This is a genomic window from Sphingosinicella ginsenosidimutans (genome assembly GCF_007995055.1).
Lineage (GTDB): Bacteria > Pseudomonadota > Alphaproteobacteria > Sphingomonadales > Sphingomonadaceae > Allosphingosinicella > Allosphingosinicella ginsenosidimutans.
Genome location: NZ_VOQQ01000001.1, coordinates 1 through 55,346, shown reverse-complemented (window position 1 = coordinate 55,346; position 55,346 = coordinate 1). Strand labels below are relative to the sequence as shown.

Here is a 55,346-nt window from a genome sequence, read left to right as displayed (position 1 = left end):
ACCGCGGCCTTTGCCGGCTTTTCGATCGAGAATATCCCGGCCAATGGCGACGGCCGGGTCGATCTCGACGCGCTGAAGGCGCGGCTTGGGCCGGACGTCGCCGGGGTGATGATCACCAACCCCAATACCTGCGGCCTGTTCGAACGCGACATGAAGGCCATTTCCGACGCGGTCCATGCGGCGGGCGGCTATGTCTATTGCGACGGCGCGAACTTCAACGCGATCGTCGGCCGGGTGCGGCCGGGCGATCTCGGCATCGATGCGATGCACATCAACCTGCACAAGACCTTCTCCACCCCGCACGGCGGCGGCGGGCCGGGCGCGGGGCCGGTGGTGCTTTCCGAGGCGCTGGCGCCTTACGGCCCGCTGCCGTTCACCGCTCGACGGAAGGACGGCCATATCGACCTCATCGAAGAGGAGAATGCGGGCGACGAGCATCCCGACAGCTTCGGGCGGATGGCGGCGTTCAACGGCCAGATGGGCATGTTCACCCGCGCCCTCGCCTATATCCTGAGCCATGGCGCGGACGGGCTGAGGCAGGTCGCCGAGGATGCGGTGCTCAACGCCAATTATGTGCTGAGGCGGCTGGAGGGCGTGCTCGACGCGCCGTTCGGCCATAGCGGCCCGTGCATGCACGAGGCCCTGTTCAGCGATCGCGGCTTCGCGGACGGACTGTCCACCCTCGATCTCGCCAAGGGCCTGATCGACGAGGGCTTCCACCCGATGACGATGTATTTCCCGCTCGTCGTCCACGGCGCGATGCTGATCGAGCCGACCGAGACCGAGAGCAAGGCGGCGCTGGACCAGTTCATCGGCGCGGTGAGAAGCGTCGCCGAGCGGGCCAAAGCGGGCGATGCCAGCCTCAAGGCCGCCCCCGTCTTCGCCCCCCGCCGCCGGCTCGACGAGACGCTGGCGGCGAGGAAGCCCGTGCTGGTCTACAAGGAGCCGACGCAGGCGCAGCCGGCGGAATGACGGACGACCGCCGTTCCGCACCGCATGTCGCGCGCAATGCCGAGCCGATTGCCGCGGTGCTGCGGGACGTGCTTCCGGGGCGTGGGCTGGTGCTGGAGGTGGCGAGCGGGACGGGGGAGCATGGGGTTCATTTCGCGCGCGCCTTTCCGAAATTGCTGTGGCAGCCGAGCGATCCGGAGCCTGCCGCCCTGCGATCGATCGAGGCCTGGCGGACGGAGGCCGGGCTGTTCAACCTGCTCCCCGTCCTGTCGCTCGATGCGCGGGCGGCGGAATGGCCGGTGAGCAACGCCGACGCCATCGTCGCGATCAACATGGTCCATATCAGCCCGTGGAGCGCCACGACCGGGTTGATGCGCGGGGCCGGGCGGCTGCTTGCGCCCGGCGCGCCGCTCTTTCTCTACGGCCCCTATCGCCGCGCCGGGATCGAGACCGCGCCGAGCAACGAAGCGTTCGACGAGAGCCTCAAGGCGCGCGATCCCGAATGGGGGCTGCGCGACCTGGAGGCGGTGGCCGAGGCGGCGGCGGCCCATGGCTTCGCGCTCGAACGGGTCGTCGAGATGCCGGCGAACAACCTGTCGGTGATCTTCAGGAAAGGCTGAGCCGCCGCCGCGCGAGCGCGAGGCCGGCGAGGGTGCAGAAGGCGCCGAAGGCCCAGCCGCCGACGACATCGCTCGGCCAGTGGACGCCGAGGACCAGCCGGCTGATCCCGATCGCGCAGGCGAGGAGCAGCGCGAGGCCGATCGCGAGCGGCCGCGTCTCGCGCGGAACGAGCAGGGCGAGGCAGAGCAGGGTCGCCATCGAATTGGCGGCGTGCGCGCTCGGGAAGGAGGAGAGGCCGACATCGACGAGATGGAGCCGCGGTTCCGGCCGGGTCCGCCCGATGACCAGCTTTTCGGCGGCGACCGTCACCCTGACGAAGAGAGTGATCGCGACCAGCAGCAGCGCCGCGTGCGGCCGCCGGCGCGCCGCCAGCCAGAGCGCCGCCAGCGCCGCGAGCGGAAGCAGGATGAAGCCGCTGCCCCACTGCGTCAGCCAGCGCGCGGCGGTGGCGATGGCGGGATGCTGACCCGCCTGGAACGAGGCGAGCAGCGCCCGGTCCGTCGCGCCGCCGCCGAGCGCGAGCATCGCCGCCCACAGCAGCGCCAGCGCGGCGAGCGCCGATCGCATCAGCCGGCGCGCACCGCTTGCCAGTGCTCGCCCGAGGTGGAGACCAGCCGATCGCCCTCGAGCCGGCCCTCGAACACCCGGCTGTGGCCGTCCACGTCCGCGACGAAGCGCACGCGCGACCCGCTGACCCAGCCTTCGCCGACCCGCGAGTCCGCGCCGAGCGTGCCGCCGATCTCCTGGTAATGCTGGGTGAGCGTCAGCGGCCAATCGTGGCCGTCGAGCGTCAGCGTCCAGCGCCCGGCCAGGCGGGCGGGGACGATCCACATGTAGAGCATCGTATCGCCCACGCGCCGATGTTCATCAGCCCGCCAATCCCCCATGTCGAACTGTTCGGAGACGACCTTCGCACCCGGCTGCATCTCCGCGAGGATCCGCGGGCGGACCCTCAGGTTGACCTCGGGGGTGAGATAGAGCGTCACGACCTCGGCATTGGCGAGCGGGGTTTCGAACAGGTCCTGGCGGCGGAAGCTCACCTTGTCGGCGACGCCGGCGCGGCGGGCATTGGCGGTCGCCTCGCGCACCTTCGCGGGATCGATGTCGACGCCGATGCCGCGCGCGCCATAGACCCGCGCCGCCGCGATCAGCACCCGCCCGTCGCCGGATCCGAGATCCAGCACGTCGTCGTCGGGCCGGACGCCGGCGAGCGCGAGCATCGCATCGACCACGTCATAGTCGCTGGCGAGCTGCGGCGCATCGAGCGGTGCCGCGGGCGCGACGAAACGCGCGGGATCGAAGCCGGCGGGCGCGTCGGTCTCATTATCCGAATGCGGCGAGCAGGCGCACAGAAGGATCGCGGCGGCGGGGAAGATGCGGAGCCAGCGCGGCGCAAGGGAAACGGTCATCATCGGCCGCTTTTCACCCTTGCGCGCGCCTTGTCATCGTCCTTGCGCCGAACCGTGTCGCACATGTCATCGAATCGTCTCGCGGCGGGGCGGCGAGCGGCCTAACATGCCGGCGCGATGGCATGCGGGGCGACGAGGCGAGGGGAGGCGGGCTTCACGCTGGTGGAGCTGATGGTCGTGCTCGTCATCCTCGGCCTCGCCGCGGCGGCGGTCGTGCTCGCCATGCCGGCGCCGGGCGGCAGCCTCGAGACCGAGGCCGAGCGGCTGGCGGCGCGGGCCAAGGCCGCGCGCGACGAGGCGATCGTCGAGGCCCGCCCCGCGGCGCTCGCGGTCGGGCAAGGCGGCTACACGCTGTCGCGGCGGACCGGTGGCGCGTGGCAGGTCGTCGCGCACCAAGACTGGGTCGAAGGCACACGGGCCGAGGCGGCGGGGACGTTCGAAGGGCAAACGCGGTTCGATGCGACCGGCGCGGCCGATCCGCTGAACGTGACGCTTCGCCGCGGGAATCGCGCGGTTGCGGTGATCATCGGCAATGACGGAACGGTCCGTGTCGAACGGTAGCGTCGATCGCCAATCCTTCGCCCCGTCCGGCGTCGAGCGCGGGGGATCGGAAGGAGAAAGCGGCTTCACGCTGATCGAGATGCTCGTCGCGCTTGCGGTGTTCAGCCTCGCGGCGCTCGCGCTGCTGCGGCTTTCGGGGGCGAGCGCGACGAACGGCGCGCGGCTCGGCGATCAGGCGATGGCGGCGATCGTCGCGCGCAACATCGCCGCCGAGACGCTGAGCGATCCCGGCCCGCCGCCCTTCGGCACGCAGACTGGCGTCGCGGTGAACGGCAATCGCCGCTGGAGCTGGACCCGCGACGTCGCGCGATCGCCCGAGCCGCGCATCCAGCAGATCACCATCGCGGTGGCCCCCGAAGCGGGCGGGCCCGGACGCGCAAGCCTGGTCATCTTCAGGGCGCTGCAATGAAGGAGCGCGGCTTTACCCTTGTGGAGATGCTGATCGCGCTGGCGATCTTCGGAATGCTGACGGCGGCGGGCGTGGCCTTGCTCTCGGTCACGGCGCGGACGCAGGAGACGGCGGACCGGCAGCTCGCCGCGGTCGGCGATATCCGGCGCACCGGCGCGCTGCTCACCGCCGATCTTGCGCAGGACGTGGCGCGGCCGCATCGCAACGGCGACGGGCGCCAGCAGATCGCCTTCGCCGGCGCAGACGGCACGCAGCCGATGCTGATGATGTTCGTCCGGACGGGCAATGATGTCGATGCCGGGCTGCCGGCGCTGAAGCGGGTCGGCTATCGGCTGCAGGGCGGGCGGCTGGAGCGGCTTGCGTTCGGCGCGGTGGATGGTGGCGACGCGGCGGTGGCGGTGCCCCTGCTGGACGGCGTGCGGCAGGCCCGGCTGCGCTATCGCGACCGAACCGGGGCCTGGCAATCGCGCTGGTTCCCCTCCGACGGCACCCAGCTTCCGGTCGCGGTCGAGCTGGTGGTCGAGACGGCGCGCGAGGGCGTGGTGCGGCAGGTCTTCATCGTCGGGACGGGCCGGTGAGCGGGCCGGCCGTTCCGCCGCGCGAACGCGGCGCGGCGCTGCTTGCGGTGCTGCTGCTGGTCGCGGTGGTCGGCGCGATCGCCGCGGCGACGCTGGAAAAGCTGACGCTGTCGCGCACCGCCGCGGCCAACGCCGCCGCGCTGGACCGCGCCCGCGCCTTCGCCGACGGGGTGGAGCGGCTCGGGCTGCTCACCATCGACGATCTCATCGTGCGCGACACGCGCAGGACGACGCTCGAGGGCGGATGGAACGGGCGGGCGCGCGACATTCCGATGCCGGGCGGCGGCCTCGCCCGGGTGCAGGTGCGCGACGGGGGCAATTGCTTCAACATCAATTCGGTCGTCTCCGGCGATCCGCGCACGCGGCTCAGCCGCCGCGAATCCGGCGTTGCCGAGTTCATCGCGCTGATGATGGCGCTCGACGTGCCCCAGGGCGACGCGCGGCGGATCGCCGAGGCCGCCGCCGACTGGGCCGACAGCGACACGATCCCAGGGCCCGGCGGCGCCGAGGACGAGGCCTATATGGCAAGCCCGACGCCCTATCGCACCGGCAACACCCTGTTCGCCGATGTCGGCGAGCTGGCGCTGGTCTCGGGGATGACGCCCCGGATCATGGCGCGGCTCCGCCCCTGGCTGTGCGCCCTGCCGACCAGCGATCTCGCGCCGATCAACGTCAACACGCTGCTTCCCGATCAGGCGCCCTTGGTGGCGATGCTCGCGCCGGGCCAGATCGATCTCGGCCGCGCCCGGGCCGCGATCGCCGCGCGCCCGGCGGCGGGCTGGAACAGCCAGGTCGATTTCTGGCAGGCCGGCCCGCTGCGCGGGCTCGCCGTCCCGCTCGATCTCCAGCTCCAGCCGCAATTGAGGACGACATGGTTCGCCCTCGACGTGCGGGTGGAGGTCGGCGACGCCGAGTTCCACGAGACCACTTTGGTCGACGCGCGCCGGCGGCCGTCAAGGCTCGCGGCGAGGAGATGGGAGGAGTGAGCCAAATTCCCCTCTCTGGAAGGGAGGGGAGGCAGAGGCGGCGCTTCGAAGGAGTTCGGACGCTAGGCGCCGGCGTCCAGCCGCCGCCCCAGCCCTACGAACAGGTAGATGAGCGGCGGGACCACGATCGCGGAGAGCACCACTTTCGCGATCATCTGGCCGATCAGCAGCTCCGCGATCGGGAAAACGCCCCAGAAGGCGATCGACACGAACAGGAAGGTGTCGACGATCTGCGAGAGGATGCTCGCGGTCCCGGCCCGCAGCCACAGCAGCTTCGCGCCCTCGCGGCCCTTGAGCCAGGAGAAGATGGTGACGTTGAGCGTCTGCGACACGCCATAGGCGACGATGCCGGCGATCCAGATGCGCGGCGTCCCGCCCATCATCAGCGCGAAGGCGTCGCGGCGGGCCGGGTCCATGCCCGGCGAGGGCGGAATCGCGAGGACGAGCTCGGCAAGCAGGATCGAGGCGATCAGCGGCACGAAGCCGAATCGCACGAGGCGGTTGGCGGTCGCGCCGCCGCTCAGCTCGGCGACCGCGCTGGAGGTGATGACGAGGAGGAGGAAGGCGAAGATGCCGGCCTCGACCGCGAGGCCGCCGGGCAGCGCCACCTGCTTGTTGCCGAGCACGCCGGCGATGCAGACCATGCCGCCGTAGAAGATCGCGTAGAGGAAGAGCGAGCGCGGGATCGCGGGGCTTTGATCGTTGGTCATCGTCGATGGCGTAACGGCTTTTGCTCCATGCAAAAAGGGCTTTCCGATTCGCCCCGATCCCGCCATGAGCCGGTGGTGATCGAGACCCGACTGGATGTGCTGGCGATCGGCGACGCCGTGGTGGACGTGCTCGCCAGCGCCGAGGAATCGCTTCTCCTCGAGGAGGGGCTCGTCAAGGGATCGATGCAGGTGCTCGATGCCGAGGGCGCGACACGGCTCTATGCCAAGATGAGCCAGGCGCGCGAGGTGAGTGGCGGATCGGCGGCGAACACGATGGCCGGCGTCGCGGCGCTCGGCGGGCGCGCCGGCTTCGTCGGCCAGGTCGCGAAAGACCAGCTCGGCGAGATTTTCACCCACGATATCCGCGCGCACGGCGTCGAGTTCGAAACGCCGCCGATCGACAGCGGTACGCCGACGGGGCGATGCCTGATCCTCGTCACCGCCGATGCCCAGCGCACGATGAACACCTATCGCGGCGCGGCGCATGAGCTTGCGGCGAGCGCGCTCGATCCGGACCAGATCAGGGGCGCGGCGATCCTCTATCTCGAAGCCTATCTGTGGCGCTCCGAAGGGCCGCGCGCGGCGATGGCGGAGGCGATGCGGATCGCGCATGAAGCGGGCCGGAAGGTCGCCTTCACCCTTTCCGACATCGCCTGCATCAAGCCGCACCGCGCCGAGATCGTCGCGATGCTGGAACGGGGCGATATCGACCTCCTCTTCGCCAACGAGGCGGAAATCCGCGCGCTTGCCGGGATCGAGGATCGCGACGCCGCGATCGCGGCGATCGAGGCGAAGGTGCCGCTGCTCGTCGTCACCTGCGGCGCGGACGGCGCGATGGCCTCGCAGGGCGGGCGGCGCGTCTCGGTTCCGATCGCGCGGATCGGCAAGGGCGTGGTCGACACGACCGGCGCCGGCGATCTCTTCGCCGCCGGCTTCCTGGTCGGCCAGGCGCGGGGCGAGAGCCTTGAGGAGAGCCTTCGCATCGGATCGATCGCGGCGGCGGAGGTGATCTCCCATTTCGGCGCGCGGCCGGAGGCGGACCTCAGGGCACTGGTGGCGGCGACGTGACAAGCGCGGCTTGCTTTTCCCTTCGTCACCCCCGCGAAAGCGGGGGTCCAGCTTGCCGAGCGCAGGCGCCCAGGGAGAAAAGCTGGATTCCCGCCTTCGCGGGAATGACGAGGAAGGGCTTGGCGGCATGAAGCGGCTGGCGGTCTATTGCGGCTCCTCGATGGGGAGCGAGGCGTGGTTCGGCGAGGTTGCGCGCGCGCTTGGCGAGGAAATGGCGCGGCGCGGGATCGCGCTCGTCTATGGCGGCGGGCATCGCGGGCTGATGGGGGTCGTCGCCGATTCTGTGCTCGGCGCCGGCGGCGAGGCCTATGGCGTGATCCCCCAGGCCCTGGTCGACCTCGAAGTCGCGCATACCGGCCTCACCGAGCTCCACGTCGTCGAGACGATGCACGAGCGCAAGGCGAAGATGACCGAGCTCACCGACGCCTTCGTCGCGATCCCCGGCGGCGTCGGCACGCTCGACGAGCTGTTCGAGGCGTGGAGCTGGAACGCGCTCGGCTATCATTCCAAGCCCTTCGCCCTGCTCAACCAGGGCGGCTTCTGGGACCAGATGATCGGCTTCCTCGACCATGTGACGCAAAGCGGCTTCATGTCGCCGGCGCGGCGGGCCCAGCTCATCGTCGCGGACAGCGTGCCGGCGGTGCTCGACACGCTCGCGGGCGCGATCGGCAAGGCCGAACCGAAAATGGTTTGGTGATTTCGCGCCGGCGCGCGATGCTGCGCCGGTAGAACAGGCGAAGGGCGGGGATCTTCATGAACTATCTGATCGGCGTCGGCGGCATCGTCGTGATCCTGGCGATCGCGGTGCTCTTCTCATCGAACCGGCGCTGGATCCGGCTGCGCGTCGTCGGCGCGGCCTTCGCGCTCCAGGCGGCGCTCGCGGTGCTGGTGCTCGGCACGCCCTGGGGCCGCAACGTGATCGGCGCGATGTCGGCCGGGGTATCGGACCTGCTGGGCTATGCACAGGCCGGGATCGACTTCGTGTTCGGGCCGCTCGCATCGCCGGAAATCGGCGGGCACAGCTTCGCGCTCGCCGCGCTGCCGGTGATCATCTTCTTCGCCAGCCTGATCTCGATCCTCTACCATCTCGGCATCATGCAGCTGATCATCAAATGGCTCGGCGGCGCGATCCAGCTGGTGACGGGAATCACCAAGGTCGAATCGCTCGGATCGGCCGCCAACATCTTCGTCGGCCAGTCGGAAAGCCCGCTGACGATCAAGCCCTATCTCGCCAACCTCACGCCATCGCAGCTGTTCTGCATCATGAGCGTCGGCATGGCCGGCGTCGCGGGGACGATCCTGCTCGCCTACGCCCAGATGTTCGGGGACCAGCGCGACGTCTTCCTGCCCTATCTGCTCGCGGCGAGCTTCATGTCGGCGCCGGGCGGCATCCTGATGGCCAAGATCATCATGCCCGACGATCCGGCCGCGCGCGGCATCGAGCCGGAGCCGATCGACGAAGGCGAACATGGCGAGGAACGGCCGGCCAATGTCATCATGGCCGCGGCCGTCGGCGCCCAGACCGGCGTCAAGCTCGCGGTCGCGGTCGGCGCGATGGTGCTCGCCTTCGTCGCGCTGGTCGCGCTCGCCAACGGCATCCTCGGCGGCATCGGCCACCTGTTCGGCTTCGACGGCCTGTCCTTCCAGTGGATCCTCGGCAAGGTCTTCCAGCCGGTCATGTTCATGCTGAACGTGCCGTGGAACGAGGCCGGGACGGCGGGCGGCCTGTTCGGCACGAAGGTGGTGCTGAACGAATTCGTCGCGTTCATCGATCTCAGCAACATCCGCTCGACGCTCTCGCCGATCACCGTCGCGATCACCACCTTCATGCTGTGCGGCTTCGCCAATTTCAGCTCGATCGCGATCCAGATGGCGGTGACGGGCGGGCTCGCCCCCAACCAGCGGCCGATGATCGCGCGGCTCGGGCTGAAGGCGCTGCTCGCCGGATCGCTCTCCAACCTGATGAGCGCTGCGCTGGCGGGGCTGATCCTGTCCGCCACCGCCTGATCCTCCCGGGCGGGGGAGGAGGGGCGGCGCCGAAAGCCCCTCCACCGCCCTTCGAGCGGTCACCCTCCCCATGAGCTTCGCTCACAGGGAGGATTGGCTTGGGCCCGGCGCAGGACTAGATTGCCGCGATGGATACAATCGCAACGCACAAGCATGTCGCGTCGGTCTCGCTGGCCGATTCCCTTCGCGATCCGGAGGGCTTCGCCGCCGAGCTCGGCAAGTCATTCGAGACCTACGGCTTCGCCATCATCGCCGATCACGGCATCCCGGCCGATCTCATCGCGCGCGCCGAGGACAAGGCGAAGGCCTTCTTCGCGCTGCCGGAAGCGGTGAAGCGCGGCTATCACATCGCCGGCGGCGGCGGGGCGCGCGGCTACACGCCGTTCGGGATCGAGACCGCCAAGGGCGCGAGCGCCTATGATCTCAAGGAATTCTGGCATGTCGGCCGCGAGCTGCCCGATGGCCATCGCTTCAACGAGGTGATGGCGGCCAATGTCTGGCCGAGGGAGATCGAGGGGTTCAAGCAGACCTTCCTCGAACTGTTCGACGCCTTCGACACCGCGGGCCTTCGCATCCTGGAGGCGATCGCGCGCTATCTCGGCCTCGCCCCGGATTATTTCGAGGATACGGTGAGCGACGGCAATTCCGTGCTGCGCCTGCTCCATTATCCGCCGATCCCGGGCGACGGCCCGAACGTGCGCGCCGGCGCGCATGAGGACATCAACACGATCACCCTGCTGCTCGGCGCCGAGGAAGCGGGGCTGCAATTGCTCGACCGGGACGGGGACTGGGTGCCGGTGACGCCGCCGCCGGGCGCGCTCGCCGTCAATATCGGCGACATGCTGCAGCGGCTGACCAACAATGTGATGCGATCGACCACGCACCGCGTCGTCAACCCGCCGCCCGAGCGGCGCGGCGTCTCGCGCTACTCGATGCCCTTCTTCCTGCACTTCCGGCCCGATTTCCTGATCGAGACGCTGCCCGATTGCGTGAGCGCGGAGCGGCCGAACCTCTATCCCGAGCCGATCACCGCGCACGATTACCTGCTGGAGCGGCTGCGCGAGATCAAGCTGGCCTGAATCCTCCCCGTCGCCGCAGGCGATGGGGAGGGGGGCGCTCGAAGAGCGGTGGAGGGGCTTCGGGTGCCCTGGGCCCCTCCACCATGCTTCGCATGGTCCCCCTCCCCATCCCGGCTTTCGCCGGGCGAGGGAGAATTTATGCGCCCGCGTCCTTCAGGTTGTCGGGGCCGAAGCCCCAGGGGATCAGCTCGGAAATCGGATGGGCGGCGGTTTCGGTGCCGTCGCCGTTGGACGAGATCACCTCGATGTCGCGGCCGGCGACCTGGGCGGCTTCGAGGATCGACTGGCGGCAGCCGCCGCATGACGTGACGAGCGCGTCGCCGGCGAGCGCGCCGTCCGGCCCGACATGGCCGCCGGCGACGGCGATCCGGGCGATCTTCCCGAGCCCGAACGCCTGCTGCGCCGCGGTCAGGGCGGCGACCTCGGCGCAGACGCCGAGCCGGTAGCAGGCATTTTCCATGTTCGCGCCGACGGCCACCTCGCCATCGACCGATTGGATCGCGCAGCCGACGCTGAAACGCGAATAGGGGGCATAGGCGCCGCGCGCGGCGGCGCGGGCCTGCTCGACAAGTGGATCATGGCTCATCGCGCCAACATAGACGGGCGCCGGCCAAAAAGAAGGGCCGCCGCGATCGCTCGCGACGGCCCTTCGATGTTCGGCTGTCCGCCGGCTTAGAAGCCGACCACCAGCGTCCCGATGAACGCCCGCGGCGCGCCGATCTGCACGAACGGAACGCTCGTGTTCAGCGAGTTGCCGCCGAAGCCGCCGACATAGAGCTTGTCGAACAGATTCGAGACGTTGAACTGGAAGTAGGTCTGGTCATTGAGGCCGAGGAAGTTCAGCGGAACGCGCACGTCGACGTCGACGAGCGTGTAGGCCGGGGCCTTGGCGCCGTAGATGACCTGGTTCACCGCACCGGCGGTGTTGACGGGGCAGTAGCTCGCCACCGCGAAACCGCTGTTGCAGGTGACGATCGGCTGATTCACGTCGTTGACGTAACGCGGGCCAGTCCGCTTTGCCTGGATGCCGAGCTCGATCGGGCCGATCTGGCCCTGGGCGCGTCCGCCGAACGTATAGACGGGAGCGCCGGATTCGCGGCGTCCGGCCGTCGGCAGGTAGAACGGATTGCCGCCCACCGTGGCGATCTGCACGTCGTCGCGGATATGCGACCAGAGGTAGGAACCGAAGACCGACAGCTGAAGCTGCGGAATGGCCTGCCACGAAAGGTAGCCGTCGATGCCGTACTTATCGACGGTGCCCAGGTTCCGGTAGACCGTGCGGTCAAGCTCCGGATCGTAGGACGACGCGAGACGGTTCTGGAAGATCGTGTACCAGCCGGACAGCTGGGCCACGAGATCGCGCGAACGATAGCGCACGCCAAGATCGAAATTGTCCGTCGTCTCCGGGCTCGGGCGCGCTTCGGGCGTGTCCGGGGCGAAGAAGAAGGAGTTGTACAGGTTGTCCGTGCCCGGGACCTGGAGACCGCGCGAATAATTGAAGAACAAGGAGGCGCGGTTGGTCAGGTCATAGGTCAGACCCGCGGTCGGCAGCACTGCGTTGTAATGGAAGACGCGGCGCTGCGGCCCCTGGATCGTCGGATTGAACTGAGCATAGGCGTCCGCCCCGGCGGTGTTCGTGCTGTAGCACTCGACGAAGCCGGTGGCGCTCGACGTGGCGCAGAAGTTGTTCAGCTTGCGCGTGAAGAACGGCGCGCGAATGCCGAGGTTCACGACCAGGCGGCTGTCCAGGAACTCACCGCGATACTCGCCCGAAAACTGGTTGAGGATCGCATAGGACAGACGGTCGCGCTTCTCGAGAACATTGCCGCCGGCGTCGGTCAGCGGATCGTTGATCGGGAAGACATCGAACGGCTCGCCGTTGATCTCCAGCAGCCCCGTCTCGCCGGTCTGGCGGTGACGACCATGATCGTAGCTGTAGGCGAAGCGGATCGTGTTGTTGCTGTTGATGTCGTAGCGAAGGCCGGCGATCACGCCGATCCGGTGCGTGCCGGTCTGGCTCGGCGCGAGGACGCGGACGGTGTCGAGAAGATCGCCGTCACCGTTGAGGTCGCGGCCGTAATAGGGCGTGCCGCCCTGATAGCCGGTCTGGCAGCTCGTGTTGGCGTCGTTGAGCACGCCCTGGCAGTTGCTGAAGCCGCCGGCCGGGTTGAGATCGCGATAGCCTTCGCGGCCGACCGCGGTGCCGCCGCCATTGGCCTTCACCCACTGGTAGCTGGGATCGACCGTCAGGACGAGACCGTCGGCGAGGGTGAAGCGCGAGTTGATGCGGATGTTGCCGGTGTTGGACGGATTGTAGCGCTCGTCGAAGGTCGAGCCGCAGCCATTTGCCGTGTCGGCCACGCCCGGCGTCGCAGTCGTGTTGATGGTGCAGCGCGCAACCGTGTAGAAACGCTCGTCGCGGGTCAGCGGGAACCGGCTCGGCGTCGTGCCGGGCGTGCCGATGCTGCCGTCCGTGCGCAGCGGCACCGAACCGAAGAAGTTGTTCCGGTTCTGGTTGTAGTGGCCGGCGACCGAGATGAAGTCGCCGTTGCTGCCCAGCGGCTGATAGATCCGCGCATTATACTGCTGCTTGTAGATCTGGCCGCGGTGATTGAAGACGTTGTCGTTCTGCGCCATGCTGGCGGCGACGAACGCGCGCGTGCCCCACGGCGTGAACTCGCCGGTGTCGATGACGCCGAAGACACGCATGAAATCATAGGAGCCGACCGAGCCCTGCAGGCGGACATGGAAGTCGCGGGTGGGCAGGCGGGTGCGGTAGTTCACCGTGCTGCCCGAAGCGGCGGCGGTGGGGCTGTCGACGTCGGTCGAGCCGAGGTTGACGTTGACCTGCTCGATCAGCTCCGGATCGAGCTGCTGGTTCGAATAGAGGGCATAGTTGCCGGTGTCATTGAGCGGGATGCCGTCGAACGTCTGCGAGATGCGGGTGTTGTCGAAGCCGCGGATCGTCAGCGTGCCGCCGGCCGAGCCGAACGGGTCGTTGTTCTGGAAGCTGACGCCCGGGATCGAGTTGATGATGTCATCGACGCTCTGGCCCGGAGTCTGGTGCTGGATCAGCGTGGAGTTGAGCACCGCGCGGGCGCGGGACGTGTCGGGCGATTCGACGCCGCCGACGCCGACGTTGCGCGTGCCGGTGACGACAATCGCATTGTTATTCTCGAAATCGACCGTGCCGGACGATTGCGCCATCGCCGTCGCCGGAAAGGCCAGCGAGGTCGTCGCGAAAAGAATTGGAAGCGTCTTCATTGATAACCCCCGAAGGTGTGAGTCTTGAATTGGCAGCACGAATGGGTGGGCCCATGCCCCTGCATTGCGTAAGTGATGTGACAACCCCGAACGGACGGATCTGAACCGTTTGCGGTAGATTTCGGCTTTCCGAAAGCGCCCCACCAGACGCAATCTCTCCCCGGTGCCGAAATTCCGGAAAAATCCCCTAGCGGAAGCCGAGGGTTACCGGAAGGGGGGTTCGTCGAAGCTCCTGAGCTTGCGCGAATGGAGGCTCGCCCCTTCGGTGCGCAGAATCCGCAGCGTTTCTATGCCGATTCTAAGGTGTTGGCTGATCGCACGCTCGTAGAAGGCATTGGCCTGTCCCGGCAGCTTTATTTCGCCATGTAGTGGCTTATCGGACACACATAGGAGGGTCCCGTAGGGGACCCGGAAGCGATAGCCCTGCGCGGCCACCGTCGCCGATTCCATGTCGATGGCGACGGCGCGCGACTGGTTGAAGCGCAGCGCCGACAATGTGTAGCGCAGCTCCCAGTTGCGATCGTCGGTGGTGACGACCGTGCCGGTGCGAAGCCGCGCCTTCAGCGCCTGCTGCGATTCGCCGGTCACCGCGACGGCGGCGGCGACCAGCGCCTGCTGGATCTCCGCGATCGCGGGGATCGGGATCTCCACCGGGAGCATGTCGTCCATCACATGATCGTCGCGAAGATAGGCGTGGGCGAGGACATAGTCGCCGATCGTCTGGCTGGGACGAAGGCCGCCGCAATGGCCGATCATCAGCCATACTTCGGGCCGCATCACCGCGAGATGATCGCAGATCGTCTTCGCGTTCGATGGGCCGACCCCGATATTGACCAGGGTGATGCCCTCGCCATTGGGCGCGATCAGGTGATAGGCGGGCATCTGGTGGCGCCGCCAGCCGCCATTCTCGACCTTGTCGAGCGGGTTTTCGGTGTCGCGGGTCACATAGACGCCGCCGGCCGCGGACAGCGCCTCATAGGGGCTGTCCTCGCGCTTCAGCTCGTCGACCGCCCAGCGGACGAACTCGTCGACATAGCGGACATAGTTGGTGAACAGCACATAGCGCTGCGTGTGGTTGGCGGGCGTGCCGGTATAGTGCCGGAGGCGCGCCAGGCTGAAATCGACGCGCGGGCCGTCGAACAGCGAGAGCGGGCGTTCCGAACGGTGGCTGTGATCCCAAAGGCCGTCCGCGATCTCGTCGCCGATATGGACCAGCTCCGGCGTCGGAAAGGCGCGGGCGAGCTCGTTGGCGCGGCCTTCCTCGAGCTTGAGGTCGTCGGAGCCGTCGAGGACGTAGGGGTAGGGGATCTCGCGCGCCGAGCGGCCGACCGAGACTTTCACCGCATAATCGCGGATCAGGTAGCCGAGCTGCTCGGCGAGATATTTGCGGAACAGGCGGGGCTGGGCGATGCTGGTCGCGTAGCTGCCGAGATGGTTGAGCCGGCCGAAGGCGCGGGCCGGGAAGCTTGCGGGCGTTGTCTCGGCATAGTCGATCCGCAGCTCCGGATAGGCGAACAGGCCGTTCGCACGCGCCGCCGGATCGGGGATCGCGCGACTGGTGAGATAGCGGGCGAGCGCGCTGCGCAGGTTCGCGGTCGATTCGTCGTAGATCGCGGCAAGCTGCTCGATGATGGCGGGAATGTCTTCCACGCGGGTTCTGTTTTCGTTGGTCATGGCGTGCTTCCTTCGCGTGTCGGGCGCGCATGTCAAATCCCGGGGCGAGGGCAGGGGCGCGCGGGCGCGGGGTCCGGCGTCGGCGGGGTCGGATCAGGCGCGCTCGATTTCCCAGAAGGTGGTGAGGTTGTCGGCGCGGTCGTGGATGTCGCGCGCGACGATGGCGAGGCCATAGGCCTCCGCCGCATTTTCCGAAGCGGCGACGCCAAGCGCCGGATCGGGCGCGCCGGCCAGCGCCAGCGCGGCAAGTGCGGTGTTGGTCGCCGGCTCGGGCGCGAGGCCGCGCGCGCAAAGCCAGCCGGCGCATTGCGCGAGCGCGACCGGGTGGCTCGCGACCCGGCGGATCGTCGCGAGCGAGGCGCCGGCCGCGCCGAGCAGGTGGAGCTCGATCGGAAGATCGTGGCGCGCGCGGACCACGACCGGCCGCGCCGCGACCATGTCGGCGACCCCTGGCACGGCCCCGGCGATGCTGTTTTCGGCCGGCAGCATTCCGCGTTCGGCCGCGCCGTCGGCCACCGCCGCGACGACATCCTCGAAGCGGGCGAGGGCGAGCGGCGTCCAGCCAGGCAGGAAGCGAAGGCAGGCGGCGTGCCCGAATGCGCCCGGCGCGCCCTGATAGGCGACGACGCTCACGCCGCGCGGGGGGTCGCGACGTCCGCCATGACGAGCCGCGCCACCTCGGCGGCGACATCGAGCGCCTGCGCCGCATTCAGCCGCGGATCGCAATGGGTGAGGTAGCGGCGCGGCAGATCGGCCTCGGCCAGCGCCGCGCTTCCGCCCAGGCATTCGGTGACGTGATCGCCGGTGAGCTCGAGATGGAGGCCGCCCGGATGGACGCCTTCGGCCCGCGCGATCGCGAAGAAGGCGGCGGTTTCGGCCAGGATATCGTCCACGAAGCGGGTCTTGCGGGCGCCGACGGTGCGGGTGTTGCCGTGCATCGGATCGATCGCCCACAGCGCGTTGAGGCCGGCGGCCTGGGTGGTCGCCATCAGCGCCGGCAGCCGCCGCGCGATCTCCTCGGCGCCGAACCGCCCGATCAGGACGAGCCGGCCGGCGCGGTTTTCGGGATCGAGCGTCTCGGCGAGCCGGAGCAGCTCGTCGGGCGTGAGCGAGGGGCCGCATTTGACCCCGATCGTGTTGGCGATGCCGCTGGCATAAGCGACATGGGCGCCGTCGAGATGCCGGGTCCGCTCGCCGATCCAGACCATGTTGGCGGACAGCGACCACCAGGCCTCGCTCGCCTCGTCCCAGCGCGTCAGCGGCTCCTCATAATGGAGGAGCAGCGCCTCATGGCTGGTGAAGACCCGCGGCGCGCTGGCCGGATCGCGGGCGAGGGCGACCGGATCGGGACGAAGGCCCAATCGGCGCGCCGCCTCGCGCCGCCGCGGCGCCTCGTCCGCATAAGCCGCGGCGGCATAGGCGCGAAGCAGATCGACCGTGATTCCCGACTGTCGATGGACCTCCAGCATCCGCATCGGATCGGGGGTGCGCCCGGCGGGATCGAATGCCGCGGCGTTGACGATATCGCCGCGATAGGCGGGCAGGGTGACGCCGTCCACCGTCTCGCTGTCCGCGGAGCGCGGCTTGGCGAACTGCCCGGCGATCCGGGCGACGGTGACGACATCCTCCTGCCCGCCGGCGGCGATCAGCGCAGCCATGTCGAGCAGGAGATTGAAGGTGGTGCGGACCTTGTCGGCGCCGAATTCGGCGAAGGTCTCGGCGCAGTCGCCGCCCTGCAACAGGAAGGCGCGGCCCTCGGCCGCGGCGGCGACGCGGGCGCTGAGCGCGCGGTTTTCGGCGACGGTGGAGAGCGGCGCGGCGGCGGCGAGACAGGATTCCGCCATCGCGAGCGCCTCGGCATCGGGATAGGCGGGAAGCTGGCTCGCGGGATGGGCCCGCCAGCTCGTTGGGCTCCAGCTCATCGCGCGGCCTCCGCCTGCCGGGTGACGCACAGGCGCAGGTGACCGCTCATCGCGACCGCACGGATCGGTTCGCCGGCGGCCGAGCGCTGGCGCAGGCGGCCTTCGCCGAGAATCTCGTAACGCTCGCGCTCCGGCAGGCTCTCCGGCGCGATCCGGCCGACGCACAACGCGACGAGCGCGCCGGCGCTGTCGCGAAGTCCCTCGAAGATGACGAGGTCCGGCTCCTCGGCGAGCGCGACCCACCAGCCCGAAAGCGGGGAAAGCTCGATCACCGCGACCGCCTCCCGGCTGCGCGCGCGATCCAGCGCTTCGCCGGCGCAATCGGCGACGACCATCGGCGCGGCCCCGCCGAACCGCTCGCGCGCGGCGCCGGCGACAAGCGCCGCGCGGGCGCCGGCATGGAGCACCACCTCCATCCGGCGCTGCGCCTGGAGGTTGAGGCCGATCAGCTCGCGCCAGATCGCCCGGATGCTTTCCGGCGGCATTGCCTCGGCCTGGGCGGAGAGCCGGTCGAGCACCGCGGCCTCGCGGCCGGGATGGAGGTTCAGCCAGCGCGAGCGCATGTCGCGCTTCGCCGCAGCGACCGCATGGGCGGTGGCGATGCGGCGATCCATCAGCGCCAGGATGGCGTTGTCGATCCGGTCGATCTCCCAGCGCAGCTCGTCGAGATCCGCGGCGGGCGCGACGGGGCGCGCAATGATATTCGGGTGTTGCATCTTGTCCTCGCCGCCGCGGGCCGGACGTGGATTTCAGGCGCGGACCTGCGGCGTATCAGCTCGAATTTTTAAGGGAAGCGACGGAAACCCGGCACGCCTCAGCGGGCGTACCGGCCCGTAAACGAGCTGATAAAATAGAAGCCGGCAGCCATCGGCGCGGAGGGGATGATATTATCCAGTCCCTTGCACATGGTTCCAGCTCCCGTGCGCGGCGATGCTGCGGCGCAACCCACAAAGAGTGAAGGGGCGCGGCGCAGATGTCAAGCGCCGGAGGTGGAGCGCGATCGTGCCGCACCCCAGATTCACCCTTTCCCCTCCCTTCAAGAAGGGGCGGGAGCTGTCGGCGAGGCCAGGAAGAGTCCCTCAGGCGCGCAGACGCGCGCACCCACCCCCAACCCCTCCCTGCGCGCAGGGAGGGGGACCTCGATGCCGCCGCCTAGTTCGCGGGGGCGCTCTGGCCCATGTTGACGACGAAGACCGGGCCGATGTCCACCACCTGGCGGGCGGTGGCGAGGTGGATGGCGACGTTGATCGCGCCGGCATCGTAATCGCGATCGGCGCGGCCGCGTATCTCCTGGATCTGCCAGTTGTGGCTGATCGTCAGCGGGCCGTTGAAGATCGCGGTATAGGGCGCGGAGGCGAGCTGGACGGCATTGAACGGAAGCACCGTGGTCTCCGCGCCGTTCTCGCCCGTCTCCAGCCGCGCCCAGAAGGCGAGGATCAGGTTGTCGCCGGCATGGACCGCCCGGTTGATCGGCACCGAAACGCTGACCGACCAGGGCTGGTCGCTGCGCCCCGGCACCGGGATCCGCAGCGCATGGCCGCCCTGGACGCCGGCATCGTCGCGGATCTGGCCCTGCGCGCCGATCACCGCGAAGCCGCGCGGATTGGGCACGGAGATGATCCGCTGGGCGATATCCTCGGCGCTGCCCGGCTGCGGCGCGGCCTGCTGCGCCTGCGCCGGCTGCTGCTGAGCGAGGGCGGCGACCGCCGTCGCGGCCAGGCACAAAGCGACGAGCCGCGAAACGGCCCTTCTCATCGTCATATTCCCCTCCCGAACTCTTGTTCTGGTAGCGCTACCGGTAGCGGGTTCGGTGGCGGGAGGGAAGCGCCGGATCAGCTCGCCGGGCACATCGCCGCGAGCTCCGCCGCATAATCGTGGGCGGGCGGGGGGAGCGGACGGCCGGCGGCGGCGAGCCGGCCTTCAAGGCCGGGCGCCGGCGGCTGCGACGGATCGATGTCCGTCGCGTAGGCCGGGTCGCGCTCGGCCTCGGGCAGCGACACGAAGCGCACGCCGGCCTCGCGGTAGAGCGCGATGAGGCGCGGCAGCATATGGGCGTCGAACGCGCCGACATGCATCAGCAGCACATAGGGAATGTCGCGCCCGTAGAGCGCGCGCGACAAGGCGCGCGAGCGATCGAGGCTTTCGCGCGCCGCGGCCAGATAGCTCGCCTCCAACCGGGCGATCGCCGCGGTATCGCGGGCCGCGCTGCACCGCGCATAAGGCGGGTTCCACAGATAATCGGCGAAGCTCATCGTCACCTGGGCGATGCGGTAGCGATGCGCCGCGAGATAGCGGCGCACCGCCGCGCGTCGGGCCGGATCGTCGCCTTCGGCGAGATAGGGATAGCGATACCAGCGCCAGTCGCCATCGCCCATCAGCCGGGCCAGCACCGGCTCGCCGCGCGCGATTTCGGAGAGATAGGAATCGAGCGGCACGCCGTTGAGATTGGCGTGCGACCAGCCGTGATTGCCGAGCGGAAGGCCGGCGGCGCGCCAGGCCAGCAGCGACTGGTTGAGTCCCGGATCGGCGGCGACGCCGGCCGCGTTCACGAAGCCGTAGACGCCCTCGATCCCGGCCGCGTGCAGCGTTTGCGCGATCGAGGCGACGACCGAAGGCGCGGTCTCTCCGGGCGGCAGCGGCAGGTGCGCCGGAAGATCATCGAAGGTGAAGGCGATGGCCGGTCCGTCGCCGCTCTCGCCGCCCGGGCTGTCCTGGAACAGCGACAGCGGGATCGCATTGGCCATGATCGCATAGCCGGCCGGCCCCGGATGGAGTCCGTCGCCGAGATCGACGTCGCGCCGCATCCGGCTCGGTGCGGCCGGATCGCGGGTGATGGCGTCGAAATCGATGACCGCGTCGAAATGGCCCGGGGCGCGGATCCAGGCGTTGATCGCCGCGCGATCCGCCTCGTTGGCGGCGTCGGGATGATAATAGTCCGACGCGCCATAGGGCATGATCGTGGCGCCGATCATGCGGATGCCCCGCGCGCGGGCGCGATCGACCATCTGGGCATAAGCGGCGATGATGCCCTCGACGAGCCGGCGATGGGCCTCTGGCGTGGCCGGCGCCTCGCGGGTGAGCGCGCCGAGATCGTTGACGCCTTCGAGCAGGATCGCCCAGCGCACGCCCGGCTGGCCGAGCACGTCGCGCTCGAACCGCGCGAGGGCATTGGGGCCGAGCCCGTCGTCGAGGACACGATTGCCGCCGATCCCAAGGTTGAGGACGGCGATGTGGCGGGTCGCCGGATCGGCCTGGAGCCGCTCGGCCAGGGCATCGGTCCAGCGCCGATCGGTGCCGGTCTCGACGCCATGGCCGTCGGTGATCGAATCGCCGATCGCGACGATCGCCGCCGCATCGGCGGGCGCGGCGACGTCGATCCCGGCGAGCTGATACCAATGCTCGATCCGCCCGGCGCCGGGGAGATCGGCCGCCGCCGATCGGTCGCCGTGAACATAGTAAGTGACGGTGCGCGATCCCGGATGCCCGGTCTGCCGCGCCGGCGCCTCCGGCAGGTGGGCGCTGATCGCCAGGTGCGACAGCGGCGCGACGGCGAGATCGACCGGATCGGACACATAGTCCGCGCCGGGCGGGATCGTCACGAAGCGGCGGCCGGAAAAGGTGACCGCGCGGTCCGTGGCCGGATCGATCCGCGCCGTCCCCGGATCGGCGGGGCGGGCGACATGGACCGAATCGATGGTGAGCGGCCGCGTCCCGAACATGTTGGAGAGCCGGATCCGGATTCGCTCTCCGCCGATCGACACGCGCACGATCTGGCGCAACGTGGCGTCGCGCATGTCCGCCTCGGCCATCAGGTTGCGATCCTCGGGGATCTGCTGCGCGCTCGCCCAGGTGCCGACCCAATGGGGCCGTTGCTGCCCAGAGGCCGGCATCGCACCCGCCATCGCCGCCAGCGCCAGCCAGATCAGCGCCGCCAATCGTCCCGTCATGCGCTCTCTCCCTGTTGATGTGAGCGCTAACAGTTTCAGGGCCGGAAACTCAAGCCCTTGGAAGGGCGGCGGCGGCGCGGGCGCGCTCCTCGATCGCCACCGGATCGACCGGGCCGCGCGGCACGAGCCAGCTTCCGCCGACACAGGCGACGGCCGGGTGGGCCAGCCATTCGGGCGCGCTCTCCTGCGTGATCCCGCCGGTCGGGCAGAAGCGCATCCCGCCGAACACGCTCGCGAGCGCGGACAGCGCCGGCAGCCCGCCGGCCGCCATCGCCGGGAAGAATTTGAGGCGGGTGAGGCCGAGATCACGGGCGCGCATGACGTCGCCGGCATTGGCGGTGCCGGGAAGGAAGGGGAGGCCGGATTCGATCGCGGCCCGGCCGAGCGGCTCGGTGAGCCCGGGGCTGACGATGAAGGCCGCCCCCGCATCGCGCGCGGCATCGAGCTGGGCCGGATCGAGCACCGTGCCGGCGCCGACGATCGCCCCCGGAACCGCCGTCATCGCCCGGATCGCGTCGAGCGCGGCGGGCGTGCGCAAGGTGACTTCCAGCACCGGAAGGCCGCCCGCGACCAGCGCCTCTGCGATCGGCAGCGCATCGGCCAGTCGATCGATGACGAGGACGGGGATGACGGGCGCGGCGTCAAGGATGCGATCGATATCGTCCATGCGCCATTCGTTAGCGTGCCGTCGTGGAAATTGTTAGCGCGAACATTGCGCCGCGCGGCGGCCCCCGGCATGGTGCGCGGCCGATGGGCAATCATGTCGTCTGCTTCGGCGAGCTGCTGCTGCGCCTGACCGCGCCCGGGCGCGAATTGCTGCTCCAGAGCGGTCGGCTCGACGTCCATGTCGGCGGGGCGGAGGCCAATGTCGCGATCGGCCTGGCGCGGCTCGGCCACCAGGCGGCGATGGTGAGCCGGGTCCCGGCCGGGCCGCTCGGCGAGGCGGCGATCGGGCATCTTCGCCGCCACGGAGTCGACGTGTCGGGAGTCGGCACCGCTGCCGGGCGGATGGGACTCTATTTCCTGAGCTTCGGGGCCGGTGTCCGCGCCTCGGACATCGTCTATGATCGCGAGGGCAGCGCCTTCGCGCGGGCAGGGGCGGGCGACTTCGCCTGGCCGGCGCTGCTTGACGGGGCCGATCTGCTGCACCTTTCGGGCGTGACGGCGGCGCTCGGGCCGGACAGCGCCGCCGCCGCGCTCGCCGCCGCCGAGGCCGCGGCCGCGCGCGGCATCGCGGTGTCGTTCGACGGAAATTACCGCGCCCAGCTGTGGAACGCCTGGGGCAGCGATCCGCGCGCCGTGCTCACCCGGCTGGTCGGCACGGCGGAGATCATGTTCGGCAACCATCGCGACATTTCGCTGCTGCTCGGCCGCGAATTTTCGGGCGACGGCGAGGCGCGGCGGCGGGAAGCGGCCGATGCGGCCTTCGCGGCCTTTCCGAAGCTTCGCCTGATCGCGTCGACCGCGCGCCATGTGGTCGATGCCGACACCCACCGGATCGCCGCGCGTGTCGACGCTCGCGAGGGATCGGTGCAGACGGAGGAGGTGTCGGTCGCCGGCATCGTCGACCGGATCGGCGCCGGCGACGCCTTCGCGGCCGGCGTGCTGCATGGCCTTCGATCGGGGTTGGACCTGGAGGGGATCGCGCGATCCGGCCTCGCGCTCACCTGCCTCAAACATTCGCTGCCGGGCGATGCCAGCCTGTTCACCCAGCGCGATATCGACGCCTTCAACGCCGGCGAGCGCGACGTCCGCCGCTAGGCGGGGCGCGGATCAGGGCGGGGCGGTGCCGGTTGCAGGGATCGAACCCGCGACCTTCGGTTTACAAAACCGCTGCTCTACCAGCTGAGCTAAACCGGCCTGCCATCGAGCCTCCGGAATGTCCGGTCCCGTCCTAGTGTGAGGGCAGGCTTCATTGGTCAAGGCGCATTCGCTCGCTCCGGCCCGGCGCGGCGCCGGGGTTCAGGCGGGGGCGGTCTTGCGGCGGTAGAGCCAGAGGCCCGCGGCCAGGCTCGCGCCGAGCAAGGCCGCCTGGGTGACCGCGGCGAGATCGACCGGCAAGGCGCGCGTTCCCTCGTTGAGGCGGATGAAGAGAAGGACGAGGGCAAGGCCGATGCCGAGCCCCGCCGGGCTGACTCGGCGCGGCGCGACGATGCCGGCGCCGACCCCGATCACCGGCGCAACGACGCAGAAGAGCGCGAGGGTGATGCGCGAGAGGAAGGTGGTGGTCGCCGCGCGCGCCAGCGCCTGCGGGGCGAGCGTCAGCAACTCGCTCTGGGTCAGGAATTCAAGCCGCTGATCGGGCGTGAGCCGCCGCGCCCGCGCTGGACCGCGCCATGCTCCACCGCGCGCCCGTCGAACATCGTGAGCGCGAGCGCGCCGTCGGCACCGAAAACGGCATTGGCGCGCGGCGCGCTGAACGTGCCGGTCGGGGAATCGACGAAGATGTCGCTCAATTCGCCCGCGCGTGGCCCGGCCCCGCCGACCAGCAGCGCCGTGTCCGGGGCGACATGGGCGAGCTCGCCAACGGTCATCTCACCGGGCCTGGATCGGGCCGAAGGACATGAGTCCCCGCCGGTAATTGAGAACGATGTTCAGCGCGGTGATGCCGGGCCCGGCGCGGAAGCGGACGGCGGCGGCGGCGGGCCGTCCCCAGCCGAGGCGCGGATTGCCGGAAAATCCGACGCCGTCGATCGACAGCGAAAAGCGCCGGTTGGCGTCGCGATCGTGCAGCAGCGAAAGCGTGTAGACGCCCGGCCGGGGAACCCGGATGCACAGCCGCGCCGGCCCGCTGGGAGGGACCGGGCTCTCGGCCCGCCGGAACGTCTCGCCGCGCATCACCAGGACGTTGTCGTCGGCCAGGAATTCGCCGTCGCCCGGCGGATAGAGCTCGGCGCGAAGCAGGCCGCGCCGATCCTTGAGCCCGATCGCCGTGATCATCACCGCCGGACCCGGCTCGCCCGGCCGACACCGGCCCTCCGCGACTCCGAGCGTCGGGCTGGAGGGGATGTAATTGGGACTTGCGGGTGGCGCCACGGCGATCATCGCGCGGCCCTCCGTTCGGCAAGCTCGGTCGCCGCCAGCACGGTCCCCACCGCCACATGGGCGGCGACGATCAGCCCGGCGATCAGCGTCATCAGCGCGCCGATCTCCACATCATGGCCGATCAGGAAGACGGCGATGCCGGCGAAGGCGACATCCTTGTTGGGCAGGAAGGCGAGCCGCGAGACGAGCGCGCGCAAGGTCGCCAGCAGCACCCACCAGGCGATGCCGACCGCCGGCAGGCACAGGTGCCACAGCAACGCGGTGAAGCCGGTGACCAGGAGGATGCGGCCGGTGTGGACCGCGGCCACCATCCAAAGCTCGCGCCGCGGCAGCGTGAACAGGCGCGTGCGCAGCAGCAGCATCGCGACCGAGGTCAACAGGAGGAAGGCAACCGACAGGGAGACGGCGCCGCCGGCCCTCGCCAGTCCGATTTCCTTCCACAGCGGAAAGGCGAGGACGAGCAGCAGCAGCGTCGCTGCGTTGCCCGTCAGGGCCGACAGGACGGTGACGTCCTTCACCGCCCCGAACGGTGCCGCGGTGAGCCGCGAATGGCGGCGGGCCCAGGCGTAGAAATAGAGCTCGCCGCTATAGCCGAGCACCAGCTCGTTCGCGACGAACTTGCGAAGCAGCGGCACGATCCCAGCGGCGGGGAGGTTCCACAATCGATGAAAGATGATCCAGTCGGCGATCGGCTGGGCAAGATAGGCGCCGGCGAAGACCAGCCAGAAGGCCGGGCCGCGCGGCAGCAGCGTCGCGAGATCGCCGACATGGAGATGGCGCAGCTGCGCGATTGCGGCGGCAAAGACGGCGATCGAGATGACGAGCGGCAGATAGGTCCACAGGCTGCGCGACGGTCGTCGCAGCGGCAGATCGGCCAGCGGATCGAGGGCGAGATGGGGCGATGCGCCGCCGATGGCTTGTTGCGGTGATGTCGACACGAAGATCCCGGCGCTGTGGTTTCCGAATCAGAGATGCCGCCAGCGCTCCCGATCCTCATCGGGCGCACCGAAAAAATCGGCATCGTCGCGATTGGCGCGCGCTTCGGCGGCGAGGCGACGCATGAGATCCGCGTAGAGCGGGGCGGCGCGCTCGATCGTGAAGCGGGCGCACCAGCGGTGGCGGTCGGCCGGCGCGGGCACCTGTGCGCGATCGGCGGTGCGCATCGCCGCGGCAAGCGCATCGGGATTGCGGACCGGGACGATCGAGCCGAACCGGCCCTTGTCGAGAAGCTCGGCCACGGCCGGGCTGCAATCGGTCGCGACGATGGCCGTTCCGGCGGCGATCGCCTCGACCAGCACCGCCGGCAGGCCTTCATAATCGGAGGAAAGGACGAAGATGTCGGCGCCGGCCCACCAGCCGTCCATCGGATCGACATGCCCCGGCAGGCGCATCCGATCGAGGATCCCGAGCCGTTCGGCCAGCCGTTCGAGCCGGCGACGCTCGGGCCCTTCGCCGAGGATGACGAGCTGGTCCTGCGCATCGGCGATGCGCGCGAAGGCGTGCAGCAGCAATGGAAAGTTCTTCTGCAGCGCGAGCCGGCCGATGGCGAGGAACCGGCGGCCGGGGCGCGGCTCCTCGGCGCCGTCGCGAAGCGCGGCGAAGCGGTCGATCTCGGCAAGCGTCAGGCCGGGATCCTCGATCGATGCGATGCGGCGCCGATCGGCGCCGGTCGCCCTTGCGATCTGCGCCTGCATGGCCGGCGACAGCGCCACGAAGGAATCGAACAGGCGCCCCTGCGCCCGCAGCCACAGGCCGTAGAGCGGCCGGACGGGGCGCGGCAGATCGCGGCGATCGAGGTCGTTGCTGACCTTGGCGAGGATCGGCGGGCATTGCCGCCCGAGGATCAGCCGCAGGGCGGCCGCGACCACCGCATAGGTATTGCCCGCGCAAAACAGGATGTCCGGCCGCTCGCGGATCACCAGGCGGGGCAGGTTGGCGATCATCCACAATGTCTCGAACCGGCGGGTCGAAAACGTCCCGCGCTGGAAGACCTCGATCCGGCAGGGGAGGCAATCCGGCGCCGCCGCGCCTTCGGCCCGCCCCAGCGCCATGGTCGGGACGAGACCCGCGCGGGTCCAGGCATCCGCGAGCCGGAAGGCGACCCGCTCGACTCCGCCCGGTTCGAAGCTGTGGAGGAAAATCATCACCTTGAGCATCGGGCCGGCCTCTCTTCGGGTCAGAGATGCCGCGGGTTTTCACCTCCCGCATCGATGAGGTCGCGATAACGCGCGATGGCACGGCCGCGCGCGAGCCGGCGGATCGTGCGGCGCGCGCTCTCGATCAGCCGCGGATCGCTCACGTCGCCCGGGTGAAGCGCGATCCTGACCGTCGCCATCGGGCCAAGCGTCCGGCGGGCGAGCGCGGCGAAGGCGATCGAGCTCGCCGCGCGCATCGGCGTCCGGCTCGCCCAGGTGACGACCGGCCCGCGTGCGAGCACCCGGCTTCGCGCCGGGCTCCAGACCTTCATATGGTCCTCGGCAAGATCGAAGCCGAGGGCGCCGGCCGCCTCGATCGCCCCCGGGCCGTAGAGCCAGGCGGGCGCGATGAAGCCGGCGACCGGGCGGCCGATCGCCTGTTCGACGACATCGCGGCCGCGGCGCATCCTCTCCATCGCCTCCTCGCGCGAGAGGCCCAGGAACTCGCCCTCGCCAGCGGTCATGTGGCGCGCCTTCACGCGGGCGATCGCGCCGCGATGGCGGCTCTCGTCGCGATGGCACCAGCCGTGGACGAACATCTCGACGCCGAGCGCCGCCCAGCTCCGCAGGCGGGCGACGAACGCCCGGTCGGCGAGCAATGGCGCCTCGTTCCAGAAATCCGGGACGACGAGCATCGCGAAGCGCCCGGCGCCGACCTCTTCGGCGAGGATCCCGGCCAGGGTTTCGACCGGCGCCGAAAATCTGGGGCTGACGTCGTGGATGGACAGCAGGAGCCGCCTAGAATTTCGCATCGATCCCGATCCTCACCATGCGCGGCATGGGCTGCGCGATCGGCCCGGTCTCGGTCTCGCGCAGCTTCAGATAGACGTCGTGAAGGATGTCCTCCGCTTCCTCGATCGTCGCCCCGCGCAGCCCCAGATAACGAAGAAGGCTGTCGCGCTCCGACGCCAGCAGCTCGAAAAGCCCCCCCGTCGTCACGATTCAGGCCGCGCGCCGCCGCCGCCCGCGCGGGGCGTCGGCCTGGCTCGATGCTGCGAACGGAACGGACATGGCCAGTCGTCGTCCTCGCAACGGGCAAAGCCGCCCCGGTCCGGCCGCCCTTGCGCCGGCGCCGCGCCGGTCGATGGGCTAAATGACGCCGAAGGTCCAGCCCTCGCTTCGAGCGATCCGGGGGGTGAGGCCGGCGGGCGACCAGAAGCGCGGATCGCCGGCGATGGCGCGCATGCCCGCTGCCGCGATCAACGCGTCGGTTTCGTGGTCGCTGAGCGGCCGCCGGCCCGCGACAGGATCGCTTCCGAATGCGCCAAGGCCGGCGTTCAGCGCGTCGCGGGAGCGCAGCTTGCGGCCGTTCATGCCGGCAAGGCGGATGAAGGCGCGGGTGTAGATTTCGACGACGACGCTTCCCGCATCCGGAAGCGGATCGAATGGCCAGATCGGGACCCGGCCGTCGACATGATGAAAGAGCCGCATTCCGGAGAAGCTCGCCTTGGCGACCTGAGCGGCGCCGATCGCGTCATAGACGGTCGATGCCTTGCCGCCGCCGGTGGCGTTGAAGGCGTCCTCGCAGGCGCGGTGGTGGAGATAGTCGCGCTTCACGCCGTCGGCGGCGCCGAAATAGAAATGGCGGCGATGGGCTTGTTCGAGAAAGCTCGCCGCGCCGAGATCCTCGTCCTCGCACCTGCTGTCGACATAGGCCCAGAAACCATTGGCATCACGGGGTAATCCAGGCTCGCCGGGAAGATAGTCGCCGCGCGCCAGGAGCGGCGGGGCGGCGCTGATGTCGAAGCCGAACAGGGTCGGCGCGCGCGCCGCCTCGTCGAGCAGCCAGCCAAGCACCCCGGTTCGCGACCAGACATGGCCGGGGCGGATCAGGCGCGGCGCGCCGGCGCCGGCTTCCGCCATCGCGATCGCGATTCCCCGGTGCCGCTTGCCCCTGGCGCCGGACCAGTCGATCGCAGCGAAACGCTCGAAGCGGCTCATGCCTTCTTCTTGCGCGGCTTCGCCTTGGGCCGGGCCGCGGTCCAGTCCCGCGACCGCTCGATCATCGCCCGCACGCGCTCGGGATCGGCGCTTCCGAAGCGGATCAGCACGGCCGGCCAGCCTTCATAATGCGGGGTCTGCCAGAAGGTGTCCGGATCGGTCTCCTTCAGCATCTCGATCGTGTCGAGATCGATCGCGATCCCGAAGGAGGAGTCGGCCTCGTGGCCGGAATAGAGGAAGGCGCGGCCGTTCGAGGCGACCTTGACCGCAGGCTTGCCATAGCTGGTCGACAGGATCGTATCGGGAAGCGCCAGCGCGAAGGCGACGGCCTCGTCGAAGCTGCGGATCGGTTCAGCCATCCAGGCGGCCCTTTCGCCTCTCGTCCCACCAGGCCATGCGCTCGGCGATGCGCTTTTCCATGCCGCGATCGGTGGGGGTGTAGAAGGTCTGCGGCGCCATCTCCTCGGGCCAGTAATCGTCGCCCGAAAAGCCGCCCTCCTGATCGTGGTCGTAGGTATAGCCCTTGCCGTAGCCGACTTGCTTCATCAGCTTCGTCGGGGCGTTGAGGATGTTCTTCGGCGGCATCAGCGAGCCGGTCTCCTTCGCGCTTCGCCAGGCGGCCTTCTGCGCGGCATAAGCGGCGTTCGATTTGGGCGCGGTGGCGAGATAGAGGCAGGCCTGGACGATGGCGAGCTCGCCCTCGGGCGAGCCGAGGAAATCATAGGCCTCCTTGGCGGCGAGGCACTGGGCGAGTGCCTGGGGATCGGCGAGGCCGATATCCTCGCTCGCCGCCCGGGTCAGCCGGCGCAGGACATAGAGCGGCTCCTCCCCCGCCACCAGCATCCGCGCGAGATAGTAAAGCGCCGCCTGCGGATCCGATCCACGGATGGATTTATGCAATGCGGAGATGAGGTTATAATGGCCTTCTCTGTCCTTGTCGTAAATCGCGACGCGGCGATTGAGGAGCGCGGCGAGCGCCGCCGGATCGAGCGGCGCCTCGACCGCGATCGAGAACAGCGTCTCCGCCTGGTTCAAGAGGAAGCGGCCGTCGCCGTCGGCGGTGGCGACCAGCGCCTCGCGCGCCTCCGCCGTGAGCGGGAGGGCGCGCCCGACCAGCGCCTCGGCGCGGTCGAGCAGCTTGCCGAGCGCCGCCGCGTCGAGCCGGCTGAGGATCAGCACCTGCGCGCGGCTGAGCAGCGCCGCGTTGATCTCGAAGCTCGGATTCTCGGTCGTCGCGCCGACCAGGACGACGGTGCCGTCCTCGACATAGGGCAGGAATCCGTCCTGCTGGGCGCGATTGAAGCGATGGATTTCATCAACGAACAGAAGCGTCTGCTTGCCGATCTTCATATGGTCTCGCGCCTCGGCGAAGACCTTCTTGAGATCGGCGACGCCGGAGAAGACCGCGGAGATCGCGACGAAGCGCAGCCCGACCGCATCGGCGAGCAGCCGCGCGATCGTCGTCTTGCCGGTGCCCGGCGGGCCCCACAGGATCATCGAGGCGAGCTTGCCCGCCGCGACCTGTCGGGCGATCGCGCCGTCCGGCCCGGTCAGATGCTCCTGGCCGACGACCTCGTCGAGCCGGCGCGGGCGCAGGCGATCGGCGAGCGGCGCGTTCGGGGAGAGCGGCGGTTCGGGCGCCTGGGGCACATCGTCCTGGAACAGATCGGGCACAGCCGGCGCTTAGCCGATTTCGCCGGCTTTGGCACCTAAAGCCGCAGCCTGGTGAACAGGACGCGCGAATCCGGTGCATATTGGGGCGCGGCGAGTGGCGGGCGCGTGGGTCTGCGTGGAATATCGAGGCCGAAGCGCGTCGCGACGAGCGTGGCGGGGACCGGCGCGGGGCCGCGCAGGATGATGTCGAAGGTCGCGCCGTCGCAGGATCGGCCGCCGCAGCCGAGCACGAACGGATCGTCGGGGTCGCCGCGGCCGAAGCGCTGGACGAATCCAGGCGCCCCGGCGGCGAGGAGCGGCGAACCGGCCGGGGCGAAGAGGCCGACCTGATCCGCGCCGGGCGCCTGGATGCGCACGCGCAGGCGCCGCTCCGCGCCGGTCCTGGTTTCGCCGAGGACGACCAGGGTCGGCGGGGCAGCGCCGCCATCGGCATCGCGCGGGGCATCGGCGGTCCAGCGCTTCGCCGGCGACCAGGGCAGCGGCTCGCGCCGCCAGTCGAAGCCCGGCGGACGCCGCGCGCCATCGCCCGAAAGCGTCCAGCGCGCCGCGCCGGTCCCGCCATCGCGCAGATAGGCGACGGTCATGCGCTGCCGGCGATCCTCGCTATAGGCAGGAGCCAGCGCGACGGCGGTCCATGCGATGAGGAGGAGCGCGGCGCCCGGCAGTGCGAGCGGGCGGCAGCGTTCGACCAGCTGCGGAAGCTCGATCAGCCAGGGGAGCAGCATCAGGGCGCCCAATGGCGCGAACACCCAGAACGGCCCGTCGGTCAGCAGCACCTCGAACAGGCCGAGCGCCGGGCCGAAGCTGACGTAGAGCGCGAGCGCGGCGACGAGGGCCGCACCGGTCTCGATCGCCGGGCGACCCCGCCCGAGCGCGATGCCGAGCGCGGCGATGAGTGGCGGCAGCAGGAAATAGATCGCCCCGCCCGGCGCGATGAGCGAGATCGCGGCGCCAACGATCGTGAAGGCGAGCCAGAAGGCGGCGCGAAGCCGGTGCCGCCCGGCCTTCGGGGCGATGGCGCGGATGGCGAGCAGGGCGGCGACGATGGCCGAGGCATAGACGGCGCTCGTCGTCACAACCGGCGAGGCGCGCCAATAATCCCCGGCGCGGATCAGCCCGACTGCGAACTGGCCCAGCCAGGCGAGCGCCGCGCCGCCGACGAGGCTCGCCGCCACGGCCGCGAGGGGCCGGCCGAGCGCGCCGCGACGCCATGACGTCAGCGCGAAGAAGACGAGCAGGATGCCAAGCAGAAGCAGGCCGAACCCGAGCGGCAGCGCGATGAGCGCACGGCCTGCGAGATCGGCGTAGAGCCTGGTGCCGCGCGCGGCCGGGAGACCGTTTTCCAGCACCCGTTCGGTGACCGCCTGGACCTGATCGCCCATATGCTGGAGGCTGGCCCGATCGAGCGCCTCAACGCGATCGCCGGGGCTGTGATAGCGGGTCTCGTTGCCGATGATCGCGAAGTTGAGGATCGTCCAGGGCCTGGCCTTGAAGACGTTGACGTCGGTCGAATTGGGGATGAGGCCGTAAAGATCGGCCGAGAGCGAGTTGGCGAGCGGGCGCGACGCGGCGGCGCGATAGAGCGCGACCGCGGCGGCGTTGGGCCGGCTCGTCTCGAACATGATCGCCGGCCCGGAAACGCCGCGCGCCTCCATGTTGAGCACGGCATCCACCCGCGCCGCGGCCGGATCGCGATCGAGGAAGGCGCGGGCGCCGATCAGGCCCGCTTCCTCGCCTTCGTCGATCAGGAAGATCACGCCGCGCGAGAGCGGGCGGCCGCGCAGGTTCGCCGCGATCTCCAGCATCGTCGCGACGCCGATGCCGTCATCGGCGGCGCCGGGGCCGGCGGTCGCGCTGTCATAATGGGCGGCGAGAAGGAGCGCCGGGCCGCTCGTGGGGCCGATCTCGGCGACGAGGTTGCGGACCCGCGCACAGGAGACTGAACGGGCGTGGGCGAAGCCGTTGCAGGCGAAATCGTCGCTGATCCTGGGCGCGAGGCCGACGCCGCGCATCGCCTGGACCAGCCGGTCGCGCACCGCATCGCCATCGGCGCTGTCGACGGGATGCGGGCGCTGGTCGCCGAGGATGAAGGCGAGGCGGGCGACGGCGCGGTTGGCGTCGAACTGGCCGGGCGCGGCATGGGCCGGCGGGGCGGGGAGGGCGATCAGCCGATCCTTGGCCGCCATCGCCCCGATGAGGAGCAGCACGATTCCAAGCAGCCCCCAGATCGACCGGCCCATCGCGCTCCCCCCTCTTTTCAGGCGAGCATAGCAGACGCGCGGCGGCTGGCGAGGGCTGTCTAGCTGAGCGGCAGCGCCTCGCGATCGACCAGGCGGGTGTAAAGGTGCCAGGTCGAATAGCCGAGCCAGGGCAGGACGAAGGCGAGGCCGATGAAGGCCGGGATCGCGCCGAGCACGAGCAGGGCGGCGACGATGATGCCCCAGCGCGCCATCAGCCAGCGATTGGCGCGCACCGCCTCGATCGAGGTCCGCACCGCAAGGCGCGCGCCGACATCGCGATCGACCAGCATCGGCAGGGAGACGATGCTGAGCGAGAGCACGGCCCAGGCGAAGCACAGCCCGGCGAGATTGCCGACGAGGATCAGCGCCCAGCCCTCCCTGGTCGTGAAGAGGCGGGTGAGGAATGCGCCGATCGATTCGGGCGGCGGGCCGAGCAGCAACGCGTAGAGCCCGCCCGCCACGATGAGCCAGGCGAGGAAGACGGCGAGCAGGAGCCCGGCGACGGCGACGATCGAATCGATCGAAGGGCGCTTCACGACATCGAGGAAATGCGACCAATCCGATTCAAGGCCCGATTCCCGCCGCCGCGCGATCTCGTAGAAGCCGAGCGCGGCGATCGGCCCCAGGAGCGCGACCCCGGCGGCGACCGGGAAAAAATAGGGGATGAGCCCGTTGCCGAGCGCGGCCGCCCCGGCGATGAACCCGATCGCCGGATAGAGAAGGCCGACGAAGATGAGGTCGCCGCGATGGGCGGAAAAATCCCTGAGCCCGTCGCGGAGCGCCGCATCGAGATCGGCGCGCGTGATCCGCCGCACCGGGAGCGCCGGCGCGTCTTGCGAGACGGTTGCGATCGTTGAAGCAGCCATGAAAGGTCTCCTTTCGCTGCGCGCACACCCTATATCAGAAAATCCTGCTCAATGCATGGCGATGCTTGCAATGCGGCCGGCCGGGCGTAGATCGCCTGGCGAGCCTCTTCTGGAGAGTGTGAAATGGGTTATCGGGTCGTGGTCGTCGGTGCGACCGGCAATGTCGGTCGCGAGATGCTGAACATCCTCGCCGAACGCGAATTCCCGCTCGACGACATCGTCGCGGTGGCGAGCCCGCGATCGACCGGCGACATCATCGATTTCGGCGATTCCGGGCGCGAGCTCAAGGTCCGCAACCTCGAACATTTCGATTTCGAAGGCTGGGACATCGCCCTGTTCGCGGCCGGCTCCGGCCCGACCAAGATTTATGCGCCAAAGGCGGCCGCCGCCGGCTGCACCGTGATCGACAACAGCTCGCTCTACCGGATGGACCCGGACGTGCCGCTGATCGTGCCGGAGGTGAATCCGGAGGCGATCGACCTTTACCGGCACAAGAACATCATCGCGAACCCCAATTGCTCGACCGCGCAGATGGTGGTGGCGCTGAAGCCGCTGCATGATGTCGCGCGGATCAAGCGCGTCGTCGTCTCGACCTACCAGTCGGTCTCGGGCGCGGGCAAGGCGGGGATGGACGAGCTGTTCGAGCAGAGCCGCAACATCTTCGTCGGCGATGCCAACGAGCCGGTGAAGTTCACCAAGCAGATCGCCTTCAACGTCATCCCGCATATCGACTCCTTCCTCGACGACGGATCGACGAAGGAGGAGTGGAAGATGGTGGTGGAGACCAAGAAGATCCTCGATCCCTCGATCAAGGTGACGGCGACCTGCGTTCGCGTTCCGGTCTTCGTCGGCCATTCGGAATCGATCAACATCGAGTTCGAGCGGGAGCTTTCCGCCGAGGACGCCCAGGCGATCCTGCGCGAGGCGCCGGGCGTCATGCTCGTCGACAAGCGCGAGGACGGCGGCTACGTCACCCCGGTCGAGGTCGTCGGCGAATATGCGACCTATGTGAGCCGCGTGCGCGAGGACCCGACGATCGAGAACGGCCTCAACCTGTGGTGCGTCTCGGACAATCTGCGGAAGGGCGCCGCGCTGAACGCGGTCCAGATCGCCGAACTGCTCGGACGGCGGCATTTGCAGAAGGCGGCCTGAGCCCCTCCACCAGCCTTCGGCTGGCCCCCCTCCCCATCGCCTGCGGCGGCAGGGAGGATTGGCGCCGGCAAGATCGACAGTTAATCCTCCCTGTCCCGGCTCGGCCGGGATGGGGAGGGGGACCGCGCGCGGCGCGGTGGAGGGGCTTGCGGCAGACGACGAAAGGCACGGTGGCCAGGGCAAGGGCGCTGCGCCGCGCGATGTCGCCGCCCGAGGCCGCGCTGTGGCAAATCCTGCGCGCCCGCCCGGGCGGGCTGAAGTTCCGCCGCCAGCATCCCGCCGGGCCCTATGTGCTCGATTTCTACTGCCCCGCGGCCAGGCTCGCGATCGAGATCGACGGGATCGCCCATGAGATGGGTGCAAATCCCGAGCGGGATGAGAGGCGGGATGCCTGGCTCCAGGCGCAGGGCTATCGCGTGCTGAGGATCGTTGCCGGCGAGGTTCGGGATAATGCCGAGGGCGTTCTCCGGCATATCCTCAACTCTTGCGCCGCTTAGCCCCTCCACCATGCTTCGCATGGTCCCCCTCCCCATCGCCTGCGGCGACAGGGAGGATTGGGTGGTTCGTCCTCCCTGTTCCCGCGCCAGCGGGGATGGGGAGGGGGACCGCGCGCAGCGCGGTCCAACCCCGATTAGTCCTCCCTGTCCCGGCTCGGCCGGGATGGGGAGGGGGACCGCGCGCAGCGCGGTGGAGGGGCTTGCGGCGGAGGAGCAAAGGCGGCGTTCCGACCATCAGCAGGCCGGCGCGGATCTAGAGGCGTGCCTTGGCCTTCAGCTCGGCTTTGGCGGTTTCATATTCGGTCGCGAGCCGGGCGATATAGTCGGCGGCCGGCACCACCGCCTCGATCGCGCCGATGCCCTGGCCCGAGCCCCAGATGTCGCGCCAGGCTTTCGCCGAGGCGCTGCCGAAGTTCATCGTGCTGAGGTCGCCTTCGGGAAGGTTGTCGGGATCGAGGCCCGCGGCGAGGATCGACTGCCTGAGGTAATTGCCGTGAACGCCGGTGAAGAGGTTCGAATAGACGATGTCGCTCGCCCGGCCCTCGACGATGCCCGCCTTGTAGGCCTCCGCCGCGTTCGCCTCGGTCGTGGCGATGAAGGGCGAGCCCACATAAGCGAGGTCGGCGCCCATCGCCTGCGCGGCGAGGATGGCGCGGCCGTTGGCGATCGCGCCGGAGAGGGCGAGCGGGCCATCGAACCACTGGCGGATTTCCTGCACCAGGGCGAAGGGCGAGAGCGTCCCGGCGTGGCCGCCCGCGCCGGCGGCGACCGCGATGATCCCGTCCGCGCCTTTCTCGATCGCCTTGCGGGCGAAGCGATCGTTGATGATGTCGTGCAGGGTGAGGCCGCCCCAGCCGTGGACGGCGTCGTTGAGCTCCGGAATCGCGCCGAGCGAGGTGATGACGATCGGCACCTTCCATTTCGCGCAGGTCGCCATATCCTCCTGAAGGCGGACGTTGGACTTGTGGACGATCTGGTTGACCGCGAACGGGGCGGCGGGCGCCTCGGGATGGTCGCGGTCCCACGCCGCCAGCTCCTCGGTGATCCGGTGCAGCCATTCGTCGAGCTGGCTCTGCGGCCGCGCGTTCAGCGCCGGGAAGGAGCCGACGATCCCCGCCTTGCACTGGGCAATGACGAGATCGGGGCTCGAGACGATGAACAAAGGCGAGCCGATCACCGGTAGTTGCAGGCGATCGAAGAGGGCAGGCAGGGTCATTGCCTGACCTTAACGTAAAGCGCCCGCCCGGCAAGCGCCCGGCGCGCACGATACCTCGCCGGTTTCGCCGGGATGGTAACGCCGCTCGACATGACCTTCGAGGTCGCCATCGTAGAAATAGACCGGCCGCAGATTGCCTGACGCGTAGCGCGCCGCCTCGTCGTTGAAGTGCGGATCGCCGGGATGGCCGCTCTCGCCGCCGGCGGTGACCGCGACGGCGCGGACGCGCGGGCCGAACTCGACGATCGCGACGAAGCTGTTGCCGTTCGTCCCGTACCAGCGCCGCGTGCCGGGCCAGGCATGGGCGCCGAAGGAGGCGAGCGAGCCCCAGCGCGAGGAGACGAACGGCACCGCGATGCTGGGCTTCGAATCGTCGAACGTCTGGACGATCGCCGCGTCGTTGCGCTGGAAGCGGTTCACCTCGCCCCAGGCGACGCGCCAGCTTCCCCATTCGCGCTCCATGCGCGCCACCGCGCGGTCGAGCGCCGCGATCCGGTCTTCGTGCGGCAATGCCGCCATCGCCTCCCACATATTGCCGTGGGGCGGGCGCGCGGCGAGGGCCCGGCTCCACAATTCCTCGCCCCAATAATTGGCGAGCGCGGTCGGCCGGGATTCGGCGGACCAGCGATAATCCCAGCCCTGGGCGAGCAAGGCGACCGGCCCGGCGAGTCGGGCCCGGCGCGGGTCGCGATCGGAGAGGGCCGACCAGGCGGCGCGAAGCTTCGGCACCTCGGCCGCGAAAAAGGGCATCCAGCTGTCGAAGGCGATCCGCCGCAGCCCCTCGATGTCGAGGTCGCGGGCCGCGCCGAGCAGGGTGGTCGCATGGTCGGTCCGCGCGCTGAACCCGGCCTGATCCATGTAGCGCGGGAAATCGGCGGCAGCCGGGCTGTCCGCGCCCGCCGCGCGCCATGGCGCGTCGTTGGAATTGTAGAGCCAGCCGCCACGCGGGTCGCGGACCTGCGGCAGCCGCGCCAGCGGCGTCAGCCCGCGCCAGTCGGTCGCCGGATCGCTGCCGTCGACGGTGCCGCGATAATCGAAGCGGTTGTCGCGCACCGGCACGAATTGCGGGTGGAGATAGGCGACATGGCCGTCGGCGTCGGCATAGATGGTGTCGTTCGACGAATTGGCCCGAAGCGCGGCGACCCGCATATATTCGGCGAAGCTGGTCGCCTTGGTGCGCAGCCAGCTCTGCTCCAGCGCCTCGATCGGCCGGTTCATCAGCGCCATCGCGATCCACCTGTCGCCGTCGGCGCGGACGATGGGGCCGTGATGGGTGCGATAGGTGGTGAAGGTACGGGTGGCGAGGCGTCCGTCCGGCCCACGCACGCGCAGCGTGATCGGCACGGTCGTCACCGGGCGCAGCTGGCGACCGTAGCGATAGAAGATGCGGCCGCCGCGTCGCACGATGGTTTCGGCGAACTCGTCGACCGAATCGACGCCGCTCGACGTGTGCATCCACCCCAGATGTTCGTTGAAGCCCTGGTAGAGGAAGAACTGCCCCCAGGTGGAGGCGCCATAAGCGTGCAGCCCCTCGTCGCTCTCCATCCCCAGTTCGGAGCGGAAGAAGAAGGAAGTGTGCGGGTTGATGAGGAGCAATGCGTGGCCGTCGCGGGTGAGCCGCGGCGCGATCGCGATGCCGTTCGAGCCGCGCGGCTCGAGGTCCGGCGGCGCGGCGGAAGCGAGGGCGGGGCGCGCGGGCACCCCGTAGAACGCGCCGAGCGGCCCCAGCTCCGCGCGCTCGATATCGCCGCCGATACTGCCTTCGGTGAAGGACAGCATCATCCACGGCTCGAACCGGGTCAGGACCTTCGGATGAACGTCAGGATGGGTGGCGAGATAGTGGTTCAGGCCATCGGCCCAGGCGTCCATCAGGGTCCTGAGCCAGGCCGGGCTGCGGCGATAATCGCGCTGAAGCTGCGCCGGATCGATCCACAGCCGCTGGCGCAGATCGGCCGGCAGGGCGCCTTCGCCCTCCGCCTCGGCGCTGCGCCCCAAAGCGGTGAGGAGGTTCGCCTCGATGCGGGGGAAATCGTCCTCGGCCTGGGCGTAGATCGCGCCGAACACCGCATCGGCATCGCTATGCCCGCGGACATGGGCGATACCCCAATCGTCGCGGGTGATCGTGACCCGCGCGGCGCGATCGGCGGCGGAGAGCCGCGCGGCGGAGGCCGGGACGGCCGCCGTCGACAGGGCGAACGCGAGGATGACGCCGGTTGCGAGCCTCACGGGGCCGGCGCGCCCGGCTTCGGTCCGATCAGGGCGCGGGCGAGGGTCATTGCCCCAAGCACGGCGGCGAAGAAGGTGAGCGTGTGCGTCATGCTGTCCGGCACATAATATCCGCCGATCACGCCGCGGCTCCAGAACACGCGCCAGAAGAGCAGGGAGAGCGCGGCAAGCACGATCGTTCCGCAGGCCAGCGCGGTGGTCGCGATCCGCCGCGCCTCCGGCCGCTCGCTCCAGTCGGCGTCGCCGGTGCCGGCGATCCAGCCGCCGGCGCCGTTGAGGGCGATGAACCCCGAAAAGACGCCGAGGACGAACCAGATCGCATAAGGGAGCGCGGAACTGCTGCCGCGCAGCGGCGCGACATCGAAGACGAGGCAAACGATCACGCCGACCAGGTCCGCCAGCATCAGGCAAAGCAGCAGGATGGCGGCGGTCTTGAGGAAGGCGAGCATGTCAGCGCGCGCGGATCGCGTCCGCGGCCTTGTCGATATTGAGGGCCCCATAGTCGAAGACATGCTTGCTTCCGTCGGTCAGCGTCACGATCGCCTTCTTGCTGAACAGCTTCTTCTGCACCTCGACGTCGGCGATGTCGCCCTTCTCGATCTCGAGATAGCCCTCGCTGCCCCATTTGACGAACACGGCTTCCTCGACGATGCCCCGCAAGCTCGCGTCGAACTTGGCGTCATAGAGCAGCCGCTGATTGGTGACGGTGAGCTTGCCGTTATATTTCCCACCCTGCGGCGGGAGATAGAAAAGCGTCCAGCTGTCGATGATCGCTTCGCCCGGCCGCAGATCGATCTTCATCGCGTCCCCCTGCCTTGAAGGCGCAACCGGTATCGCAGGGCGCGCCGGCGATCAACGCCCCGCTTGTGCGGCCTCGCCGCGGCGCGGATAAGGAGCGCGGATCCATAGTCGCAAGGGAGGCACGCCTTGATCTGGTTCACCCTCGCGGACGGCAACTCCATCGCCGTCGCGCCGCAACATGTCCGCTACGTGCTGCCGACCGACGGGGGCGGCACGGTCATCTGCTTTTCCTCGAACGAGCGGTTCACCGTGAGCCAGACGCCCACCGAGGTGGTCGCGAAGCTCGGCTGAGCCTAATCGGACTTCGGCGCCTCGCCTTCCGCATAGCGGCTTTCGATGAAGCGGCCCTGGACCTGGAAGGCGTCGACATCCTCGCGCGCGAGCTTGCGGGCGAGATCGTCGAGCGCGGTGCGCGCGGCGTCGATCCCGGCGACGAGCCGGTCGTCGACGCTCTTGCCCTCGGCATCGCGCTCGGCCCGATACTGGGCGGGCACCCGCTCGTAGCGCTCGATCAGCTCGGGCAGGTGCTTGCCCATCAGCCGCCGCGCATCCTGGGCGAGCGGATCGAGGATATTGGTTTCCGCCAGCCGGCTTTCGAGCAGCGGCAGCTGGGCGCCGATCGCATCGATGCTCCGCGCGGCGGCGGCGGGAAGATCGCCGCGGCGGCGCACCAGCAGGCTTTCGAGCCGCTGCACCACCGCCTTGTTCGGCATGTCCTCGCGATAATCGACGACCGGCTTCTCGCCGCCCCACAGCGAGAAGAAGAGAATCGCGAAGAGCATCAGCGCCGCCACCGCGAACAGGCCGCCGATCCCGATCGGCCCGACGACCAGCCCGAAGCCGATGGTCGCGACGATCAGCGCGCCGAGCGCGACGCCGATATTGGTGATCCTGTGCGCGAAGGCGGCGAGCCCGCGTTTCGTTTCGCGCCGGCGCGCCGCGTTGGCCGGGTTGCGATCGATGCGCCCCATCACGTCGTCGAAACGGGCGATGGCGGCATCGACCTGGCGCGACGTGCTCATCGTCCGGCCTTCAGCCCTCGAGCGCGGTCAGCGGCGATTCCGAAGGCCCGCTCAGCTGGTTCTGAGCGACGCCCTCGGCACGGGCGATATAGCCGCGGCTCTTCTCGACCTCGCGGCCGAGCGTGTCGACGGTCTGCTTCATGTTGCCGAGCGCCTCGATCTTGAACTTGTCGATCGAATCCATCGTGTCGTAGATGTTCTGGAAGGCGCGCTGCAGCGTTTCCAGGGGGATCGTCGCCGACGCGGCCTGCTTGTGGATCTCGCCGGTCTGGCTCTTGAGCAATTCGCCGGTGCGATCGATCATCGTCGCGGTGGTCGTATTGAGCGCGGTGACCTGTTCGAGCACCAGCCTCTGGTTGGTCAGCGCCTGGGCGACCGTCACCGCCGTGCGCAGCGCCGCGACCGTGGTCGTGGAGGCGCGATCGACGCCCTTCACCAGCTCGACATTGTTCTTCTTGACCAGATCGAGCGCGAGATAGCCCTGCACCGTCACGGCCATCTGGGTCAGAAGGTCGGTGGTGCGCTGGCGGGTGTAGAAGAGCGCGGTCTCGCGGATCGCCTTGGCCTTGGCCGGATCGGTCGCGTCGAGCTCGTTCGCCTTGTCCTCCAGCTTCTGATCGAGCGCCTTGGAGATGTGGATCATCTGCTCAAGCTTGCCCATCGTCTTCCACAGATTGGCGCGCTCGACGTCGATGGCGGCATTGTCCATCAACAGCTCGTCCTTGCCGGAGGCGAGGCTGGCGAGGATCGACGAGATGTGGGTCTGCGCCGACTGATATTTGCGGAAATAGGTCGTGAGGCGGTTGCCGACCGGGATGATGCCGAGGAACTTCCTCGGCTTGCCCGCGGCGCCGTTGCGGCCGGGATCGAGATCCTCGACCGTGCGCCGCAATTTGGTGAGGTCCGCGCCGATGCCGGTCTCGCTGTCGATCGCCTTGACCGGCCGATCGAGGAAACGGTTGGACGCGCCGGCCGCCTCCGCGATCTCCTTGCGGCCCATGGTCGTCAGCTGATCGACCTTCTTGCCGAAATCGGGCGAGTTGGCGTCCAGCGCCACCAGCTCGTCGACGAACTTCTCCACCCGCTCGTCGAGCGCGCTCTTCTGATCGTCCTTGAGCGGCACCAGCCCGGCGGCCTGCTCCGGCGCGACGGTCTGGAGCGGCGCTGGCGGATCGAGCGTCAGCGTCGACGCCGTCGCGGTCTGGGTCTCGGTTTCGGTCTGGGTCGCCATTGTCGGCCCTCCTCGCAGGTTTCCCGCCAAGATTGGGGCCTCCGGCGGCGCGGCGCAAGTGAGAAAGTGTATTATTTGTGTAAGACGCAGGGCGCGCGCGTTCAGTTTCCGCTCATGCCCCGGGGCGCAATAGTCGCCGCTTTCCGGGCAGGAGCCCCGGCCGGACGGTTCGAAGGACGAGGACATGAACAAGTTCATCATCGGCGCCGCCGCGGCCGTGCTGGCCGCGCTCGCGCTGCCGGCGCCGGCGCTGGCGCAGTTCGGCGGCGATCCCAACGCGCAGGTCGATTATCCCGGCGATCCGAGCGCCGCCGATGCCGGCACGCGCGCGCGGCCGGACGACGCCGCCACAGCCGACGATCAATATGATGACGAGGACGGGCAATATGCCCCGGACGACGAGGGCTGGATCGACGATGAGGGCGCGCCGGTGGACGGCAAGCCCGATGCCGGAACCTATCCCGACGAGGCTTATCCCGACGACGCCTATCCGTACGACGGGGATGGCGGCCTGGATGAGGGGGCTCCCCCGGGGGACGCGCCTGCTTATGGAGACAAGCCCGATCCCGACGCGTCGGTTCCGCCGAAGATGAACCCGGCCTAACCCGGTGATCAACAGCCCGTTCAGCAGCGGCGGGCTAGACCGGGCCCAGATCGGATCGAGAAGACAGGATTTCCGATTCCGGCCCGTTTCCGCCGGATCGGTTGTGAGGGCGCCCCGGCCATCCCCCGGCCGGGGCGTTTTGCATTTTGTTTTGCCACTTTACTGCGAGGCGCGTCCCGTTATGGGAGGGCTTGTCTCAAGTGGGAGCAGGTCATGCGGCATCTGATTTTGTGCGCCTTTGGCATCGTCGGCGTCATCGCCATGGCCAATGCCCAGAGCGGCGGTCCGGCCGGCGTGATCCGCGACCGGCAGGCCAATTACAAGCAGATCGCCGCCGCGGTGCGGACCATCAGCCAGCAGGTGCGGGCCGACCAGCCGTCGATCGAGCAGATCCGCCAGGCGACCGCGATCGTCGCCGATCGTGCGCCCCGTGTCAGCGGCTGGTTTCCCCGGGGCACCGGGCCGGAGGCCGGCGTGCCGACCCGCGCGCTTCCGGTGATCTGGCAGAATCCGGACGATTTCCATTCCAAGGCCGTCGATTTCGTCGTCGCCGCGCGGGCGCTGAACGATGCCGCGCAGCGGGGCGACATCGCCGCCGTTCGTGCCGGCTTCCCGCGGCTCGGCGCCGCGTGCGGCGCGTGCCACGACACCTATCGCGCGCCCGAGCAGCATTGAGCGACGAAGGCGGAGCCGTCGCGCGGGTGCGCGTTTGGGACCTGCCGACCCGGCTGTTCCACTGGCTGCTGGTGGTGCTCATCGGCGTGATGTGGTGGAGCGCCGAATATCACCGCATGGATATCCACCTGCTGGTCGGGCCGATCGTGCTCGGCCTGCTGCTGTTCCGCCTGGTCTGGGGCGTGATCGGCGGATCGACCGCGCGCTTCGCCAATTTCATCAGGGGCCCGCGCGCCGCGATGAGCTATCTGAACGGCCGCGCGGCGCACGTGCTCGGCCACAATCCAATCGGCGGCTGGAGCGTTGCGATCATGCTCCTGCTGCTGTGCACGCAGGTCGGGCTCGGCCTGTTCGCGAGCGACGAGGACGGGTTTGCCGCGGGGCCGCTATCAAAATACGTGACCTATGGCAGCGCGCGAAAGCTGGCGCATAACCATCACCTTCTGTTCAATGTTCTACTCGTCTTCATGGCGCTGCATGTCGCCGCGATTCTGTTCTACGCGCTGGTGAAGCGAAACAATCTGGTCGGGCCTATGCTGCACGGCCGGCGCGAGGCCCCTGCGGGCGCCGCCGGACTCGTGCCTGCCTCTCCGGCGCGGTTCCTGATTGCCGCGGCGATCGCGATTGGCGTCACCCTGCTGCTGACCCGCTGGCTCTAGAGGTCCGGCAGGACCTGCTCGGCGACGCCCCAGCCCTTGAGGCCGCGCGCGCCGGCGCGATCGAGCAGCTTTTCGACATCGCGCACCGAAAAGGCGTGGCCGCTTTCGTAGTCGTCGAGCTCGTCCCAGTTGATCGGGGCGGCGACCGGGGCGCCGTCGCGGGCGCGGACCGAATAAGGGACGATCGCCGTCGCGCCGCGCTGGTTGCGCAGATAATCGATGAAGATGCGGCCCTTGCGCTGCGCCTTCATCAGGTTGGCTGTGAAGCGACCGGGCTCCGCCTCGGCCAGCGCGAGCGCGAAGCGGCGGCAGAAATCCTTCACCTCGGGCCATTCGGCCTTCGGCGTCAGCGGCGCGATGACGTGGACGCCCTTGCCGCCCGTCAGCATCGCGAAGGTGGTGAGCCCCATGTCGGCGAGCTGGCGGCGCAGGTCGCGCGCGGCCTTGCGGACGGCGGTGAAATCGAGCCCTTCGTCGGGGTCGAGATCGAAGACGATCCGATCCGCTTTCTCGACATCGGCGACGCGCGATCCCCAGCCGTGAAACTCGATCGTGCCCATCTGGACGCAGGCGATCACCCCGGCCGTATCCTCGACGTAGAGATAATCCTCCTTGTGCCCGTCCTTCTCGGCGATCGGGACGTGGCGGACATGATCGCCGAAGCTGCCGCTGTCATGCTTCTGGAAGAAGCATTTCTTCGCGCGCCCCTGTGGGCAGCGGACCAGGCTCACCGGCCGCTCGGCCACCCAGGGGAGCATGGCCGGGCCGATCGCGCGATAATAAGCGGCGAGATCGCCCTTGGTGACCTTCACCTCCGGGAAGAGCATCCGCTGGGGATTGCTGATCCTGATGTCGTCGTCCGGCGCCTCGTCGGCCAGTGGCTGCGGGCGTTCGGCCACGACCTCTTCGGCCGGCTTGTCGCCGCGCAGGCCAAGGAAGCTCGCATGGCGAAGGATGCCGTCGCTGGTGATCGATCCGAAGGCGATCTCGGCGACCAGATCGGGCTTCACCCAGTGCGCGCCGCGCGTTTCCGATCTCGGCGCCGCGACCGTGGGCGACTTCGCCTCGATCCGGCGGAAGCGCTCCAGCAGCGCCTCCTGGTCGGCATTTGAAAAGCCGGTGCCGACCTTGCCCGCATAACGCAGCGTCCCGCCTTCGTTCACCGCGAGCAGCAGCGCGCGAAAGCCGCGACCGGCCTTGTCGCTCTCGGTCCAGCCGACGATGACGAATTCCTGCCGGTTGGTGCATTTGATCTTGAGCCAGGCCTTCGTCCGGCCCGAGCGATAGGCGGCGTCCGCCTTCTTCGAGACGATCCCTTCCTGGCCGGCCCTGCACATCGCCTCAAACAATTGCTCGCCTTTGCCGACGATATGGTCGGCATAGAGGAGCGGGGGGCGGGGGGTGTCGAGCAGGGCGGCGAGCCGCGCCTTGCGCTCGACCGTGGGGCGCTTCGCGAGGTCCTCGCCGTCGATCTCGAGCGCGTCGAACAGGAACAGTGCAAGGCCGCGCCCGCCCTCGCCGATCGCCTGCTGGAGCGCGCCGAAATCGGTGTTGCCCTTGTCGTCGACCGCGACGATCTCGCCGTCGAGGAGCGCCGAGCGGACCGGCAGCGCGCGCGCCGCCGCGGCGATCTCGGGGAACCTGTCGGTCCAGTCGAGCCCGCTGCGCGTATAGATGCGCGCCTTGCCGTCGGCGATCGCGAGCAGGCAGCGATAGCCGTCATATTTCATCTCGTGGATCCAGCCGGCGCCGGCAGGCACGTGATCGACCAAAGTCGCCTTCTGCGGCTCGCGGAAGCGGGGGAGTTTCGCGTCCGCGGCCTTCGCCCTGGGCGCGCGCCGCGCCGGCGCTTTCTTTCCCTCGGCGATCTCGTTCATCGTGCGCCCGGTCGCGACCGAGGTGAGGAAGGTATCGGTGAGCCCGGTCGAGCTGCCGGCATAATCGTCGTCCACCTTCTTCAGGATCCAGTTCTCGTTCTTCTCCTTGGCCCGCGGCTTCAGGCGGAACATCACCCATTCGCCCTTCATCCGCTCGCCGTGGAGGGTGAAATGGAGATGGCCCTCGGCCAGCGTCTTCACCGGATCCTTGCCGGGCAGCGGCTCCCAGGTCCCGCGGTCCCACAGCATTACCGTGCCGCCGCCATATTCGCCCTTGGGGATCGTGCCCTCGAAGGTCGCATAGGACATCGGATGATCCTCGGTGCGGACCGACAGGCGGTTGTCGGCCGGATCGAGGCTCGGCCCGCGAGTCACCGCCCAGCTTTTGAGCGTTCCCTGAAGCTCCAGCCGGAAATCGAAATGGAGCCGGGTCGCGTCATGCTTCTGGACCATGAAGATGAGCGATTTGGCGCGCTTGCGGGCGACCTTTCCGGCCGGCTCGGCGGTCTTCGCGAAATCGCGCTTGCGATTGTAGGTCGCGAGTGGATCGGCGCGCTTGGCCATCTAATCCTCCCTGTCGCCACAGGCGATGCGGAGGGGGGCCGCCTGAAAGGCCGTGAAGGGGCGTTCGGCGGGGGAGCCCCCTCCACCATGCTTCGCATGGTCCCCCTCCCCATGAGCTTCGCTCACAGGGAGGATCGGAGCGACGCGCCTCACGCCCGTTTCCTCGCCGGGCTCTTCTTCGCCGGGGCTTTCTTCGCCGCTGGCTTGCGCGCCGTCGCCTTGCGCTTGGGCGCCTCGGTCGCGCCGGGCTTGTCGATCGAGCGCTTGAGCGCGGCCATCAGGTCGATCACGTTCGATCCGCCGCGCGCCGGGGCTTCTTCCTCCTCGGCCTCGATCCGCTCGCCGGTCTTGCGCTTCTTCTCGATCAGCTCCTTCAGCGCATCGACATAGCGATCGTGGAACTTGCCGGGATCGAACTTGCTCGTCTTGCGATCGATCAGCGCCTCGGCGAGGTCGAGCAGCTCCGCGTCGGGCTTGTCGTCGCCGATGTCGCGAAAATAGCCCTGCGCCTTCACGACCTCGTCGGCATAACGGAGCGTTTCCATCAATATGCCGCGCCCGCACGGCTTCAGGCTCACCACATATTCGCGCCCGCGCATCGCGAGCTGGCCGAGCGCAACCTTTTTCGTGTCCCGCAGCGCCTCGCGAAGCACGATGAACGCCTCCTCGGCGAGATCGTCGGCCGGAACGACATAATAAGGCCGCTCATAATAAAGCGGATCGATCTCGTGCGCGTCGACGAACTGGGTCAGCTCCAGCGTCTTCTTCGACTCCAGCTTGACCGCTTCCAGCTCCTCGTCGTCGAAGGTGACGTAATGGCCCTTCGAATATTGGTAGCCCTTGACGATCTCGTCGGCATCGACCGGCCCGATGCCGGGCACGACCTTTTCATATTTGATGCGTTTGCCGCTGGGCTCGTGGATCTGGTTGAAGGCGATGGTCGCGCCGCTCCGGGTGGCCGAGAAGATTTCGACCGGGATCGAGACCAGAGCCAGCCTGATCTGCCCCTTCCAATAAGCGCGTGCGGCCATGCTCGTTCCTCCCGATCGTATCGCCGCCGAGTCAATTGCCGGGGCGAGAGGCGGTTCCCTCCTATACCGGAATCTCCGTGGTGTATTTGACCTGGCGGAGCGCGAAGTTGCTCGCGGCGTTGGCGACGCTCGGGTGGGCCAGCACGCCCTGGCGGATGAAGCGGTCGTAATCGGCCACGTCCCTGACCGCGATGCGCAGGAGATAATCCCACTCGCCGGACATCGCATAGCATTCGACGATCTCCTCGCGCGCGGAGATGAACTGCTCGAATTCGGCGCGCGCGTCGGTCGTCTGGCGGTGCATGCGGACCTGACACATCACGTTGACGCTGCGGCCCAGGCGGGCGGGGTCGGCGAGGCGGACGGTCGCGCCGAGGACCCCGGCGCGCTCCAGCGCACGCACCCGCCGCCACACCGAGGCGGCCGAGGCGCCGACATGATCGGCGAGCGCGGCATGGCTGAGGCTGGCGTCGCGCTGAAGCGCGCGGACGATTCGCCGGTCGATCTCGTCGAGGTGCGGATTTTCATTCACGGAACGGGCATATCACGAAACAAATGCTTCGCCAAACGGCGCAGAGCGAGAAAATTTGAGAGGCTTTTGCGCGCCGCCCGGAATAGGAATAGGCGCATGGCCATGGAAACGCTCGTGGACCGGGGGCCGTCCTTGCAAGAGGCTCCGCTGCTGTTCGACCGGCTGGAAGCCCAGCCGGCGGATTCCCTTATCGCATTGATCGCGCTCGCCGAAGCCGATCCGAGGCCGACCAAGATCGACGTCGGCGTCGGCGTCTATCGCGACAGCGACGGCAACACGCCGATCCTTCGCGCGGTGAAGAAGGCCGAGCGGATCCTGGAGCAGGTGCAGACCACCAAATCCTATATCGGCTCGCAGGGCGATGCGCGCTTCACCCAGCTGATCGGCGAGATCGTGTTCGGGCCCAACCACGATCCGAACATCGTCGGGCTGCAGACGCCGGGCGGATGCGGCGCGCTCCGCATCGGCGCCGATCTCATCGCTCGCGCCGGCGGCGACATCCGCATTTTCGTCGGCCAGCCGACCTGGCCCAATCACGCGCCGCTGATCGGCACCGCCGGCGTGCCGATGGTCGATTACCGCTATTACGACCGGGCCACCCATCGCATCGATTTCGACGCGATGATGGAATCGCTGAAGGGCGCGCGGCGCGGCGATGTCGTGCTGCTCCACGGCTGCTGCCACAACCCGACGGGCGCCGATCTGGATGCTGACCAGTGGCGCGCGATCGCCGATCTCGTCGCGGCGCGCGGGCTGATCCCGTTCGTCGATCTCGCCTATCAGGGCCTTGGCAACGGGCTTGAGCCCGACGCCGCCGGCACCCGCCTCGTCGTCCAGGCGGCGGAGCAGGCGCTCGTCGCGCAGAGCTGCGACAAGAATTTCGGCATCTACCGCGAGCGCACCGGCAACCTCTTCATCAAGGCGTCCAGCCCCGCCCAGGCGGAGGTCGCGTTCGGCAACCTCATCGGCCTTGCCCGGACCATGTGGTCGATGCCGCCCGATCACGGCGCCGCGGTCGCGCGGATCGTGCTGGAGGACCCCGACCTTCGGGCCGACTGGCACGCCGAACTCACCGATATGTGCGCCCGCATCCGCCGCATTCGCGCCCGGCTCGCCGCAGCCGATCCGCGCCTCGCCTATATCGGCGGGGAGCATGGCATGTTCTCGATGCTGCCGCTGACGCCGGACCAGGTGATCGGGCTGCGCGCCAGCCACGGCATCTACATGGCGCCGTCCGGCCGCTTCAACGTGGTCGGCCTGTCCGACGACAGCGTCGACCGCTTCGCCGCGGCGGTGCTGGAGGCGATGGATGGCTGACCTTGCCGTCCGGGAACGGAGCGGGCGCGCCAACACGCCCGATCCGGACTTCGACTGGCGGCGAATCGCCTGGCTGACCCATGTCAGCCGGGCGATGGACAAGCTGGAGGAAACCCGGCTCGTTCCCGAACGCAAGGTGCTCTACCAGTTCAGCGCGCGCGGCCATGACATGGCGCAGGTCATGCTGGGCACGCGGCTCACCCACCGGCATGACGGCGCGTGCGGCTATTATCGCTCGCGGCCCTTGCTGCTCTCGCTCGGCGTGCCGCTCGCCGACGCGCTTGGATCGGGCATGGGCCGGGCCGGCGGCTATTCGGACGGGCGCGACATCGGGGTGGTGTTCAACTATCCCAATCCGAACGGATGCCCGGCGCTGCCGATGTGCGGCGGGGTCGGCGCGCAATATACGCCGACCGCGGGCTGGGCGCAGGCGATCCGCTATTACCAGGAGGTGCTCGGCGACGAGAGCCATGCGGGCGCGATCGCAGTCGTGCTCGGCGGCGATGCCTCGTGCGCCACCAACGGCTTCTGGTCCGCGCTCACCATCGCGACGACGCAGAAGCTGCCGATGCTCTTCTATGTCGAGGACAATCAGTTCGGCATTTCCGTGCCCTCGACCTTCCAGACGCCGGGCGGCGACATCGCCCGCAATCTCGCCGGCTTCGCGAACCTCGAAATCCTCTCCGGCGACGGCACCGATCCGGCCGAGGCGGCGCGGCTGATCGCGCGCGCGACGGCGCATGTGCGCGAAGGGAAGGGGCCGGCGCTGCTCCGCCTCACCGTGCCGCGGCTCCAGGGGCACAGCTTCCAGGACACGCAGACCTACAAGAGCGAGGAATTCGTCGCCGCCGAATGGGCGCGCGATCCGCTGCCCAAGCTCGAACGCTTTCTCGTCGGCCCGGTGATGACTGCGAGCGAGTGGGACCAGATCGGCCGCGACGCCGAGGCGGCGGTCGCCAGCGCCTGCGCCGAGGCCGAGGCGCGCGGCATCTCCGATCCCGAGGATGTCACCAGCCACGTCTTCTTCGACGGCGAGATGCAGCAGCTCGGCGGCCAGTGGACCAAGGGCTATGTACCGCCGCCGGCCGACGAGACCCCGCGCCCGGAGGGTCAGCGGCTCAACATGGTGACGGCGATCCGCCGCACGCTCGACCAGGAGCTGGAGGCGAATCCGCGCGTCCTTCTGTTCGGCGAGGATATCGGGCCGAAGGGCGGCGTCCATGCGGTGACGCTCGGCCTGCAGGAGAAATACGGGCCGGCGCGGGTGTTCGACACCAGCCTTTCCGAGGAGGGCATCGTCGGCCGCGCCGTCGGCATGGCGCTCGCCGGGCTGATGCCGGTGCCCGAAATCCAGTTCCGCAAATATGCCGAGCCGGCGACCGAGCAGATCAACGATTGCGGCACGATGCGCTGGCGCACCGCCAACCGCTTCGCCGCGCCGATGGTGCTGAGGATGCCGATCGGCTTCTTCAAGTGCGGCGATCCCTGGCACAGCCAAACCAACGAGGTGCAGTTCGTCCACAATCCCGGCTGGCGCGTCGCGGCGCCGAGCAATGCGGAGGACGCGGTCGGCCTGCTTCGCGCGGCGCTTCGCGGCAACGACCCCGTGGTCTTCTTCGAACATCGTGCGATGCTCGACGATCCCTGGGCGCGGCGGCCCTGGCCGGGCGATGCCTATGTCCTGCCCTTCGGCAAGGCGAAGAGGACGCGCGAGGGGGATCAGATCACGATCGTCACCTGGGGCGCGATGGTGCCGCGTTGCGAGGCGGCGGCGGACGGCATTTCCGCCGACGTCATCGATCTTCGCACGCTCCAGCCCTGGGACAAGGAAATGGTGCTGGAATCGGTCGCCCGCACCCGGCGCTGCCTGATCGTCCACGAGGACCTTCGTTCCGGCGGCTTCGGCGCGGAGATCGCGGCGGTCGTCGCCGACGAGGCCTTCCTCGATCTCGACGCGCCGGTCGCGCGGGTGACGATGCCGGACATACCGAGCCCGCACAATCCGGTGCTGCTCGATCATGCCGTCCCCTCGGTCGCGCGGATCCGGGCGCGGATCGACGAGCTTTTGGGATTCTGACGTGATCGACGTCGTCGTGCCGATGGAGCAGGAGGGGACGAAGGCGGTCGTCCGGTCCTGGCTGAAACAAGTGGGCGACCCTGTGGCGGAGAATGATCCGCTGGTCGAGCTCGAGACCGACAAGGTCGCGATGGAGGTGCCGGCGCCGGCGGCGGGCGTGCTCGCGGAAATCCTGCTTGCGAGCGATGCCGATGCGGTGCCGGGCGCGGTGCTGGGCCGGATCGCGCCTGAAGGCACCGAGACCAGGGCGCCGCTCATCCGGCCGGAGCGAAATCGGGGGACGCCGGCGCCGAATCCGAGAATCCGCCCCTCGACTTCGCTCGGGACGAGCGAGGCGGGGAGGGAGTCGCGCCTGTCTCCGTCGGTGAAACGCGCCCTTCGCCAGCATAGCCTCGATCCTGCCATCATCGAAGGCACCGGTCGCGGCGGTCGGATCACCCGCGCGGATGTGGATCGCGCCGTCTCGACCGGGGCGAAGCGGCCGCCCGAGGGCGTCATCCCGGCCGCGACGGCAGACCTTCGCGCGCAGATCGTCCCGCACGATCGGATGCGGCTCGCCATCGCCGAGAACATGGCCCGATCGCTCGCCGAGGCGCCGCACGTCACCGCCGTGTTCGAGGCGGATTTCAGCGCCATCGCGGCGCACCGGGCGAAGCACAGGGACGCCTTCGCCGCGAAGGGGATCAAGCTCACCTACACCGCCTATCTCGTCGCCGCGGCGGCCGAGGCGATGAAGGCGGCGCCGGCGATCAACAGCCGCTGGCACGAAGACCGGCTGGAGATTTTCGGGACTGTCGACATCGGCGTCGGCACCGCGCTCGGCACCAAGGGCCTGATCGTGCCGGTTCTCCGCGGCGTCGAGGCGCTCGATCTTGAGGGGATCGCCGCCGGGCTCGACGACCTCATTACGCGGGCCCGCGACGAGAAGCTGACAAGCGCCGACGTGAAGGGCGGCACCTTCACCATCTCCAATCACGGCGTCTCGGGTTCGCTCTTCGCCGCGCCGATCATCATCAACCAGCCGCAATCGGCGATCCTCGGCGTCGGCAAGCTGGAAAAGCGCGTCGTGGTGCGCGAGGTGGGCGGCGTGGACACGATCCAGATCCGGCCGATGGCCTATGTCAGCCTCACGATCGATCACCGCGTCGTCGACGGCCACCAGACCAACGCCTGGCTGAGCCGCTTCGTCGAGGTGCTGGAGACCTGGCCGGCGGCCTGACGGGGACGCGTCCCGGCCCCGCTCAGGCGAACCCGGCGATGCCGAGGGCGATCGCGACCAGGACCAGCAGCGCCAGGCCCGCGATGAACAAGGCCCGCTGCCACGGCCGGCGCAGCTCGATCTCGCCTCCGCGGACCGCCTCGGCCCTGTGATGCGGTGCGGATTGTGGTGGCTTCGCCATTCCGATTCAACAATTTGCGCCCCGCGCCGTTCCCATGTGGGGGGGCGTTGCAATTCCGTAACGGCATGTTAGCGCTACCCGTCGAGGGGATTGCCTGTGAACCGGAAACTGGTCGCGGCGATAGACGGAGAGAAAGTCGCTTTCGGCCTGGTCGACGGCGATCCTTCGGTCGTGCGCGCGATCCGCGAGCAAGAGACCGGCGACTTCCCGACGTTCACCGACGCGCTGCAAGCCTATCTGCGTGAACATCACGTCGCCGCCACGGGGCTCGACTTCGGGCTGGCGGTCGCCGGGGTCGCGCGGGGAGACACAATCAGCCTTGCCAACTGCCGATGGTATATTTCGGTGAGCGGCCTCAGATCGTTCTTCGGCAGCGAGCCGCTGGTGCTGAACGATTTCGAATCGATCGCCTGGTCGCTGACCGGGCTCGATCCGGCCAGCGTCCAGCGCGTCGGCCCGCTGCCGCCGCGCCCGATCCGGCCGGGAAGCACCTTTCTTGTCGTCGGAACAGGCCCCGGCCTCGGCGTCGCCGTGCTCGCGATGGGCAGGGAAGGCAAGGTGCGGGTGTATCCGAGCGAAGGCGGCCATGCCAGCTTCGCGCCGCAGAATGCCGACGAGGACGCTTTGCTTGCCCACCTGCGCGCGCGCCACGGCCATGTCTCCTACGAACGATTGCTCGCCGCCTTCGGCCTCCAGAACATCCATGGATGGCTCGCGATGAAATCGGGCCGCACCGCCGGCCCAGCGCCGGCCGCGGAGACGATCGTCAACGCCGCCCAGCGCGGCGATGCGATGGCGGAGAGGCGATCGCGATCTTCGCCCGGATTCTGGGATCCTTCGTGGGGGATATCGTGCTCGCGACGGGCACGTTCGACGGGGTTTACCTGGTGAGCCCGCTGCTCGGTGCGCTGCGGCCGGCGCTCACCGACGATCGCTTTCGCGCGGCGATGATCGGCAAGGGGCGTCTCAAGAAGGCGCTGGAGCCGGTCGCCGTCGGCTATGCGGAAGGCCGCAGCCCGCGCCTTCGGGGCATGGCGGCCGCGCTCGCCGCTCGATCCGCCGCGTCGGGCGAGCCGGTCGCGCCCGCCCGGGGCTTGACGCGGGCGGCGCGAACCGTCAGATTCCCGGCATGAGCAGCGCCGTTCTTTCCGGCTTCGATTCCGCGCAGCGCTGCGCCGCGTCCGTCTACGTCTATTATTATCCGCCCGCCCGGACGGGAACGGACTGACGCGCGCCTGAAATAGCCACGTTCATCCACCCCGTCCGGATCTCCGGGCGGGGTTTTCTTTGTGCCAAGAAGGACCCCGACATGCTGACCGAAGAGAGACTGAACCCGCCCGTCGAAGCGGCGCCGATTGGACGATCCCGCAGCATTGGGAGCGCTTCACCGAGGAGGAGCATGCCGTATGGGACCTGCTCTTCGAGCGGCAGCGCAAGATGCTGCACGGCCGCGCGGTGCGCGCCTTCGAAGAGGGGCTCGACGTGCTGCGGCTCTCGCATCCCGGGATTCCGGACCTCGAGGAGCTCAACGAACGGCTCCACGCGCGCACGCGCTGGACGGTCGTGTCGGTGCCGGGGCTGATTCCCGACGACGTCTTCTTCGCCCATCTCGCCAAGCGACAGTTCCCGGCCGGCAATTTCATCCGCAAGCGCGACCAGCTCGACTATCTCGAGGAGCCGGACGTATTCCACGATGTGTTCGGCCACGTCCCGCTGCTCGCCAATCCGGCGGTCGGCGATTTCATGCAGCGGCTTGGCGAACTCGGCCTTGAATCGATGCGCCGGGGCGCGCTCCACCGGCTTTGCGCGGCTCTACTGGTACACGGTCGAATTCGGCCTCGCCCGCGAGGATGGCGAACTGCGCATCTATGGCGCCGGCATCGTCTCGAGCTTCGGCGAATCGCATTATTCGCTGGAGAGCGCGCAACCCAGCCGTCACGCCTTCGACATCGAACGGGTCCTGCGCACCCGCTACCGGACCGATACGTTCCAGGCCGGCTATTTCGTGATCGACAGCTTCGAGGCGCTGCTCGACGAGTTGCTGACCCACGATTTCCCGGCGCTCTATGCCGGGCTGGAAAGGGACGGAAGACCTGTCGGTGGCCGGCTGAGGGCCCGCAGGGGGGCCGAAACGACAAGTGCCCGGGCGTTTCCGCCCGGGCACCCGTAAGACGGCACAAGGCCGTCTACCCCCTTTGTGATGCTCCTGCCCGCGCGTCCGCCCCACCTCGCAAGGGACGAACGGGGCCGGAGCCTCCCCGAACCAGGCCTTAAGCCTTTGGTTGCGTGGGGAAGACGCTATGCGGCGGTGGCGCGCTTGTCATCGCCTCATCGCGCGGGTGCGGCACTTTGGCGTCCGGCTGTTGCGAGTCTGCCACAGGGGAGCGTGGGCGCGCCCAGTTGCCTTGCCCAATCGCCCCCCGTAGAGCGGCCTTCCAATTCCAGTTACCGGACCGGTCCCGATCCCATGCGCCTTTCCCGCTATTTCCTTCCCGTTTCCAAGGAGACGCCGGCCGACGCCCAGATCGTCAGCCATCAGCTGATGCTGCGCGGCGGGCTGGTGCGCCAGACCGCCCCGGCATCTATGCCTGGCTGCCGCTCGGCCATCGCGTGCTCCGCAAGATCGAGCAGATCGTGCGCGAGGAACAGGACCGCGCCGGCGCGATCGAGATGCTGATGCCGACGATCCAGGCCGCGGATTACTGGCGCGCCACCGGCCGCTACGACGCCTATGGCCCCGAAATGCTCAGGATCGTGGATCGCCAGGATCGCGAATTGCTCTACGGCCCGACCAATGAGGACATGCTGACCGCGATCTTCCAGCATTCGGCGAAGAGCTACCGCGATCTGCCGCGCATCCTCTACCACATCCAGTGGAAGTTCCGCGACGAGATCCGTCCGCGTTTCGGCGTGATGCGCGGGCGCGAATTCCTGATGAAGGATGCCTACAGCTTCGACCTGGACGAGGCCGGGGCGCGGGTGAGCTACAACCGGATGTTCGTCGCCTATCTGCGGACCTTCGCGCGAATGGGCCTGCGCGCGATCCCGATGCAGGCCGATACGGGCCCGATCGGTGGCGATCTTTCCCACGAGTTCATCATCCTCGCGCCGTCCGGCGAGAGCGAGGTGTTTTTTCCACAAGAGCTGGGAGACGCTGCGATCGGCCGAAGATTATGCGGTCGACGCCGAAGACAGCACGGCGCTCCAGGCCTTCGTCGATTCGATGACCGCCGATTATGCCGCGACCGACGAGAAGCGCGACGAGGCGCGCGAGGCGGCGCTCGGCGACGACCTGCGGCAATCGCGCGGCATCGAAGT

Annotated in this window: 54 protein-coding genes, 1 tRNA gene and 3 pseudogenes (1 of these 58 running past the window's edge); 23 read left to right on the top strand and 35 right to left on the bottom strand. The window is 69.0% G+C overall.

Annotation, left to right across the window (positions count from 1 at the left end; translation table 11 throughout):
* Positions 1-972 carry the 3' portion of an aminomethyl-transferring glycine dehydrogenase subunit GcvPB gene (gcvPB, locus tag FRZ32_RS00285; RefSeq protein WP_147041609.1) on the top strand. The gene continues 600 nt to the left of window position 1, outside the view, so only the last 972 of its 1,572 coding nucleotides appear in the window; its start codon lies beyond the left edge, outside the window; it ends in the stop codon at positions 970-972.
* On the top strand, positions 969-1,571 hold the full coding sequence (locus FRZ32_RS00280; RefSeq protein ID WP_147041608.1) for a DUF938 domain-containing protein: 603 nt from the start codon (positions 969-971) through the stop codon (positions 1,569-1,571). The genes gcvPB and FRZ32_RS00280 overlap by 4 nt, the downstream gene beginning before the upstream one ends.
* Here FRZ32_RS00280 and FRZ32_RS00275 read toward each other — a convergent pair.
* A complete protein-coding gene (locus tag FRZ32_RS00275) occupies positions 1,558-2,139 on the bottom strand; it encodes a phosphatase PAP2 family protein (protein ID WP_147041607.1) in 582 nt (193 codons plus the stop codon). The genes FRZ32_RS00280 and FRZ32_RS00275 overlap by 14 nt on opposite strands.
* Positions 2,139-2,981: a class I SAM-dependent methyltransferase gene (locus tag FRZ32_RS00270; protein ID WP_158635772.1), complete on the bottom strand. Its 843-nt coding sequence runs from the start codon at positions 2,979-2,981 to the stop codon at positions 2,139-2,141. The genes FRZ32_RS00275 and FRZ32_RS00270 overlap by 1 nt, the downstream gene beginning before the upstream one ends.
* Positions 2,982-3,098: 117 nt before the next feature.
* On the opposite strand from FRZ32_RS00270, the gene FRZ32_RS00265 reads away from it, so the two are divergent.
* Genes FRZ32_RS00265 through gspK form a run of 4 tightly spaced genes read left to right on the top strand, consistent with a single transcriptional unit; the run spans position 3,099 to position 5,515 of the window.
* Positions 3,099-3,542, top strand: coding sequence for a GspH/FimT family pseudopilin (locus FRZ32_RS00265; protein ID WP_147041605.1), 444 nt, complete (start codon positions 3,099-3,101; stop codon positions 3,540-3,542).
* Positions 3,529-3,951 (top strand): type II secretion system minor pseudopilin GspI, encoded by a 423-nt coding sequence (gene gspI / locus FRZ32_RS00260; protein ID WP_243445146.1) that lies wholly within the window; start codon positions 3,529-3,531, stop codon positions 3,949-3,951. The genes FRZ32_RS00265 and gspI overlap by 14 nt, the downstream gene beginning before the upstream one ends.
* Positions 3,948-4,529: a type II secretion system minor pseudopilin GspJ gene (gene gspJ, locus FRZ32_RS00255; protein ID WP_147041603.1), complete on the top strand. Its 582-nt coding sequence runs from the start codon at positions 3,948-3,950 to the stop codon at positions 4,527-4,529. The genes gspI and gspJ overlap by 4 nt, the downstream gene beginning before the upstream one ends.
* Positions 4,526-5,515, top strand: a complete 990-nt coding sequence (gene gspK / locus FRZ32_RS00250; RefSeq protein WP_147041602.1) for a type II secretion system minor pseudopilin GspK — start codon at positions 4,526-4,528, stop codon at positions 5,513-5,515. Before gspJ ends, gspK begins: the two co-directional genes overlap by 4 nt.
* Before the next feature lie 62 nt (positions 5,516-5,577).
* On the opposite strand, the gene FRZ32_RS00245 is transcribed toward gspK, so the two are convergent.
* Entirely contained in the window at positions 5,578-6,225 is a 648-nt protein-coding gene (locus FRZ32_RS00245) for a queuosine precursor transporter (RefSeq protein ID WP_147041601.1), read from the bottom strand.
* Positions 6,226-6,300: 75 nt separating this feature from the next.
* On the opposite strand from FRZ32_RS00245, the gene FRZ32_RS00240 reads away from it, so the two are divergent.
* The 4 genes from FRZ32_RS00240 (at position 6,301) to FRZ32_RS00225 (ending at position 10,379) form a co-directional block, all read left to right on the top strand.
* Entirely contained in the window at positions 6,301-7,293 is a 993-nt protein-coding gene (locus FRZ32_RS00240) for an adenosine kinase (RefSeq protein ID WP_243445145.1), read from the top strand.
* Between the two features lie 127 nt (positions 7,294-7,420).
* Positions 7,421-7,990, top strand: a complete 570-nt coding sequence (locus tag FRZ32_RS00235; RefSeq protein ID WP_147044270.1) for an LOG family protein — start codon at positions 7,421-7,423, stop codon at positions 7,988-7,990.
* A 56-nt stretch (positions 7,991-8,046) separates the two neighbouring features.
* Entirely contained in the window at positions 8,047-9,300 is a 1,254-nt protein-coding gene (locus FRZ32_RS00230; protein ID WP_147041599.1) for a NupC/NupG family nucleoside CNT transporter, read from the top strand.
* Positions 9,301-9,428: 128 nt separating this feature from the next.
* Positions 9,429-10,379 carry an isopenicillin N synthase family dioxygenase gene (locus FRZ32_RS00225; protein WP_147041598.1) on the top strand — a complete coding sequence of 317 codons (951 nt, stop codon included), beginning with the start codon at positions 9,429-9,431 and terminating at the stop codon, positions 10,377-10,379.
* 136 nt (positions 10,380-10,515) lie between these two features.
* Here the strand turns inward: FRZ32_RS00225 and FRZ32_RS00220 are convergent, their stop codons facing one another.
* From FRZ32_RS00220 to eda, 9 genes are all read right to left on the bottom strand, one after another.
* Positions 10,516-10,965, bottom strand: coding sequence for a cytidine deaminase (locus FRZ32_RS00220; RefSeq protein ID WP_147041597.1), 450 nt, complete (start codon positions 10,963-10,965; stop codon positions 10,516-10,518).
* An 86-nt stretch (positions 10,966-11,051) separates the two neighbouring features.
* Positions 11,052-13,643: a TonB-dependent receptor gene (locus FRZ32_RS00215; protein ID WP_147041596.1), complete on the bottom strand. Its 2,592-nt coding sequence runs from the start codon at positions 13,641-13,643 to the stop codon at positions 11,052-11,054.
* A gap of 204 nt (positions 13,644-13,847) precedes the next feature.
* The gene (locus FRZ32_RS00210) at positions 13,848-15,317 is read right to left on the bottom strand and encodes an AMP nucleosidase (protein WP_147041595.1); all 1,470 of its coding nucleotides are present in this window, start codon (positions 15,315-15,317) and stop codon (positions 13,848-13,850) included.
* A 93-nt stretch (positions 15,318-15,410) separates the two neighbouring features.
* Positions 15,411-15,950, bottom strand: a complete 540-nt coding sequence (locus FRZ32_RS00205; RefSeq protein ID WP_158635771.1) for a prephenate dehydratase domain-containing protein — start codon at positions 15,948-15,950, stop codon at positions 15,411-15,413.
* A complete protein-coding gene (locus FRZ32_RS00200; protein WP_147041593.1) occupies positions 15,947-17,239 on the bottom strand; it encodes a 3-deoxy-7-phosphoheptulonate synthase in 1,293 nt (430 codons plus the stop codon). Before FRZ32_RS00200 ends, FRZ32_RS00205 begins: the two co-directional genes overlap by 4 nt.
* The gene (locus FRZ32_RS00195) at positions 17,236-17,955 is read right to left on the bottom strand and encodes a chorismate mutase (protein WP_147041592.1); all 720 of its coding nucleotides are present in this window, start codon (positions 17,953-17,955) and stop codon (positions 17,236-17,238) included. Before FRZ32_RS00195 ends, FRZ32_RS00200 begins: the two co-directional genes overlap by 4 nt.
* Before the next feature lie 436 nt (positions 17,956-18,391).
* Positions 18,392-19,000: a hypothetical protein gene (locus tag FRZ32_RS00190; protein WP_147041591.1), complete on the bottom strand. Its 609-nt coding sequence runs from the start codon at positions 18,998-19,000 to the stop codon at positions 18,392-18,394.
* Positions 19,001-19,071: 71 nt separating this feature from the next.
* The gene (locus tag FRZ32_RS15695; protein WP_147041590.1) at positions 19,072-21,186 is read right to left on the bottom strand and encodes a GDSL-type esterase/lipase family protein; all 2,115 of its coding nucleotides are present in this window, start codon (positions 21,184-21,186) and stop codon (positions 19,072-19,074) included.
* A 49-nt stretch (positions 21,187-21,235) separates the two neighbouring features.
* Positions 21,236-21,853, bottom strand: a complete 618-nt coding sequence (gene eda, locus FRZ32_RS00180) for a bifunctional 4-hydroxy-2-oxoglutarate aldolase/2-dehydro-3-deoxy-phosphogluconate aldolase (RefSeq protein ID WP_147041589.1) — start codon at positions 21,851-21,853, stop codon at positions 21,236-21,238.
* 83 nt (positions 21,854-21,936) lie between these two features.
* On the opposite strand from eda, the gene FRZ32_RS00175 reads away from it, so the two are divergent.
* Complete coding sequence (locus FRZ32_RS00175) at positions 21,937-22,947, top strand: sugar kinase (RefSeq protein WP_147041588.1); 1,011 nt, start codon at positions 21,937-21,939, stop codon at positions 22,945-22,947.
* Positions 22,948-22,973: 26 nt separating this feature from the next.
* Here FRZ32_RS00175 and FRZ32_RS00170 read toward each other — a convergent pair.
* The 13 genes from FRZ32_RS00170 to FRZ32_RS00110 form a co-directional block, all read right to left on the bottom strand.
* Positions 22,974-23,046, bottom strand: a tRNA-Thr gene (locus tag FRZ32_RS00170).
* Between the two features lie 102 nt (positions 23,047-23,148).
* Complete coding sequence (locus tag FRZ32_RS00165; RefSeq protein WP_147041587.1) at positions 23,149-23,454, bottom strand: hypothetical protein; 306 nt, start codon at positions 23,452-23,454, stop codon at positions 23,149-23,151.
* An 11-nt stretch (positions 23,455-23,465) separates the two neighbouring features.
* Positions 23,466-23,720, bottom strand: a complete 255-nt coding sequence (locus tag FRZ32_RS00160; protein WP_147041586.1) for a hypothetical protein — start codon at positions 23,718-23,720, stop codon at positions 23,466-23,468.
* Between the two features lies 1 nt (position 23,721).
* Entirely contained in the window at positions 23,722-24,231 is a 510-nt protein-coding gene (locus FRZ32_RS00155) for a DUF2141 domain-containing protein (protein ID WP_147041585.1), read from the bottom strand.
* Entirely contained in the window at positions 24,228-25,169 is a 942-nt protein-coding gene (locus FRZ32_RS00150) for a hypothetical protein (protein WP_147041584.1), read from the bottom strand. Before FRZ32_RS00150 ends, FRZ32_RS00155 begins: the two co-directional genes overlap by 4 nt.
* 27 nt (positions 25,170-25,196) lie before the next feature.
* On the bottom strand, positions 25,197-26,387 hold the full coding sequence (locus FRZ32_RS00145; RefSeq protein WP_147041583.1) for a glycosyltransferase: 1,191 nt from the start codon (positions 26,385-26,387) through the stop codon (positions 25,197-25,199).
* A gap of 20 nt (positions 26,388-26,407) precedes the next feature.
* Entirely contained in the window at positions 26,408-27,178 is a 771-nt protein-coding gene (locus FRZ32_RS00140) for a DUF2334 domain-containing protein (protein WP_147041582.1), read from the bottom strand.
* A complete protein-coding gene (locus FRZ32_RS00135; RefSeq protein WP_147041581.1) occupies positions 27,165-27,365 on the bottom strand; it encodes a hypothetical protein in 201 nt (66 codons plus the stop codon). Before FRZ32_RS00135 ends, FRZ32_RS00140 begins: the two co-directional genes overlap by 14 nt.
* Before the next feature lie 150 nt (positions 27,366-27,515).
* The gene (locus FRZ32_RS00130; protein ID WP_147041580.1) at positions 27,516-28,367 is read right to left on the bottom strand and encodes a hypothetical protein; all 852 of its coding nucleotides are present in this window, start codon (positions 28,365-28,367) and stop codon (positions 27,516-27,518) included.
* Positions 28,364-28,726: an MmcQ/YjbR family DNA-binding protein gene (locus FRZ32_RS00125; RefSeq protein WP_147041579.1), complete on the bottom strand. Its 363-nt coding sequence runs from the start codon at positions 28,724-28,726 to the stop codon at positions 28,364-28,366. Before FRZ32_RS00125 ends, FRZ32_RS00130 begins: the two co-directional genes overlap by 4 nt.
* The gene (locus FRZ32_RS00120) at positions 28,719-30,041 is read right to left on the bottom strand and encodes a replication-associated recombination protein A (RefSeq protein ID WP_192901860.1); all 1,323 of its coding nucleotides are present in this window, start codon (positions 30,039-30,041) and stop codon (positions 28,719-28,721) included. The genes FRZ32_RS00125 and FRZ32_RS00120 overlap by 8 nt, the downstream gene beginning before the upstream one ends.
* 35 nt (positions 30,042-30,076) lie before the next feature.
* Positions 30,077-32,281 carry a M20/M25/M40 family metallo-hydrolase gene (locus FRZ32_RS00115; protein ID WP_147041578.1) on the bottom strand — a complete coding sequence of 735 codons (2,205 nt, stop codon included), beginning with the start codon at positions 32,279-32,281 and terminating at the stop codon, positions 30,077-30,079.
* Between the two features lie 59 nt (positions 32,282-32,340).
* A complete protein-coding gene (locus FRZ32_RS00110) occupies positions 32,341-33,147 on the bottom strand; it encodes a DUF2189 domain-containing protein (RefSeq protein ID WP_147041577.1) in 807 nt (268 codons plus the stop codon).
* A 123-nt stretch (positions 33,148-33,270) separates the two neighbouring features.
* Here FRZ32_RS00110 and FRZ32_RS00105 point away from each other — a divergent pair, with 123 nt between their 5' ends.
* Both FRZ32_RS00105 and FRZ32_RS00100 read left to right on the top strand, forming a co-directional pair.
* On the top strand, positions 33,271-34,299 hold the full coding sequence (locus FRZ32_RS00105; RefSeq protein ID WP_147041576.1) for an aspartate-semialdehyde dehydrogenase: 1,029 nt from the start codon (positions 33,271-33,273) through the stop codon (positions 34,297-34,299).
* Positions 34,300-34,469: 170 nt separating this feature from the next.
* Positions 34,470-34,796, top strand: coding sequence for an endonuclease domain-containing protein (locus tag FRZ32_RS00100; protein WP_147041575.1), 327 nt, complete (start codon positions 34,470-34,472; stop codon positions 34,794-34,796).
* 253 nt (positions 34,797-35,049) lie between these two features.
* Here FRZ32_RS00100 and FRZ32_RS00095 read toward each other — a convergent pair whose 3' ends face one another.
* From FRZ32_RS00095 to FRZ32_RS00080, 4 genes are read right to left on the bottom strand one after another with little or no spacing between them, the layout of a single operon-like run.
* Positions 35,050-36,012 (bottom strand): NAD(P)H-dependent flavin oxidoreductase, encoded by a 963-nt coding sequence (locus FRZ32_RS00095; RefSeq protein WP_147041574.1) that lies wholly within the window; start codon positions 36,010-36,012, stop codon positions 35,050-35,052.
* A gap of 9 nt (positions 36,013-36,021) precedes the next feature.
* A complete protein-coding gene (locus tag FRZ32_RS00090; RefSeq protein WP_147041573.1) occupies positions 36,022-38,238 on the bottom strand; it encodes a penicillin acylase family protein in 2,217 nt (738 codons plus the stop codon).
* Complete coding sequence (locus FRZ32_RS00085) at positions 38,235-38,687, bottom strand: hypothetical protein (protein ID WP_147041572.1); 453 nt, start codon at positions 38,685-38,687, stop codon at positions 38,235-38,237. Before FRZ32_RS00085 ends, FRZ32_RS00090 begins: the two co-directional genes overlap by 4 nt.
* A 1-nt stretch (position 38,688) precedes the next feature.
* Positions 38,689-39,039 (bottom strand): hypothetical protein, encoded by a 351-nt coding sequence (locus tag FRZ32_RS00080; protein WP_147041571.1) that lies wholly within the window; start codon positions 39,037-39,039, stop codon positions 38,689-38,691.
* 126 nt (positions 39,040-39,165) lie between these two features.
* Between FRZ32_RS00080 and FRZ32_RS15140 the strand changes: the two genes are divergently transcribed.
* Positions 39,166-39,330 carry a hypothetical protein gene (locus tag FRZ32_RS15140; protein WP_158635770.1) on the top strand — a complete coding sequence of 55 codons (165 nt, stop codon included), beginning with the start codon at positions 39,166-39,168 and terminating at the stop codon, positions 39,328-39,330.
* Positions 39,331-39,332: 2 nt separating this feature from the next.
* On the opposite strand, the gene FRZ32_RS00075 is transcribed toward FRZ32_RS15140, so the two are convergent.
* Entirely contained in the window at positions 39,333-40,061 is a 729-nt protein-coding gene (locus FRZ32_RS00075) for a hypothetical protein (protein ID WP_147041570.1), read from the bottom strand.
* Positions 40,062-40,071: 10 nt separating this feature from the next.
* Positions 40,072-41,292: a toxic anion resistance protein gene (locus FRZ32_RS00070; RefSeq protein ID WP_147041569.1), complete on the bottom strand. Its 1,221-nt coding sequence runs from the start codon at positions 41,290-41,292 to the stop codon at positions 40,072-40,074.
* Positions 41,293-41,476: 184 nt separating this feature from the next.
* Between FRZ32_RS00070 and FRZ32_RS00065 the strand changes: the two genes are divergently transcribed.
* From FRZ32_RS00065 to FRZ32_RS00055, 3 genes are all read left to right on the top strand, one after another.
* Entirely contained in the window at positions 41,477-41,896 is a 420-nt protein-coding gene (locus tag FRZ32_RS00065; RefSeq protein ID WP_147041568.1) for a hypothetical protein, read from the top strand.
* 213 nt (positions 41,897-42,109) lie between these two features.
* Positions 42,110-42,571 carry a c-type cytochrome gene (locus tag FRZ32_RS00060; protein ID WP_147041567.1) on the top strand — a complete coding sequence of 154 codons (462 nt, stop codon included), beginning with the start codon at positions 42,110-42,112 and terminating at the stop codon, positions 42,569-42,571.
* Positions 42,568-43,230, top strand: a complete 663-nt coding sequence (locus tag FRZ32_RS00055; protein WP_243445144.1) for a cytochrome b/b6 domain-containing protein — start codon at positions 42,568-42,570, stop codon at positions 43,228-43,230. The genes FRZ32_RS00060 and FRZ32_RS00055 overlap by 4 nt, the downstream gene beginning before the upstream one ends.
* Here FRZ32_RS00055 and ligD read toward each other — a convergent pair.
* The 3 genes from ligD to FRZ32_RS00040 all read right to left on the bottom strand — a co-directional run bounded on the left by ligD (position 43,227) and on the right by FRZ32_RS00040 (position 47,234).
* A complete protein-coding gene (gene ligD, locus FRZ32_RS00050) occupies positions 43,227-45,671 on the bottom strand; it encodes a DNA ligase D (protein ID WP_147041566.1) in 2,445 nt (814 codons plus the stop codon). The genes FRZ32_RS00055 and ligD overlap by 4 nt on opposite strands.
* 149 nt (positions 45,672-45,820) lie before the next feature.
* On the bottom strand, positions 45,821-46,702 hold the full coding sequence (ku, locus tag FRZ32_RS00045; protein WP_147041565.1) for a non-homologous end joining protein Ku: 882 nt from the start codon (positions 46,700-46,702) through the stop codon (positions 45,821-45,823).
* 61 nt (positions 46,703-46,763) lie between these two features.
* A complete protein-coding gene (locus tag FRZ32_RS00040; RefSeq protein WP_147041564.1) occupies positions 46,764-47,234 on the bottom strand; it encodes an Lrp/AsnC family transcriptional regulator in 471 nt (156 codons plus the stop codon).
* A 96-nt stretch (positions 47,235-47,330) separates the two neighbouring features.
* Between FRZ32_RS00040 and FRZ32_RS00035 the strand changes: the two genes are divergently transcribed.
* From FRZ32_RS00035 to FRZ32_RS00025, 3 genes are read left to right on the top strand one after another with little or no spacing between them, the layout of a single operon-like run.
* Positions 47,331-48,551 carry an amino acid aminotransferase gene (locus tag FRZ32_RS00035; RefSeq protein WP_279379208.1) on the top strand — a complete coding sequence of 407 codons (1,221 nt, stop codon included), beginning with the start codon at positions 47,331-47,333 and terminating at the stop codon, positions 48,549-48,551.
* Positions 48,544-50,628, top strand: coding sequence for an alpha-ketoacid dehydrogenase subunit alpha/beta (locus tag FRZ32_RS00030; RefSeq protein WP_147041563.1), 2,085 nt, complete (start codon positions 48,544-48,546; stop codon positions 50,626-50,628). Before FRZ32_RS00035 ends, FRZ32_RS00030 begins: the two co-directional genes overlap by 8 nt.
* 1 nt (position 50,629) lies before the next feature.
* Positions 50,630-51,847, top strand: coding sequence for a dihydrolipoamide acetyltransferase family protein (locus FRZ32_RS00025; protein WP_243445143.1), 1,218 nt, complete (start codon positions 50,630-50,632; stop codon positions 51,845-51,847).
* Positions 51,848-51,869: 22 nt separating this feature from the next.
* Here the strand turns inward: FRZ32_RS00025 and FRZ32_RS15380 are convergent, their stop codons facing one another.
* On the bottom strand, positions 51,870-52,028 hold the full coding sequence (locus FRZ32_RS15380) for a hypothetical protein (protein ID WP_192901859.1): 159 nt from the start codon (positions 52,026-52,028) through the stop codon (positions 51,870-51,872).
* Between the two features lie 96 nt (positions 52,029-52,124).
* Between FRZ32_RS15380 and FRZ32_RS00020 the strand changes: the two are divergent.
* From FRZ32_RS00020 to proS, 3 pseudogenes are all read left to right on the top strand, one after another.
* Positions 52,125-53,161, top strand: a pseudogene (locus tag FRZ32_RS00020) (glucokinase).
* Positions 53,162-53,315: 154 nt separating this feature from the next.
* A pseudogene (phhA, locus tag FRZ32_RS00010) lies at positions 53,316-54,198 on the top strand (phenylalanine 4-monooxygenase).
* A gap of 297 nt (positions 54,199-54,495) precedes the next feature.
* A pseudogene (gene proS / locus FRZ32_RS00005) lies at positions 54,496-55,346 on the top strand (proline--tRNA ligase); the annotation flags it as partial.

What these genes read in the sequence shown, in the direction of transcription:
- FRZ32_RS00280 (WP_147041608.1), top strand. Translation starts at nt 969, where the DNA reads ATGACGGACGACCGCCGTTCCGCACCGCATGTCGCGCGCAATGCCGAG.
- FRZ32_RS00275 (WP_147041607.1), bottom strand. Translation starts at nt 2,139, where the DNA reads ATGCGATCGGCGCTCGCCGCGCTGGCGCTGCTGTGGGCGGCGATGCTC.
- FRZ32_RS00270 (WP_158635772.1), bottom strand. Translation starts at nt 2,981, where the DNA reads ATGACCGTTTCCCTTGCGCCGCGCTGGCTCCGCATCTTCCCCGCCGCC.
- FRZ32_RS00265 (WP_147041605.1), top strand. Translation starts at nt 3,099, where the DNA reads ATGGCATGCGGGGCGACGAGGCGAGGGGAGGCGGGCTTCACGCTGGTG.
- gspJ (WP_147041603.1), top strand. Translation starts at nt 3,948, where the DNA reads ATGAAGGAGCGCGGCTTTACCCTTGTGGAGATGCTGATCGCGCTGGCG.
- FRZ32_RS00245 (WP_147041601.1), bottom strand. Translation starts at nt 6,225, where the DNA reads ATGACCAACGATCAAAGCCCCGCGATCCCGCGCTCGCTCTTCCTCTAC.
- FRZ32_RS00235 (WP_147044270.1), top strand. Translation starts at nt 7,421, where the DNA reads ATGAAGCGGCTGGCGGTCTATTGCGGCTCCTCGATGGGGAGCGAGGCG.
- FRZ32_RS00230 (WP_147041599.1), top strand. Translation starts at nt 8,047, where the DNA reads ATGAACTATCTGATCGGCGTCGGCGGCATCGTCGTGATCCTGGCGATC.
- FRZ32_RS00225 (WP_147041598.1), top strand. Translation starts at nt 9,429, where the DNA reads ATGGATACAATCGCAACGCACAAGCATGTCGCGTCGGTCTCGCTGGCC.
- FRZ32_RS00220 (WP_147041597.1), bottom strand. Translation starts at nt 10,965, where the DNA reads ATGAGCCATGATCCACTTGTCGAGCAGGCCCGCGCCGCCGCGCGCGGC.
- FRZ32_RS00215 (WP_147041596.1), bottom strand. Translation starts at nt 13,643, where the DNA reads ATGAAGACGCTTCCAATTCTTTTCGCGACGACCTCGCTGGCCTTTCCG.
- FRZ32_RS00210 (WP_147041595.1), bottom strand. Translation starts at nt 15,317, where the DNA reads ATGACCAACGAAAACAGAACCCGCGTGGAAGACATTCCCGCCATCATC.
- FRZ32_RS00200 (WP_147041593.1), bottom strand. Translation starts at nt 17,239, where the DNA reads ATGAGCTGGAGCCCAACGAGCTGGCGGGCCCATCCCGCGAGCCAGCTT.
- FRZ32_RS00195 (WP_147041592.1), bottom strand. Translation starts at nt 17,955, where the DNA reads ATGCAACACCCGAATATCATTGCGCGCCCCGTCGCGCCCGCCGCGGAT.
- FRZ32_RS00190 (WP_147041591.1), bottom strand. Translation starts at nt 19,000, where the DNA reads ATGACGATGAGAAGGGCCGTTTCGCGGCTCGTCGCTTTGTGCCTGGCC.
- FRZ32_RS15695 (WP_147041590.1), bottom strand. Translation starts at nt 21,186, where the DNA reads ATGACGGGACGATTGGCGGCGCTGATCTGGCTGGCGCTGGCGGCGATG.
- eda (WP_147041589.1), bottom strand. Translation starts at nt 21,853, where the DNA reads ATGGACGATATCGATCGCATCCTTGACGCCGCGCCCGTCATCCCCGTC.
- FRZ32_RS00175 (WP_147041588.1), top strand. Translation starts at nt 21,937, where the DNA reads ATGGGCAATCATGTCGTCTGCTTCGGCGAGCTGCTGCTGCGCCTGACC.
- FRZ32_RS00160 (WP_147041586.1), bottom strand. Translation starts at nt 23,720, where the DNA reads ATGACCGTTGGCGAGCTCGCCCATGTCGCCCCGGACACGGCGCTGCTG.
- FRZ32_RS00155 (WP_147041585.1), bottom strand. Translation starts at nt 24,231, where the DNA reads ATGATCGCCGTGGCGCCACCCGCAAGTCCCAATTACATCCCCTCCAGC.
- FRZ32_RS00145 (WP_147041583.1), bottom strand. Translation starts at nt 26,387, where the DNA reads ATGCTCAAGGTGATGATTTTCCTCCACAGCTTCGAACCGGGCGGAGTC.
- FRZ32_RS00140 (WP_147041582.1), bottom strand. Translation starts at nt 27,178, where the DNA reads ATGCGAAATTCTAGGCGGCTCCTGCTGTCCATCCACGACGTCAGCCCC.
- FRZ32_RS00130 (WP_147041580.1), bottom strand. Translation starts at nt 28,367, where the DNA reads ATGAGCCGCTTCGAGCGTTTCGCTGCGATCGACTGGTCCGGCGCCAGG.
- FRZ32_RS00125 (WP_147041579.1), bottom strand. Translation starts at nt 28,726, where the DNA reads ATGGCTGAACCGATCCGCAGCTTCGACGAGGCCGTCGCCTTCGCGCTG.
- FRZ32_RS00115 (WP_147041578.1), bottom strand. Translation starts at nt 32,281, where the DNA reads ATGGGCCGGTCGATCTGGGGGCTGCTTGGAATCGTGCTGCTCCTCATC.
- FRZ32_RS00110 (WP_147041577.1), bottom strand. Translation starts at nt 33,147, where the DNA reads ATGGCTGCTTCAACGATCGCAACCGTCTCGCAAGACGCGCCGGCGCTC.
- FRZ32_RS00105 (WP_147041576.1), top strand. Translation starts at nt 33,271, where the DNA reads ATGGGTTATCGGGTCGTGGTCGTCGGTGCGACCGGCAATGTCGGTCGC.
- FRZ32_RS00095 (WP_147041574.1), bottom strand. Translation starts at nt 36,012, where the DNA reads ATGACCCTGCCTGCCCTCTTCGATCGCCTGCAACTACCGGTGATCGGC.
- FRZ32_RS00085 (WP_147041572.1), bottom strand. Translation starts at nt 38,687, where the DNA reads ATGCTCGCCTTCCTCAAGACCGCCGCCATCCTGCTGCTTTGCCTGATG.
- FRZ32_RS00080 (WP_147041571.1), bottom strand. Translation starts at nt 39,039, where the DNA reads ATGAAGATCGATCTGCGGCCGGGCGAAGCGATCATCGACAGCTGGACG.
- FRZ32_RS00075 (WP_147041570.1), bottom strand. Translation starts at nt 40,061, where the DNA reads ATGAGCACGTCGCGCCAGGTCGATGCCGCCATCGCCCGTTTCGACGAC.
- FRZ32_RS00070 (WP_147041569.1), bottom strand. Translation starts at nt 41,292, where the DNA reads ATGGCGACCCAGACCGAAACCGAGACCCAGACCGCGACGGCGTCGACG.
- FRZ32_RS00065 (WP_147041568.1), top strand. Translation starts at nt 41,477, where the DNA reads ATGAACAAGTTCATCATCGGCGCCGCCGCGGCCGTGCTGGCCGCGCTC.
- FRZ32_RS00060 (WP_147041567.1), top strand. Translation starts at nt 42,110, where the DNA reads ATGCGGCATCTGATTTTGTGCGCCTTTGGCATCGTCGGCGTCATCGCC.
- ligD (WP_147041566.1), bottom strand. Translation starts at nt 45,671, where the DNA reads ATGGCCAAGCGCGCCGATCCACTCGCGACCTACAATCGCAAGCGCGAT.
- ku (WP_147041565.1), bottom strand. Translation starts at nt 46,702, where the DNA reads ATGGCCGCACGCGCTTATTGGAAGGGGCAGATCAGGCTGGCTCTGGTC.
- FRZ32_RS00035 (WP_279379208.1), top strand. Translation starts at nt 47,331, where the DNA reads ATGGCCATGGAAACGCTCGTGGACCGGGGGCCGTCCTTGCAAGAGGCT.
- FRZ32_RS00030 (WP_147041563.1), top strand. Translation starts at nt 48,544, where the DNA reads ATGGCTGACCTTGCCGTCCGGGAACGGAGCGGGCGCGCCAACACGCCC.
- FRZ32_RS15380 (WP_192901859.1), bottom strand. Translation starts at nt 52,028, where the DNA reads ATGGCGAAGCCACCACAATCCGCACCGCATCACAGGGCCGAGGCGGTC.